Annotated in this window: 74 protein-coding genes and 1 pseudogene (1 of these 75 running past the window's edge); 5 read left to right on the top strand and 70 right to left on the bottom strand. The window is 37.3% G+C overall.

The genetic code is table 11. From position 1 onward, the window contains the following. The 47 genes from J416_RS15100 to J416_RS08840 form a co-directional block, all read right to left on the bottom strand. Positions 1-179: the beginning of a peptidoglycan recognition protein family protein gene (locus J416_RS15100; RefSeq protein WP_052000950.1), read on the bottom strand. 616 nt of this gene lie to the left of the window's left edge; the window shows 179 of its 795 coding nt (coding positions 1-179); the start codon lies at positions 177-179; its stop codon lies off the left edge, out of view. A 38-nt stretch (positions 180-217) separates the two neighbouring features. Next, the gene (locus J416_RS09045) at positions 218-487 is read right to left on the bottom strand and encodes a holin (RefSeq protein ID WP_003469068.1); all 270 of its coding nucleotides are present in this window, start codon (positions 485-487) and stop codon (positions 218-220) included. Further along, a complete protein-coding gene (locus J416_RS16255; protein WP_240407269.1) occupies positions 378-821 on the bottom strand; it encodes a hypothetical protein in 444 nt (147 codons plus the stop codon). The genes J416_RS09045 and J416_RS16255 overlap by 110 nt, the downstream gene beginning before the upstream one ends. 45 nt (positions 822-866) lie before the next feature. Next, positions 867-1403 (bottom strand): hypothetical protein, encoded by a 537-nt coding sequence (locus J416_RS09035; RefSeq protein WP_003469065.1) that lies wholly within the window; start codon positions 1401-1403, stop codon positions 867-869. 69 nt (positions 1404-1472) lie between these two features. Continuing rightward, entirely contained in the window at positions 1473-1697 is a 225-nt protein-coding gene (locus tag J416_RS09030; RefSeq protein ID WP_003469063.1) for a hypothetical protein, read from the bottom strand. Next, positions 1697-2113 carry a DUF1617 family protein gene (locus tag J416_RS09025; RefSeq protein ID WP_003469062.1) on the bottom strand — a complete coding sequence of 139 codons (417 nt, stop codon included), beginning with the start codon at positions 2111-2113 and terminating at the stop codon, positions 1697-1699. The genes J416_RS09030 and J416_RS09025 overlap by 1 nt, the downstream gene beginning before the upstream one ends. Further along, the gene (locus tag J416_RS09020; protein WP_003469061.1) at positions 2110-5478 is read right to left on the bottom strand and encodes a phage tail spike protein; all 3369 of its coding nucleotides are present in this window, start codon (positions 5476-5478) and stop codon (positions 2110-2112) included. The genes J416_RS09025 and J416_RS09020 overlap by 4 nt, the downstream gene beginning before the upstream one ends. A gap of 15 nt (positions 5479-5493) precedes the next feature. Beyond that, positions 5494-6960: a distal tail protein Dit gene (locus J416_RS09015; protein ID WP_240407268.1), complete on the bottom strand. Its 1467-nt coding sequence runs from the start codon at positions 6958-6960 to the stop codon at positions 5494-5496. 15 nt (positions 6961-6975) lie between these two features. Continuing rightward, positions 6976-10287, bottom strand: coding sequence for a phage tail tape measure protein (locus J416_RS09010; RefSeq protein WP_003469057.1), 3312 nt, complete (start codon positions 10285-10287; stop codon positions 6976-6978). A gap of 15 nt (positions 10288-10302) precedes the next feature. Then, positions 10303-10428 (bottom strand): phage tail assembly chaperone GT, encoded by a 126-nt coding sequence (gene gpGT, locus J416_RS16455; RefSeq protein ID WP_420805435.1) that lies wholly within the window; start codon positions 10426-10428, stop codon positions 10303-10305. A 56-nt stretch (positions 10429-10484) separates the two neighbouring features. Further along, positions 10485-10835: a phage tail assembly chaperone G gene (gpG, locus tag J416_RS09005; protein ID WP_003469054.1), complete on the bottom strand. Its 351-nt coding sequence runs from the start codon at positions 10833-10835 to the stop codon at positions 10485-10487. A gap of 11 nt (positions 10836-10846) precedes the next feature. Beyond that, positions 10847-11908, bottom strand: coding sequence for a hypothetical protein (locus J416_RS09000; RefSeq protein WP_003469052.1), 1062 nt, complete (start codon positions 11906-11908; stop codon positions 10847-10849). A 6-nt stretch (positions 11909-11914) separates the two neighbouring features. Next, positions 11915-12562, bottom strand: coding sequence for a major tail protein (locus tag J416_RS08995; RefSeq protein WP_003469048.1), 648 nt, complete (start codon positions 12560-12562; stop codon positions 11915-11917). Between the two features lie 13 nt (positions 12563-12575). Next, the gene (locus J416_RS08990) at positions 12576-12947 is read right to left on the bottom strand and encodes a hypothetical protein (protein ID WP_003469045.1); all 372 of its coding nucleotides are present in this window, start codon (positions 12945-12947) and stop codon (positions 12576-12578) included. Next, on the bottom strand, positions 12947-13339 hold the full coding sequence (locus J416_RS08985) for an HK97-gp10 family putative phage morphogenesis protein (protein ID WP_003469042.1): 393 nt from the start codon (positions 13337-13339) through the stop codon (positions 12947-12949). The genes J416_RS08990 and J416_RS08985 overlap by 1 nt, the downstream gene beginning before the upstream one ends. Beyond that, on the bottom strand, positions 13336-13704 hold the full coding sequence (locus J416_RS08980; RefSeq protein ID WP_003469039.1) for a head-tail adaptor protein: 369 nt from the start codon (positions 13702-13704) through the stop codon (positions 13336-13338). The genes J416_RS08985 and J416_RS08980 overlap by 4 nt, the downstream gene beginning before the upstream one ends. 4 nt (positions 13705-13708) lie before the next feature. Further along, on the bottom strand, positions 13709-14017 hold the full coding sequence (locus J416_RS08975) for a head-tail connector protein (RefSeq protein WP_003469036.1): 309 nt from the start codon (positions 14015-14017) through the stop codon (positions 13709-13711). Between the two features lie 13 nt (positions 14018-14030). Then, complete coding sequence (locus tag J416_RS08970) at positions 14031-15215, bottom strand: phage major capsid protein (protein ID WP_003469033.1); 1185 nt, start codon at positions 15213-15215, stop codon at positions 14031-14033. 20 nt (positions 15216-15235) lie between these two features. Next, positions 15236-16012 (bottom strand): head maturation protease, ClpP-related, encoded by a 777-nt coding sequence (locus tag J416_RS08965; protein ID WP_003469029.1) that lies wholly within the window; start codon positions 16010-16012, stop codon positions 15236-15238. Further along, the gene (locus J416_RS08960; RefSeq protein WP_003469026.1) at positions 16009-17136 is read right to left on the bottom strand and encodes a phage portal protein; all 1128 of its coding nucleotides are present in this window, start codon (positions 17134-17136) and stop codon (positions 16009-16011) included. Before J416_RS08960 ends, J416_RS08965 begins: the two co-directional genes overlap by 4 nt. A 15-nt stretch (positions 17137-17151) precedes the next feature. Next, on the bottom strand, positions 17152-18786 hold the full coding sequence (locus J416_RS08955; RefSeq protein ID WP_003469024.1) for a terminase TerL endonuclease subunit: 1635 nt from the start codon (positions 18784-18786) through the stop codon (positions 17152-17154). Further along, positions 18783-19094 carry a P27 family phage terminase small subunit gene (locus tag J416_RS08950; protein WP_003469020.1) on the bottom strand — a complete coding sequence of 104 codons (312 nt, stop codon included), beginning with the start codon at positions 19092-19094 and terminating at the stop codon, positions 18783-18785. Before J416_RS08950 ends, J416_RS08955 begins: the two co-directional genes overlap by 4 nt. 106 nt (positions 19095-19200) lie before the next feature. Further along, on the bottom strand, positions 19201-19524 hold the full coding sequence (locus J416_RS08945; protein ID WP_003469018.1) for an HNH endonuclease: 324 nt from the start codon (positions 19522-19524) through the stop codon (positions 19201-19203). 42 nt (positions 19525-19566) lie between these two features. Next, complete coding sequence (locus J416_RS08940; protein WP_003469016.1) at positions 19567-20190, bottom strand: coiled-coil domain-containing protein; 624 nt, start codon at positions 20188-20190, stop codon at positions 19567-19569. A gap of 185 nt (positions 20191-20375) precedes the next feature. After that, positions 20376-20813, bottom strand: coding sequence for a transcriptional activator (locus tag J416_RS08935; protein ID WP_003469013.1), 438 nt, complete (start codon positions 20811-20813; stop codon positions 20376-20378). A gap of 339 nt (positions 20814-21152) precedes the next feature. Further along, positions 21153-23018, bottom strand: coding sequence for a phage/plasmid primase, P4 family (locus J416_RS08930; protein ID WP_003469010.1), 1866 nt, complete (start codon positions 23016-23018; stop codon positions 21153-21155). A gap of 158 nt (positions 23019-23176) precedes the next feature. Continuing rightward, positions 23177-23689, bottom strand: a complete 513-nt coding sequence (locus J416_RS08925) for a dUTP diphosphatase (RefSeq protein ID WP_003468993.1) — start codon at positions 23687-23689, stop codon at positions 23177-23179. Beyond that, positions 23686-23850 (bottom strand): hypothetical protein, encoded by a 165-nt coding sequence (locus tag J416_RS15770; protein ID WP_156809561.1) that lies wholly within the window; start codon positions 23848-23850, stop codon positions 23686-23688. The genes J416_RS08925 and J416_RS15770 overlap by 4 nt, the downstream gene beginning before the upstream one ends. A 45-nt stretch (positions 23851-23895) precedes the next feature. After that, positions 23896-24042, bottom strand: coding sequence for a hypothetical protein (locus tag J416_RS15765; protein ID WP_156809560.1), 147 nt, complete (start codon positions 24040-24042; stop codon positions 23896-23898). Positions 24043-24092: 50 nt separating this feature from the next. Beyond that, complete coding sequence (locus J416_RS08920; protein WP_003468990.1) at positions 24093-24398, bottom strand: hypothetical protein; 306 nt, start codon at positions 24396-24398, stop codon at positions 24093-24095. A 4-nt stretch (positions 24399-24402) separates the two neighbouring features. Then, on the bottom strand, positions 24403-24642 hold the full coding sequence (locus J416_RS08915; protein WP_003468988.1) for a hypothetical protein: 240 nt from the start codon (positions 24640-24642) through the stop codon (positions 24403-24405). An 11-nt stretch (positions 24643-24653) separates the two neighbouring features. Further along, the gene (locus J416_RS08910; protein WP_003468986.1) at positions 24654-24872 is read right to left on the bottom strand and encodes a helix-hairpin-helix domain-containing protein; all 219 of its coding nucleotides are present in this window, start codon (positions 24870-24872) and stop codon (positions 24654-24656) included. A 14-nt stretch (positions 24873-24886) separates the two neighbouring features. Continuing rightward, a complete protein-coding gene (locus J416_RS15930) occupies positions 24887-25024 on the bottom strand; it encodes a hypothetical protein (protein ID WP_169331767.1) in 138 nt (45 codons plus the stop codon). Further along, positions 25024-26742: a hypothetical protein gene (locus J416_RS08905; protein WP_003468984.1), complete on the bottom strand. Its 1719-nt coding sequence runs from the start codon at positions 26740-26742 to the stop codon at positions 25024-25026. The genes J416_RS15930 and J416_RS08905 overlap by 1 nt, the downstream gene beginning before the upstream one ends. Before the next feature lie 15 nt (positions 26743-26757). Beyond that, positions 26758-27225, bottom strand: coding sequence for a DUF669 domain-containing protein (locus J416_RS08900; RefSeq protein ID WP_003468982.1), 468 nt, complete (start codon positions 27223-27225; stop codon positions 26758-26760). Positions 27226-27274: 49 nt separating this feature from the next. Further along, positions 27275-28216, bottom strand: coding sequence for an AAA family ATPase (locus J416_RS08895; protein ID WP_003468980.1), 942 nt, complete (start codon positions 28214-28216; stop codon positions 27275-27277). Positions 28217-28332: 116 nt separating this feature from the next. After that, positions 28333-28656 carry a hypothetical protein gene (locus J416_RS08890; protein WP_003468978.1) on the bottom strand — a complete coding sequence of 108 codons (324 nt, stop codon included), beginning with the start codon at positions 28654-28656 and terminating at the stop codon, positions 28333-28335. 1 nt (position 28657) lies between these two features. Next, on the bottom strand, positions 28658-29569 hold the full coding sequence (locus tag J416_RS08885; RefSeq protein WP_003468976.1) for a YqaJ viral recombinase family protein: 912 nt from the start codon (positions 29567-29569) through the stop codon (positions 28658-28660). Further along, entirely contained in the window at positions 29562-30854 is a 1293-nt protein-coding gene (locus tag J416_RS08880; RefSeq protein ID WP_420805433.1) for an SNF2-related protein, read from the bottom strand. Before J416_RS08880 ends, J416_RS08885 begins: the two co-directional genes overlap by 8 nt. Next, the gene (locus J416_RS08875; protein WP_003468972.1) at positions 30787-31083 is read right to left on the bottom strand and encodes a PDDEXK family nuclease; all 297 of its coding nucleotides are present in this window, start codon (positions 31081-31083) and stop codon (positions 30787-30789) included. The genes J416_RS08880 and J416_RS08875 overlap by 68 nt, the downstream gene beginning before the upstream one ends. Continuing rightward, positions 31083-31499 (bottom strand): hypothetical protein, encoded by a 417-nt coding sequence (locus J416_RS08870; protein WP_003468970.1) that lies wholly within the window; start codon positions 31497-31499, stop codon positions 31083-31085. Before J416_RS08870 ends, J416_RS08875 begins: the two co-directional genes overlap by 1 nt. A gap of 76 nt (positions 31500-31575) precedes the next feature. Beyond that, positions 31576-31845, bottom strand: a complete 270-nt coding sequence (locus J416_RS08865; protein ID WP_003468969.1) for a hypothetical protein — start codon at positions 31843-31845, stop codon at positions 31576-31578. A 24-nt stretch (positions 31846-31869) separates the two neighbouring features. Next, a complete protein-coding gene (locus tag J416_RS08860) occupies positions 31870-32208 on the bottom strand; it encodes a hypothetical protein (RefSeq protein ID WP_003468966.1) in 339 nt (112 codons plus the stop codon). Between the two features lie 4 nt (positions 32209-32212). After that, positions 32213-32452 carry a hypothetical protein gene (locus J416_RS08855; protein WP_003468963.1) on the bottom strand — a complete coding sequence of 80 codons (240 nt, stop codon included), beginning with the start codon at positions 32450-32452 and terminating at the stop codon, positions 32213-32215. After that, positions 32453-32734 carry a hypothetical protein gene (locus tag J416_RS08850; RefSeq protein ID WP_003468961.1) on the bottom strand — a complete coding sequence of 94 codons (282 nt, stop codon included), beginning with the start codon at positions 32732-32734 and terminating at the stop codon, positions 32453-32455. It abuts the gene before it with no gap. Between the two features lie 23 nt (positions 32735-32757). After that, positions 32758-33039 carry a hypothetical protein gene (locus tag J416_RS08845; protein WP_003468959.1) on the bottom strand — a complete coding sequence of 94 codons (282 nt, stop codon included), beginning with the start codon at positions 33037-33039 and terminating at the stop codon, positions 32758-32760. A gap of 22 nt (positions 33040-33061) precedes the next feature. Continuing rightward, on the bottom strand, positions 33062-33241 hold the full coding sequence (locus J416_RS08840) for a hypothetical protein (RefSeq protein WP_040513246.1): 180 nt from the start codon (positions 33239-33241) through the stop codon (positions 33062-33064). A gap of 182 nt (positions 33242-33423) precedes the next feature. On the opposite strand from J416_RS08840, the gene J416_RS08835 reads away from it, so the two are divergent. After that, the gene (locus tag J416_RS08835) at positions 33424-33819 is read left to right on the top strand and encodes a hypothetical protein (RefSeq protein ID WP_003468956.1); all 396 of its coding nucleotides are present in this window, start codon (positions 33424-33426) and stop codon (positions 33817-33819) included. A gap of 28 nt (positions 33820-33847) precedes the next feature. On the opposite strand, the gene J416_RS08830 is transcribed toward J416_RS08835, so the two are convergent. Genes J416_RS08830 through J416_RS08800 form a run of 7 tightly spaced genes read right to left on the bottom strand, consistent with a single transcriptional unit; the run spans position 33848 to position 35944 of the window. Next, positions 33848-34051: a hypothetical protein gene (locus J416_RS08830; protein WP_003468953.1), complete on the bottom strand. Its 204-nt coding sequence runs from the start codon at positions 34049-34051 to the stop codon at positions 33848-33850. A gap of 4 nt (positions 34052-34055) precedes the next feature. Beyond that, positions 34056-34298 (bottom strand): hypothetical protein, encoded by a 243-nt coding sequence (locus J416_RS08825; RefSeq protein ID WP_003468950.1) that lies wholly within the window; start codon positions 34296-34298, stop codon positions 34056-34058. Continuing rightward, the gene (locus J416_RS08820; RefSeq protein ID WP_003468941.1) at positions 34298-34513 is read right to left on the bottom strand and encodes a hypothetical protein; all 216 of its coding nucleotides are present in this window, start codon (positions 34511-34513) and stop codon (positions 34298-34300) included. The genes J416_RS08825 and J416_RS08820 overlap by 1 nt, the downstream gene beginning before the upstream one ends. Before the next feature lie 3 nt (positions 34514-34516). Further along, positions 34517-34786, bottom strand: coding sequence for a hypothetical protein (locus J416_RS08815; RefSeq protein WP_003468938.1), 270 nt, complete (start codon positions 34784-34786; stop codon positions 34517-34519). 13 nt (positions 34787-34799) lie between these two features. Then, complete coding sequence (locus J416_RS08810) at positions 34800-34931, bottom strand: helix-turn-helix domain-containing protein (protein WP_420805434.1); 132 nt, start codon at positions 34929-34931, stop codon at positions 34800-34802. A gap of 56 nt (positions 34932-34987) precedes the next feature. Beyond that, complete coding sequence (locus J416_RS08805) at positions 34988-35182, bottom strand: hypothetical protein (protein WP_003468933.1); 195 nt, start codon at positions 35180-35182, stop codon at positions 34988-34990. Next, a complete protein-coding gene (locus J416_RS08800) occupies positions 35183-35944 on the bottom strand; it encodes a Rha family transcriptional regulator (RefSeq protein ID WP_003468930.1) in 762 nt (253 codons plus the stop codon). Between the two features lie 60 nt (positions 35945-36004). Here J416_RS08800 and J416_RS08795 point away from each other — a divergent pair, with 60 nt between their 5' ends. Continuing rightward, the gene (locus J416_RS08795; protein ID WP_003468927.1) at positions 36005-36229 is read left to right on the top strand and encodes a YozE family protein; all 225 of its coding nucleotides are present in this window, start codon (positions 36005-36007) and stop codon (positions 36227-36229) included. On the opposite strand, the gene J416_RS08790 is transcribed toward J416_RS08795, so the two are convergent. Then, on the bottom strand, positions 36214-36405 hold the full coding sequence (locus J416_RS08790; RefSeq protein ID WP_003468924.1) for a hypothetical protein: 192 nt from the start codon (positions 36403-36405) through the stop codon (positions 36214-36216). The genes J416_RS08795 and J416_RS08790 overlap by 16 nt on opposite strands. Positions 36406-36768: 363 nt before the next feature. Here J416_RS08790 and J416_RS08785 point away from each other — a divergent pair, with 363 nt between their 5' ends. The 3 genes from J416_RS08785 to J416_RS08775 all read left to right on the top strand — a co-directional run bounded on the left by J416_RS08785 (position 36769) and on the right by J416_RS08775 (position 39119). Continuing rightward, positions 36769-37113, top strand: a complete 345-nt coding sequence (locus J416_RS08785; RefSeq protein ID WP_003468921.1) for a helix-turn-helix domain-containing protein — start codon at positions 36769-36771, stop codon at positions 37111-37113. Between the two features lie 18 nt (positions 37114-37131). Then, a complete protein-coding gene (locus tag J416_RS08780; protein WP_003468918.1) occupies positions 37132-37890 on the top strand; it encodes an ImmA/IrrE family metallo-endopeptidase in 759 nt (252 codons plus the stop codon). Positions 37891-37964: 74 nt separating this feature from the next. Further along, positions 37965-39119 carry a site-specific integrase gene (locus J416_RS08775; RefSeq protein ID WP_003468911.1) on the top strand — a complete coding sequence of 385 codons (1155 nt, stop codon included), beginning with the start codon at positions 37965-37967 and terminating at the stop codon, positions 39117-39119. Positions 39120-39225: 106 nt separating this feature from the next. Here the strand turns inward: J416_RS08775 and glnA are convergent, their stop codons facing one another. The 15 genes and pseudogenes from glnA to rny form a co-directional block, all read right to left on the bottom strand. Further along, on the bottom strand, positions 39226-40557 hold the full coding sequence (glnA, locus tag J416_RS08770; RefSeq protein WP_003468910.1) for a type I glutamate--ammonia ligase: 1332 nt from the start codon (positions 40555-40557) through the stop codon (positions 39226-39228). 23 nt (positions 40558-40580) lie between these two features. Then, positions 40581-40976, bottom strand: coding sequence for a MerR family transcriptional regulator (locus J416_RS08765; RefSeq protein ID WP_003468908.1), 396 nt, complete (start codon positions 40974-40976; stop codon positions 40581-40583). A 142-nt stretch (positions 40977-41118) separates the two neighbouring features. After that, positions 41119-42347: pseudogene (locus tag J416_RS08760) on the bottom strand (methionine gamma-lyase family protein). Next, positions 42319-43587, bottom strand: coding sequence for a GTPase HflX (gene hflX / locus J416_RS08755; protein ID WP_003468906.1), 1269 nt, complete (start codon positions 43585-43587; stop codon positions 42319-42321). The pseudogene J416_RS08760 and the gene hflX overlap by 29 nt, the downstream one beginning before the upstream one ends. 102 nt (positions 43588-43689) lie before the next feature. Continuing rightward, positions 43690-43914, bottom strand: a complete 225-nt coding sequence (gene hfq / locus J416_RS08750; protein ID WP_003468903.1) for an RNA chaperone Hfq — start codon at positions 43912-43914, stop codon at positions 43690-43692. Between the two features lie 38 nt (positions 43915-43952). Continuing rightward, entirely contained in the window at positions 43953-44888 is a 936-nt protein-coding gene (gene miaA, locus J416_RS08745; RefSeq protein WP_040513253.1) for a tRNA (adenosine(37)-N6)-dimethylallyltransferase MiaA, read from the bottom strand. 26 nt (positions 44889-44914) lie between these two features. After that, a complete protein-coding gene (mutL, locus tag J416_RS08740) occupies positions 44915-46798 on the bottom strand; it encodes a DNA mismatch repair endonuclease MutL (RefSeq protein WP_003468897.1) in 1884 nt (627 codons plus the stop codon). Between the two features lie 6 nt (positions 46799-46804). Then, positions 46805-49387, bottom strand: a complete 2583-nt coding sequence (gene mutS, locus J416_RS08735) for a DNA mismatch repair protein MutS (protein WP_003468894.1) — start codon at positions 49385-49387, stop codon at positions 46805-46807. 111 nt (positions 49388-49498) lie between these two features. Continuing rightward, positions 49499-50062: an outer spore coat protein CotE gene (gene cotE / locus J416_RS08730; protein ID WP_003468892.1), complete on the bottom strand. Its 564-nt coding sequence runs from the start codon at positions 50060-50062 to the stop codon at positions 49499-49501. 282 nt (positions 50063-50344) lie between these two features. Beyond that, positions 50345-50758, bottom strand: coding sequence for a YlbF/YmcA family competence regulator (locus J416_RS08725; RefSeq protein WP_003468890.1), 414 nt, complete (start codon positions 50756-50758; stop codon positions 50345-50347). Next, on the bottom strand, positions 50759-52336 hold the full coding sequence (miaB, locus tag J416_RS08720) for a tRNA (N6-isopentenyl adenosine(37)-C2)-methylthiotransferase MiaB (RefSeq protein WP_003468888.1): 1578 nt from the start codon (positions 52334-52336) through the stop codon (positions 50759-50761). 100 nt (positions 52337-52436) lie between these two features. Then, positions 52437-53372, bottom strand: a complete 936-nt coding sequence (locus tag J416_RS08715; RefSeq protein WP_420805432.1) for a dipeptidase — start codon at positions 53370-53372, stop codon at positions 52437-52439. Between the two features lie 70 nt (positions 53373-53442). Next, positions 53443-53703 carry a stage V sporulation protein S gene (locus J416_RS08710; RefSeq protein ID WP_003468886.1) on the bottom strand — a complete coding sequence of 87 codons (261 nt, stop codon included), beginning with the start codon at positions 53701-53703 and terminating at the stop codon, positions 53443-53445. A gap of 127 nt (positions 53704-53830) precedes the next feature. Continuing rightward, entirely contained in the window at positions 53831-54628 is a 798-nt protein-coding gene (locus tag J416_RS08705) for a TIGR00282 family metallophosphoesterase (protein WP_003468884.1), read from the bottom strand. Between the two features lie 86 nt (positions 54629-54714). Further along, entirely contained in the window at positions 54715-56277 is a 1563-nt protein-coding gene (gene rny / locus J416_RS08700) for a ribonuclease Y (RefSeq protein ID WP_003468883.1), read from the bottom strand. Between the last annotated feature and the right edge of the window lie 278 nt (positions 56278-56555).

Raw genomic sequence — 56555 nt, 5'->3', positions numbered from 1 at the left:
CGCAAAATCACTTCATGATAACCACCTGTGTTCCATCCTTTACCCTTCCAGTACGATTCAAATTTAAATACATCGCCACTATCAGTTGCTGAGTGATGACGCGCGATCTTAGTTATTGTTGAGCGTTGATCGTTACCACCCATTACTTTATTTCGTAAATCAATTACCTTAACCATCATTTATCCTCTCCTTTCAAATTTAAAAAGGACACTACACTTTATGCAGCATCCTTTGTATTACCTGTTCTTTTGTTCATGGTTAGTTCAAATAACCCTGTGCTTGCCAATCCTGCAAAGCCACCAGACCATAATCGCATGATTAAGTCTAGATCAGTGAATGGCACTGCAACTGCACCAATTACTAAACCTACTCCCAAGCTAATACCTGGCACGATGTTTTTTGGTACGTTTATAGTGCGCTTTACCCCTTCGATTAAAGCAGTAACAATGGGCAAAAGCACAGTTGCAAACATTAATACTTGTTCCATTGATATCACCCCCTTTCAAGTAACTTAAAAAATCAGCCTTATCTGGACTGATTTCATCAATTCTCTTATGTGCTTGCTTGGTTGATTCTTCTACTCGCGTTAAACGATTGTCTATATCACTTACACGTTTTTCGTTTGCGCGTAAATCAATCCTGATGTTATCTACTCCATTGCTAATATTATCTAACTTAGTTTCAATCACAGCTTCTCTTGCAGCATCATTTTTGTTAGATGTACTTTTTCTGTATTGGTACGTTAAATACGCAATAACAACACCTAGTGCTGCGATTATAATTGATGCAATTGATATAAAAATTCCTAGCTCGATTGTCACGCTTTGCCTCCTAATCCATAAAAATAGCACCTCGTTATCGAGATGCTAAGATTTTTCCTTATTTTTTTTGATTCTCTTACGTTGTCTAATTAGTTGGTTATTTAGTTCGTTCACATCAGGCATTACTTTATACATACTATTTTTTCTAAGAATTACTCTATTATCTTTTGTTACTTTAAATATTCTCCAATATTCTTCATCAAGTTTGACTTCATATACTGGATAGAGTCTCGATAAAATTAATATTAAATGCCCAATAGCAAAAACAGATAAAATTGTCATTAAAAATATGAATGATACTAAAAGATCAATCACAATCGCAATCCAGATATTGTTTTCTTGCCAAATCTCAACTATTTGTTCAAAAGCTGATATTGTAACTAATATAATAGTGTATACATAAAACATAAAGAAAAGTGAAACCCTATCTTTTCCTCTATATGTTAAGATTCTTTCAATATCACTTTTTGTAAAAATATCGTATATTTTATGCACAAGAAAATATACGATTGGTACAATTCCAACTACCCATGAAATATACGGAAGACCACTACTCTCTACAATTTTCATTAAATTTTCCATAATCCAATTCACCTCCCTTCTACCTGTATCGGCAGAAGGAGAGGAAAATTAAACCATCAAAACCCCTAACTATGTGTTAGGCTCTTCCATAATCTGATTCGCAAATTCCTGTCGTACAATACCTGTTAATTTATCAATCGACTCATTCCCTTCATACTGCTCGTTTGTTAATGGAATAAAGCCGTTAGCATTGATCGTACGTTCTTTATTTGATGCTTTAAACTGTACCTGTACACCGTTTTGATTACCTTCATTATCATACTTTACGTTCACGCTAGTAACCATCACATTCATTACGCTTCACCTCCTTCAAATTGATCACATAAATAATCATAAACTGCAGCTTCCTGGCCACTAAATTCTTTGTCACAGTTCAAAAGTACATCTCTTATAGTTTTAAGCATACCTTGATTATCGCCACCATCTAGTACTAACTGTTCTTCATACAATTCTTTCAAGTCATGGTTAAAAGCTTCTTGATCTTCAATGTCGAACCGTTTGCCACCATCAATTTTTACCGGTTCACCATCCTCATCTTTTTTGGCATGTTCTTTGGCCAGTTCCACTCGTTGCTCATCGACTTCCTGTAGTCGTTCGCTCATCTTCCTAATTAATTTGGTTCGATGACGTGACTTCTTGCCTTTCAATGACAAATGAAAAAGCAGGTCAATAGCCTGCTCTAAGTACTTGTTTTCAATTTTTACAATCATGCTACTTCCTCCTCATTATTTTCTACTTGTTCCATATATACACCTTCATAACCTTTGCGTAACCCATTCACTTCAAATACAACTTCGGCTTTATGTTTACTCACGGAAACCCTGAATCTATCTTCCAATCTCTCGATGATGGTTACGTCTGCACCGTTTTGAATATGCGGTACTACAAAATATTGAGAAATCGTTTCTAAAAACATAGGTTCAATAATGATTTCATGCTCACCCTCTTCAAGCACATGTTCCGTGTAAGCTACAAATCGATTGTCAGGGGATTCAACGGCATACATTTTTCGAGTACCATAATTGACAGTATCAACAATAGCTGACTTTGAACCCGAAACTGTGAAATCTTCGTTAACGTGTAGATCAGCTCTTATTTCAACTGCACCTGCTGTATCGTTACTAATATAAAATACATTGTCGTTTGGGCTACCGAAGCCGAAATAACCTAAACGGTCACCATTAGTATTTTGGAAATCGACATATGTTGCTGCAAAATTACCATCAGATAACGATCTTAAAATAAGTGAACGTCCTGACGATCTGACTAAAACACCATTTCCGTCTACTCGCAAGCCTCCATCGATATGAGTGCCAAAATCCACAGCAGAACTTGTACCATCAACCCAAACTCCTAGATCTCCACCTATAATAGATACGTTTGATTTCCCTTCTAGAATTAAATCGGTATAGTAATAAGACAAGCCACCGTTAAACGAGCCGTCAGGGTTTTGGAAATAAAGACCATAATTACCGCCGTGATTACCACCATTATTCGTTATGCCGATGAATATTTTCTCATCATAAGTTTTATCCAAAAGTTCAAAGCCATTATTATCTAAGGTAATAGTGCCATCGGTACTGTCCTGTGTAAAAGTAGAGCCATTAATATTAACACCATTAATGTCACCTGCAGTTATGCTGCCTAAATTACCAGTAATATCAGATAATACAGTAACGGCACCAACCAAATTGATTTTATCCGCATCAATCGTGGCTGTTTCACTCGATAAATTAATCGCACCGATTACACCGTCTTCATCAACCTTTAAAGCAATTTGATCACTATGCTGTGTAATGGTCGACTCTGCGGTTTCTACCCGCCCTTCCAAGTTGTTAAATTCGGACGTTGTAACGCGTTGTTGAATAGCATCGGCGTTTTGGGTGATTTCGGATTCGGCGGTTGAAAGTCTAGAATCAATAGGGCCGACAGCATTATCAACTTTATTTTGTGCACCATCTACATCTTCGATTCGTCTCCAATCTGACCATGTAGGGTAAACTGATGGATGTACTTCCCTTTCAAAAATGTTACCGTTCGAATCTACGTACCTTTGATTCCCTCTTTGATTTTCCGACCAATAAGTTGTTAAAGTTCCGTACTGTGAACCCGGCCAAGAACCCGTTGTTGTTTGCATAACAGCTACGCTCGGTTTTGGTGAATATTGAGATGCATCATCCGTCGAATCATACTGGTTGTTATCATACCTATAAATTTTATCGTTAATCGCATTATCAACATAACTTGCCTCAACCTTACTACTAATCTCATTCGCATTCTGAGTTATGTTAGATTCAGCTGTGCTTACTCGACCTTCTAAATTATCTACTGTTGTCTGTTCAGCCTTTGTCGCTATTTCATTTGCGTTTTGAGTGATAGACGTTTCGGCATCATCCACACGACCTGTTAACATGTTTAATTCTGTCTGACTTGCTTTTGTTGCTATTTCATTTTCATTTTGTGTGATTGAGGTTTCTGCACTATCTAGCCTTCCATCTAACGCATTAAACTCTGTAACACTAGCTTTACTATCTAGCGCAGTATCAATATCACTACTCGAATACGTGCCCACCTCTTCCGCTTCCGTTGGTGTCATCTTTACCCAACTGCTTGAAGCATCATCATACCGTTTCATCACGTTAGGTAATGTGTTCATATCAATCCACATCTGATCGGTATTGCTAGGTGGTGCTGTACCTCTATGAATACTCAACTCACGTAAAGCTAATTCTGCATTAACATACGCTTCATCTGCTTTGTCATTGACCTCACTCATAATCTGCGTTTCTCTCTGATCCGTATAATCATTCGCGTTTTGCTCAGCTTGATTAGATACACTATCCGCATGTTGTTCCGCGTTGGTCTGTGCTTGATCAGCTTTTTGGGTAGCATCTGCAGCTGCATTACTTTCTACGGTGCTGTCTTTATCATTGATTTCAACTTTTGTGTATGTTCGATCTAACATTTCTTGTTCCGATACTTTTTGAGATAAAACCTGCTGCATGGATCGAAAAAGAGCCATAACATCTTCTTCGTCATACTCTACAAAATCACCTAGTACGTATTTCTTTTGTGATGGATTAGTAATACTTCGTTCCACATCTCTAACCCTGGCTTCCAAATACAATGCTGGTGAATAGGAAGTATCTTTTATCCTTACCGTATCGCCTTTTCGCACCTTTTCATGACTAAAGCCAAATATATGTTCAATCGATACTTGATCACATTCATATTCCACAACTGCATTAATGCGTTTTTCTAATTCCGTTTCACCTAATGAACGAAGTTGAGCCTCAGTCATTTCTTGATCCGTAGACTGAGGCTCATAAACCGCCCATAAATGCTGAGGATTGCTTTTTGGTCTACCCCATCGTTTACGAGCGTCATCATCTTTCACTTCTACCACTAAACGACTACCATCTTCTTGTTCGGGGCCATAACACAAAAGGGCGGTTACAATATTTTCAGCATTTTCTCTTCTGGTAACACCGATTAAATCTTTTCCAATCGTGATTTCTTTTCCATTCCAGGAGCCTTGCTGTTCGATCAAATCGACATAACGTGCAACGATTTTATTACCTTTGGTTTCAATTCTAAAATCAAGTTCACCTTCGAAAGCCGTAGCACCTTTTTTTAATACACTAAATGGGTGTGTGACATTTTCCACATCGATAGTTGCAATCCCTAAGTAATCTGTTTTCCCACGTTGCCAACCAGTTCCATCTAATAGATCATCAAGAAAAGCATTAACGGTGACGCCGTCGTATGTTTTTGGTTCTATGGTTTTCTCTTTTTTTAAGTCATCAGCGAAAGATGCCGTAGTATAGACTTCTTTTTCTTGTTTGTTTTTTAATGTTTCATCAACGATAAATTCTCGGTAATAACCATCATCATTAGGGATAACGACACGATTACGGGAAGTTAAATGCTCACTATTATTATATAGTGTTTTGAAATTAAAATACTCTTCATAGTTATTGAGGCTACTAAAATGAATATCGTCCCAAAAGAGTTTTTTGTGATTGCTATAAAAATCAACAATCGTGTCAGACTGTTTATCGATAATGTGCAGCATGAACATTCACCTCCCTTACTTAAATCGTTCTATCCATTTGATAGTGCTATCAAAGTAACCCTCTGGAAACGTAAATAAATGATTGCCTCCTTTATCTAACATAAAATAATTGGCTCCAAATGCTTTCAAATCGGTGACTGGCTCATCATTAATCATGACAACCTCTTCTTTCGTATTGATCACAATTTTATCGTCTTTTTCTACAATATACGGTATCTGATCCTCATCCATTATTCGCGTGTTATTGTCTTTTACACGAAAACCATATGTGTACATATTAAATACAGGATTATCCTCATATTTAGCAAAAAACAAAGCGACTTGCCTTACTGGTCGTTGAAATTCTACTGTATCATCAATAATATCTTCGCTGTGTCTAGCATGGGGCACACCATCTCTTACTTGCCATGTACGAGCATAAAAATGGTCACCTTCACGCCTTAATTGAATATTTAAAGGACTTCCGCTAAATACGGTCGATTCATTTCCTTCATCACCTGGATAATCCATTACCCTGTGCCGTCGAATGTTATCACCATCATTCATTCTGACAAGTACACGGATGTTTTTAGAACCTAACCTCGTATTTAATAAACCGATGGAAGCGACAATATCATCATTATCATCCAATAATAGTGCCATAACTTTGCCAATTCCATTACCGTTGTTAAAGGCACCAACTCCAAAAGTCATCGAGAAATCTTCCATATCTTTTGGCAACGACCTTCTGACAGCTGGACCATGCCAACCAGGTTGACTCGTTCCATATGAACTAACACCAAATCGGCCATTCTCCGCAGTAATCGTTCCATTAGTTACGGTGCCGCCGGATACTTCGTCGTCAAAGAAAAAACCTTCAGTAATAGGTGACCAGCCATTTGTACTGTCCATTGGATAGAAAGCAACTTGCGGGAATTGTTCAATGGTTTCTAAATCAACATCATACGGTTGGCCAATCATAAAAAAGTCCTCTTCCCCTTTGGCTACCATAAAGGAAGTGGACTTTTGCAAAGCAGTTGTTTCGATAATTGGATAAGCTTCTGCTGTTCCTTTGTTTTCTATCGTAATCGCATCATTTTCAAATAAATAAGGTCCTTGCTCTTCGCCATATCCATAGGGGTCTGGACAGACGAATGTAATAGTTCCTCTACGTAGGTTAGCCACTCGGTTAAAATCAGGAATATCCCCATCGATTTTGACATAATAAGTACGTCCAGGTTCATTATCAAATTCCAATGGAACAGGTTCATCGGTAATTAACCACGAAGATAATTCATCTTGTTTTGCTAGGGCATCCGCATCATCTTCAACCATAAAACCAATCGGTTGTGTAATATATAAAACACCCGTGTCTGTCGATTCAATATACGCACCAGGTTTCTCCGGAACACGTAAAAGATTATTATTTTGAGGAGCAAAGGGGGATTTTTCTCGTCCTTCCAATAATATTAACCAAGATTTTCGCTCCCCGTTGAATGTCATTGAATCCAATTATGGTCACCCCCTAAATTTATCTTTTACACGTCTGTCTCTATTTTGAAATTCTTCTGTTGATTTAAAGGTATATCTACTAATCTCTCGACTATCCATTTGGTTAATAACGGTCGTGTAAATAACCGCTTCGCCTTGCATTGGTACTGACTGTTGCTGATTAATTCGACTAACGATTCGATCCGCTTCGCCAATTGGGCTAACCCCACCAGCATAGGCAGGAATGTTATTTAATGCGCTTAGGATTCGTTTGGATTCATTGTGTGTAAATACTTGTGCGCCTTTTGGTACGTCGTACAATCCAAAGCCAGCCATAGCCCATTTATTACCATGTTTAACTAGTTCTGTACCTTCTTCACCCAACCAAGAAGTACCACCAGGATGTGATTCTGTACCTTTCGCAAACCCTAAAGCACTACCTACCATATCAATACCTACACTAATCGTATCCGGTACTAAATCCCAAACGCTGTTTTTTTCCCAATAACTAACACCTATGTTTTTATCAACATCTTCCGAAGCTTCTTTGGTACGTTCCTTTTCTTTTTGAATTCCTTGTTCTGTTTTACTATTATTTTGGTCGATTTGCTCCCCCTGTTGATCTAAAGCATTTTTACCTAAGTTGATTTCGTCTTTAACTTGATCCCACAAACCAGCTTCTTTTAATATGTCTTCGATAACTTGATCGTTTTTTAATATTTTCCGATCTATCGCTTCTATCTGTTTATTAATTTCTGTTTTATTGGCACCTTGTTTTTGCAAGTTTTTTTCAAGGTTTTCTCTTTCTTCAAGGTATTCTTGATTCTTCTTTTGAAGTTGTCCAAGAATGTTACCTTCTTCCACCTTAATATCTCTCGTTTTACCAAGGTTTATAATCTTCTGTTGTTCTTCTTCAGATAGAGTGGTTAATTTGGTTTCGAGCAACGAATTAATATCTTTATATATTCCTAATTCTTCAAATATCTTTAACTTAGCTAATTCCTGCTCTTCAGTGGTTTCTTTTAAATTACTCAATCTGTCTTGCTCTTTCTGAGTTAATTGTCCGTTTTCCTCTTTCTTTGTTTGCAGTTGTTCAATTTCTTTCTGGTTTTTCGCAATGGATTCATCAAGGGCTTGTAAACCTTTTTCCCCTTCTTTATTGATGTCGACATTTTTTAAATAAATGTTTGCTAGTTGTTGATTAGTTGCTTTTAATTCATCAATTTTTTGTTGTTCTTCATCTATCGTATTTTCAATTTCTTTCCTTTCATCTTGAAGAGTCTCTACGGTTTCTGCAATTTCTCCCCGCTTAATTTTTAATATATCTGTACGCTCCTGATCAAGATTCCAACTTTCTTCTTCGGTTAAATTTCCTTCCTTAATTTCATCGTTTATTTCTTCAACTCTTTTTTCAATTTCACTCTTTGACATATCTTGATTTTCATAAAGAAAAGCCAATCGTTGTTCTTTCTTTTCTAATAATTCTGTTTGCTTATTAATCTCTTTACGTGCTTCTTCTTCCTGTTCTAGTAATTTGGCTCGATCACCTTTAAGCTGAACTTCTGATAGATTCCTTAATTCTTCTATTTGTTCTTTTACAGCATCGGTAGTATCAGCAAAAGCATTTCCTTGCTCTGACACTTTTTTCTTCACATCTGGTGATTGATCAATTATATTTTTGTTAGCTTTAAAGAGATCATTCAATTCATCTTTAGACAATCCTGATTCACGAGCAAGATTATCGTATTGCTTTTGTAATTCATTAATCTCTCCAGGATTACTCGATTCAGAAATCCGTTTATTCAAGTCATTTAATCGAGCAAGTTCATCATTACTCAATTTCGATTTTTCTGTTAGGTTTTCAAACGTTTCAACGTTATCTTGGAGATTTGAGGCTTGATCACTAAATGATTGAGCTAGATCGAGATTAACCTCTTTCGCTTCTCTGCTGTTCTCGACTAATTCATATATGCCATAACCAAGCGCACCAACACCCGCAACAGCTAAACCAGCAACGCCAGTTTTCCCTAACATGCCAAGGCTACCAAGAAGACCTGTTCCACCTTTTTTGCCCATAACCGATGCTAGTTTACCGCCTTGTTTAATGACACCTTTAACACCACCAGTCAAACCACCTAAAACTTTAGAGGCTGGTCCAACTGCTGCAGCTAAACCTGCAAATTTAATAATATTATCTTGGGTAGCTGGCTCCAGTTCATTAAATGCTTCAACGATATCAATTACACGCTCTGTAATATCAGTGGCAATCGGTTCTAGTTTTTCGCCCAGTTCTGCAAACGACTCTTGAAAATCATACTGAGCCTCTCGATGTTCGACTAATTCTTTATTAGAATCACGAAACTCTTTATTCATTTTCGATAAGTCTAAATCATTCAATTCGTTTAACGTATAATTAAGTTCATCGTCACTTTCTTTCGACTCAGCCAAACCTTCATCAAACGTTTCAAGATCGACACCCATACGCTCCAATAGCTCAGCAAACGGACCGATCGCTTTTCCAGTTGCTACCGTCTCTTGCAAGCCATCAGCCAAACTTTCAATTTTTAACGTATCCGGAAACTTAACAATTGCGCCAGATAAATTATCAATTGTTTGTTGTAGTTGACTTTCGTTCATGTCTGTAGCCATTAAATTAGATAATGCTTCAACATTTGAGTCTGTTTCATCCGAAACGCCGCTTAATTCTTTCATTGCACCACGTAAATCATCTACACCTAAACCAGCATTTTTTGCATTTGTTTCAAGACGCGCCATTTGTTCACGAAATTCACGTGTCGATTCAACCGCTAACGCTCCCATACCAACAATAGGAGCTGTCACGCTAGCTGACATAGTGTCGCCAAAACTCGACATCTTTTCACTAGCCGTGTCTAAATGACCAGATACCGAATCGAGGTTGCTAGATATTTTACCAAATGCAGAGTTAGCGCGTTGTTGCTCCTGTCGTAATTGTTCCAATTCTTCGGTTGCGTTGTTCACATAACGATCCAAATTATTCAATGCGGAAGCTTGATTATTATATTCTTTTGCTGCTTTTTCCGCTTCTTTAGAGCCTTCTCCATGTTGTTCAACCATGCGATCATACTCTTTACGTGCTTCAGATGTAACTTTTTCTTGCGCTTTTAACTTTTTGTTCAGCCCTTCGATTCTCGTTTCATATTTCTCAACGGACTGATCCGCACGATCAAAGGCAGACATGTTCGCTTTCATTTCACTGTTAACTGTTTTCAGTTGGTCTTTCGCACCTTTTAACCCTCGGTTTAAACCTTGTGTATTCAAATCAAGATCAATCGATAAGCCTTCAACTCTTTGTGGCAATGTCATCCCTCCTTTCTATCCACCAAATGCAGCAATTAATGAATTCGTCTCTTGTGGCTTTTTCTCTTTGCTATATAATTCGCCCACAAAATAATAGGGCATATTCAAGATCTCGTTGATGTCTTTGCCGCTCTTCATCATTTTCAATATCACTTCGTCCAGTTCTTCTTTAAGTTGCGTAAACGTGTAACCCTCACTTACTTCATCGCTAGGTACTTTTTTGTATCATCATCCTGCATACCTCTTGCAGCAAACAAAACTTGTTCTTGTAATTTTTGCGTGGCCGTTGGACCATGAAGACCATTCAATAATTCTTCTTTTGTAAATTGATCATCATATAAACGCACTACAAAAATTGATAGTTTATCAATGATCTCTTTTTCCGATTTTGCTGAACCAGCTGAGGATTCCATTTCTTCCATCATGTCAATCGCTTCATATACCATCTTCATCGGAATAAAAAGAGGGGTTAAGTATTTTTCGGTAACAAGTTCACCTTGTTTTATTTCCTTTACAAGTTCGATCATATTTCGTTTTAAATCAGCCATTCATTATCCTCCTATTCTGATTGTTTCATTAATGGACGTCCTGCTTTATTGTCCGAAGACGACAGTTCGTCTAAACGTTCTTGACTTACCTTCTTATTCGCAGGTTTCGGAAAACGATCACCTTCAAAGTAATCTTTATTGTCTTCTAAATCATGAAAGCCTTCAATTACTTCATATTTAGCCAATTCTTTAACCTCCTTAATCGCTTCAACATATTTAATCGATGCTTTACGCTCATCAACATGTTTAAATGAATCGTTAAATGGTGTTTTATTTACGTATTTACCTTTAAAAAATAAGCGCTGATGGTCATTCATAACCCCAGCGTTATGATAGATTTTCGTTTGATAATACTTGTCGATTGGATCTGTAGGCCAACAGAAATTCAGTTCTTCTGGCACTTCAACTTGTTTTCTAAAATGATATACATTCCATAATTGAGCCCACATTTCCGCTGTCCATTTTTGGATCGGTGTATAATTTGAATCGTGCCGGCGAATATACTCACTTTCAACTGAATCCAGGAATTGATAAAGATTAATCGAATCTTCATATACCTTTTGCCAATACTCATATGTCGGATTTTTAATCGCCCACTGTGCGCCGCCAATAGGATAATGTTCACGAATCACTGATGCCTCAACACCGATCACATCACACATGCGGTCTAGTAAATCAGTTCCTTTGCTATCAATGTAATCAATAGATAAATAGCTTTCACACGCTGAAGCTATCCACTTATTTTTGGTTGGTTTTACGTTTGGTACTTCCCTCAATAGCACATCGCTATCTAAATAAAAATAAGACTCATCTTCTCTTGATGAATCTTCCTCTAAGTACCGCATCCATAAATATGGTTTTACGGATGGGATATAAGTTTTATCATTTCGATCATCCTGGTAGACGTGCACTTCTACACCGTACTTTTCGTGTAGAAATTTAGGCACCCGATCATCCTGCTGAGTGAACAACAGGATGATTTCTTGAATACCTAGCTTTTGCAAACGTGTAATACACACTTCCAATTCCCACTCAAAGCGTTTGATTGCCGGTTGGCATAAAATAAACTTCATAGACTATCACGCACTTGTTGTTGTGCTAGTCGTCGTTGTACTAGATGTTGTAGTTGTGGTTGTTGTCGGATAAGCTACACCAAAGATTTTTTGAAATAACTTATCTCGATTTTCAGTCATACCAGCTTCATCATAACCAAACACAACCGTTTTTTCTTTTTCAAAACCTTCTACCGCTCGTTCCATGAATTGGCCAGAAATTTCGTCAGCATTAAATGTAACTGTATCTTGTTTGGTCTGTGCATTGATGGTTGGTCTCATAAAGATGCCTTTTGTTAAACCAACCCACTCTTTGGATCCATCTTCATGTGTTTTCGCAAAAATGCAAGCCACATATGGCGGATTATCTCCAGCTCCGTAAGATGATAACCCTTCTACTGTTTCTAATCCAAGTAACGTTTGGCGTGCTTCAATCGGCAACTTATGAAAGGCTCCGGTTACAGATACGTTTCCGTTTGCTACTGCAATTTCAGCTGTTTTATTACTTCCGTAGGCTCTGACCGCTTCTTGTGGCATTTCCACTGTGATTGTTTGAACAAAATCTACAAAATCAACATCACCTGCAATGATACTTGTACTAGAATCATCCAAAACACCATAATACAACTCGTCAACACCAGTTGAAGCTTTGTAATTCTTTTCTTCTCCTGCCATTATAAATCACTCCTTAAATCACATATTTTTTGCCGCGATAGCGTCTAGCATCGCGATAAATCTTAAAATCAGAATCATATTCATCTAAACCACCGCCAAAATTGGCGAACCCTAACTCATTCCACATAATTTGTTGAATTCGATTTGCAATAATATCGCGGTCTGTTTTATTTTTTGACCACACTTCAAGCTGAAACATATAATCTTCCATCAACCATTGATTACTTGCATAGTCACTCGGTCTTGGCGAATCAAGAGGGTTAATAATGATGTGCGTATTACTTAAATCATTTGTTTCTGGATATTCGTAAAACTTAATATGACCGCTGGCTTTGTCTTCGATGAGGCTATCTGCAATCAATGCATCATATATTTCATCTAACATCATATCCCTCTTTCTACTGCTCGCCGTATGGCATTGTGATATGGTTTTTCTGAATTACGGATGGCACGTGCGATAGATCCTTTACCGTCTGGATTAGGATTTTTGACGGTACCAAACTCATTTAAGTGTATGATGCGGTAACGATCATGTGGACCTTTCCAATACACTTTAATCGTGCGGGTGCCCCCTTCCCAAAATGGTTTGGACAATGTCATTTCCTCGATGGAATAACCTTTATCAGACCAGGACTCAAATTGCCTTTTCAATTCATCAAGGAATATTTCAGCTGCATCCGTTAATGCAGCATCACTAATTCGCTGCACTGCTTTTTGTCCAAGTTCCTTTTCTAGATTGCTTAACATTTTATCCATTCCAGTTACTTTTACACTCATGATCTCAACTCCGCAATCACATTAATAAAATCTTTGTTTTGCATATTGGGCTGCGCTTCTTTGATATTGTAATGCTTCCCTTTATACTCCGGTGCATCAATCTCAACATAGTGTTTATTCGTTGGAATGTAATCACCTTGCGGATCTCTTATAATAATGGTTACATCCGATAAGGTTCCGTTTGACTTCGCTAGCTCAACATCTCGTAACCACACTTCATCAATTTTCGCCCAGGCTTTAAAAAGTACTTTCTTTTCTTTCTCGCCAGGATATGGCCCTTCTTTTGGAACATACTTATAAAAAATAACAGGTGTTCGTAGTTCACCTGAATGCACGCGAGGCGGTTTATATTCATACTCTCGCATACGATCACCCTTCCGACATCGTAGTGGTAGTTGTTGTAATGAGCGATATACCTAAACTCGTTAAATCACTCAAAAAATTATCTTCAAAATATTCAACGGCGTCATTATAAGCGTATCGTGTACGCTCAAATACAAGTTCTTTGGCACGCTGATCAGTATCTTCAGTACCATTAATATCAAATGGACCACAACTACTTTTAATCGCGGAAATAGAAAAGGACAACAACCGCTTCAGATTGTCGTCCTCGGCACTATGTGTAATCCGCATTCTTGCTTTAAATTGTTCTAATACATCGTTTGTGATTTGTTCCAATCACATCACCTCATTATGCGCTTGTAGTAGTCGTCGTTGTACTAGAAGTTGTGGTGGTTGTAGTTGATCCATTAATATTTAAATCATAAACCTGTGCTGCATTATTATCCTTCGGTTTACCAGTCGCAAAGCGTTTCGCGATAAATACATCTGCATCTTCCAGAGCAAGTGTCTCGCGATAACGATTCGTTTCTATACCACCACCAACAGCAGCAATGTACTCACCCCGAACAAAGAACAGAACTTTGCCTTCAGGGACGAACACAGACTCTGTCATGATTGGATTGAAAGGCAAGTTCGTCACATAGACACCATTTGCGTTTTGGATTGTAGCGTTCGCTTGGATATCGAACGTATCAAACGGATTAGTCACCATCACAATTTTTCCTGCAACTTTACGAGGGCGGTCTGCCACATTTCCGTCTTTGTCTAGTTTTTCAGCCAGTTTCTTAACAACATCTCTCATTTCATTGATCGTTGTACGACCAGGCTCAAAAGTTAGCTCACCAGCAGATGTTTTATCAGTCACAGCACCCGTATCTTTATTTACCGACTTAAGCAATCCAGTCGGTTCGTTTTGATTCATACCATTTCCGGCAACATATCCTCTTTCTAAACCAGCTTTCATCGCTTCTGCAATAATTGTGCGGACATAACGTTCAATCCATGCAGGTCCGAGTTTTAACATGTCTTTAGCAATTGGAACAAAGGCAGTAAGTTTCAATTGTTCGATTTTCTCTTTACGGAATGTGGCATTTAACTGTCCTTTAATTTCATCAAACAATGGGCCCCATACTGCTTGACCACTTGGATCATTAGAGTAAATAAACTCAGTAACGGCGCCCAAGTTTTGAATACCGATAGCGTTTAGTAAAGGATGGTCCTTCACGATATCTTCAAAGATGCGTTCCTGTGTTGTTTCAGGAAGAGTTTCCGTTTCCTTGAATCCACCTTCTTCAATAACCGCGTTGAAAAACTTGTTTTCCTCACTAGTTAATACATTCTGGCCACGAGATTGTAAAGCAACATTGTCAGCCATTTGTGTATTAACTTGGTTCATGATATCGCCTTGTACGTCCTGAGCTAAAGCTTCAAGCATGGTGTTCAACGCTTTTGATTGTTCCTCTTCTGTCCCTTCTCGCGTAGCTTTTGCGAACGCCTCTTTCTTTTCTTCAAAATTATTAAATTTGATTGGCATTTTGCATTCCTCCATTTTAGTTATAAATTTAAAAAGAGCTTACTCATATCGTTTTGAGTAGGCTCTTGTTCAGGTGATTCTTGATTTGAATGTAATTCATTTTTTAATTCATCTTTAAATTCAGCTAACATTTGTTTCACGGCACCTTCATCAATATCGGTACCAGTGCCAGTGTTGTTGACACCACCTTCTTCTGGTTCATCAAAGGTTTCAGCTTGCTTGCTGGACTTTCTGTTAGCGAATCCTTTTTCTACTGCTTCATCTGCTGTAAACCAGGTTTCTTTTACTAGTAGATCATCCAATTCATCTTTTGGTAAACCCGTGCGCTCAGCATAAATATCAACTAAAGAACCATCGATTGTTTCAAGTGCATTGACGGCCTTATTCAATTCATTTTTATCGCCCCAAGCAATAGTAGAAGCCTGGTGTATCATCATGGATGAACCAGTATCCATAATCACTTCATCACCACCCATTGCAATAATGGATGCAGCACTTGCTGCAAGTGCCGTGACTTCCACGGTAATATGTGATGAATGGCGTTTCAGATAGTTGTAAATTTCAATGCCTTCGAAAGCGTCTCCGCCACCGGAATTGATACGGATAAGGATATCCATTTCAACATCATCCAATGTTTTCGCTATGTCCTCAGCATTAATGGTTTCAATCTCAAGCATCCTATCAATCCAGTCTGGCTTTGCCACAACTCCTGAAAGTGTGAGAAAGTATTTATCATCCTTCACTTCATTTTCAAATTGATACTTCATGCCATTTTTTATGAGCTTTTCTCTTGTCATTCATTCTCACCCCCTTCAATAGATTCAGAGTAGTTTTTCGTGATGACGTATTTATCGTGGATTGGATCATCTGATTCCTCCATTCCTAATTCATCTCGTAATTCATGACCGTTAGCAACGCCAGACGAACGTAATTTATCAACTGCACTCGCTACATCAAATATATTGGTGTAGGATACGCGTCGAATGTTAATACGTTGGCCATTTAAAAAATCACGCTTATCGATAAACTTTGCGCTTAATTCATCTTTGATTTTTTTGAGCAATGGTTCAACACAAAACGTCATGTAATTCCTTGTGCTTTTTTCTACATCCGCCATTTCTCCTCGAACAAGTGCAGGTGGGATGCCGAGTGCCCTTGCAACGTGATCTAAAAATCCGCTCGTAATTTTATTAATTTCTTCTGCGCTACTTGAAGTTCGATCTGACTTTTCTTGATAAGTAAAACCCTTCTGTTGCGGGACAATCGCAAATGCCTTATTTTTTATCGCTTTATACATACGATCAATAAATGCTTGAAGTCTATTCTGTGTTTCCTTATCCTTCTTTGAGACGTTCTCAGTATCAACTGTCGCTCGAATTTGATTATTATGCTTTTGGAATTCCAGCATTCTTCCGAACAGTTCGCCGTAATCGGTGTAAAGACTGCTAATTAGACGCGATAAATCCTCATTGCTATATTGGATGTAAATAACATCACTCGATATAAAATTGCGACGAAATGTATAATTTTTAACCATCACATCGCGAAAAACATCATCCATCATGGCGTATTCTGTACGCGAAAAGTCATCCGCAATTAGCAGATCATCGGTATCTGTTTTAATAATAAGCACTTCATTATCATGAATAATTTTGTGTACAAATGTTTCCCAGAACTCACTTGCTGACTGATTTCGATTCGGCTTTACGTTAAACCGATAATAAAACTCATCATACTGTACAGATCCATTTTGTTTGATTCGGAATTCTGATTGGCTTATCGTTCTAGCAATCAAATTTACGCAAGTTGCGATGGCCAACTTCTTATAATAAATGCGATCTGACGTATCTTCCAACAAATCAATGTCATACATGAAGTCCATCTCATCATAGTTTTTCGTAAAAATATCTAATAACCCCAAATAGTATCACCTCCCTTAAAACGTGATTTCATCTAGATAGAAATCTTCCTCTTCTTCTAGCACATTATCTGCTTCAAATAACGCATGTATGAAAGCATGAAATCCATCCGTTTTCCGTCTAACCTCATCCTTTTTCAAATATTCCTTGTTGCCATCTTTTTTGATCTTGACGTACACATTATTCGTGTACCAACGCATTAAAGGATTATCATCAAAAATAATATTATGATTCGCAAAAATGGTTTCAACACGAGGAGCCAATTTGCTGTGTATTGCTTTCGGATTTCGTATATAAATTAACTCAAATCCTTCCGCTTCCAATGCCGTTTTCACAAGGTCCAATCTAAATGTGTCGGAAACAATGCGATTCACGCCATAATGTTCTCTCATCTCAACAAACCAATTAACAATGTGTTTGATGTCGATTGTCGGTTCATCAACAATCGTCAACAATCCACGTTCTTCCCATTCTTTTATGGGGGCTTTAAGTTTGACATTATCCAAGAACCCTTGACGTACAAACGAATGACTTTTCCAAACATAATCTTCGCCCACTTTAAATAAAAGGCCGACTGCAGCAAAATCTTTAATGCTTGCATAATCTAATCCTCCTAGCGCTACCCTGTGTTCTAATTCTGGAAAGGGTCGATTGGTCGCCAAAATGTCTTCCCATGGAGCAATGGTCTTTGTCAGATCTACTTCTGGAATATTCATTCGTTTTGTCATAAATTCTTCGCGGTTGGATGGATCATTTACTAGATCTTTGTATTCTTCTTTGACAATATAAAAAAGCTCCTCTGCATATTCGCTTCGGGGCTCGCAAAACATGGGATTTGCTTTCTCCCAATTATCAATGTTTTCAGCTTCATCTTTATTATCCAATTTACAAATGAACGGAAATAATGAATCATTCAATTCTTGTTGATTCAGAATGTTTTGTGCGCGTTCTTTCATTTTGTCTAAATAACCTTCACGCACATAACCATCCGTACCAATAAAAAACTCCCGCGGATTCTTGACCTTTCCAAGACCGCTGGAGAATACTCTTACTACTTCATTTGTTTGGTACTGATGAATTTCATCATATATTACGCAACCATCACGTAGACCGTCTTTCGTGCTTGCATTCGATGTTCTATATTTAACAATGCTTTTTGTTGCATGATTTTTAATTTCGACTTTTGTTCGGTGAAACAAATCATCTAGCGTTTCATGTTCTTCGATTGTGTCATACATTTCCATGAATGACGTTTTGGCTTGATCTTCACTGTTAGCAACAATTGAAACATTGTATTTTGGTATGCCATGTAATTCACTTGATAAATAATTGGTAAGTGTCGTAATATAACCGTTCTTTCCTCCACCGCGTCCCATCATGATTAAAAACTTACGAAAGAAGTTCCGACCAGTTTCTTTGTAAAATAAAAAAACAAAAGCTGCAATAAACTTTTGAAAAGGCTCCAGTGGAAAATACCATTTTTCACTAAACTTAATATAGTTTTCTATTTGTTCATCATCAAAATATAAATCATCACGAACAAGGACATGTTGTTTCAGAAAGTCGATTAATTGAATGCGCTCTTTGTTTAATTTGATGTTTCCCGATTCATACAAATCAATATAATGTTCAACATATTTATTTGTTATCATATTAGATCATCAGCAGAGCGCTTATTGTCCGGTTCGTCAGGTACAGCAAAACCAAATGATTTTTCAATATTTAAAAGTGAAGCATTAATTTTATTTCGCTCACCAACTAGGGGGTGGGCTTTCACAAAACGCTGCGATCCATTTTCGACTGTTATCGATTCACCTTCTTTGCGAATCATTTTATCCACTCTTCTGAATGACTTAACTAAATTTATATAACGCTCTACCTTCTCCAGTTGAACTAAATCTTCAATATCAATTCGGTCCATTAATTGCTTTCTAAGTTCTGTTATTTTTACTTGCGCCATGTTCACCACCCCCCCTACGTGAGAATTTTGTTATAAATGTGGAAAATCGAGCCCCCTGCACCGTTTCCCCGACCGGCAAAAATGGTCGAATTTTTAGACGGGGGGGTTACCATTTTTCATCATGCTCCCACTTATTTGGTTTCCGATTATATCCTTTTAAGTATCTGCCATGCTTACTGTTGTGGCATTTAACACATTTCGTTTCTAAGTTATCAGGATCCAAAGAAAGTTCCGGATAGTCTTCCAATTCTTTGATGTGATCAACGTCTAACGACTTATGTTTATCATCATCAGTTACCTTAACGTAACCTTGTCGTTTACATTCCTGGCATTCATGATTATCGCGATCTAAAATATCTTGTCTTAGTTTTCGCCATTCTTTACTTTTATAAAACTTCATCCGCTGTTCTTTGGTTTGATATTGTTGCATAGTTGATCACCACATAAAAAAGACACCCCATAGTGGAGTGCTCTATTTTTCTTCAATTTTATTCACTATTGAATTTAACTGTGTAGCATAACCATCAGGTAAAGATTCAAATAAATTATTTAGTTCGCTTTTATCCCAAATAGTTAATTCGCTCTTTCTATCAAGGTTTTTTTCAATTTTATTTAATATACTATTTAGATTACCTTTATTATACTCGCTATGTAAAATTCCTGCTTTAATATAATAATTTAATGCATTAGCATCTATACCTTTTAAGTCCCATAAATCCCCCTCTAGTTCATAGATCTTTCCATTTATTTTTTTTTCATTATAATTAATCTCTTTTATTTCATCTTTTGTGTCACTAATTTTTGCTTCATTAATATTAATTTTATTTTCATAAGACTCAACTTTTTCATTTAATTTCAACTCAAGATCTTTAATTACTTCGGATTTAAGATTACTTAGGTAGCTTTCTTTAAGTTCCGATTTGACATCAGAAGTTATTTTATCTAACTCATCTTTTCTAAATTTTTTAACTGCATATAAGTTTGTCCCTACAAATAAAAATAAAATCGTTAGTATTCCACCAATTGACCATAAAAGAACATCTTTAAAATGTTTATTTTGTTCAACCAAAACATCAATAACTTGATTTACATCCATATATATCCCCACCTTCTTTTTATTAAATTCGACAAAAACTCAAAAATTCCTGCCAAAAATTACAGCAACCGCTTATAGTAAACGATTGCTGCATAGGAACGAAGGGAGAATCATTTTTATGGTTTTGTTCCACACTATCATAATAACACGGTTTTGAGTGTCAAAACGGACATATTATAGGCAGATTATCGCCAACCTAATATTTCTATCGTTGATTGAACAATTTCATTTCGCCAACGACGCGCTTGTCTCTCACTTATATTCATTTTTAAGGCAATACTTTCCCACGTTAATTTCTTTCCTCTTTGCCAGTATCGTAAATGTATCAATCGCTTATATTCATCACTTGACTCGTTATATACCGTTTCAATAGCGCTCGTTACTTCTCGTAAATAGTTTAATTGCTTATGCGTGGTTAACCTTGTAGCTGAACGTTGAGTTGGATCTCCAGGTTGCCGAACGGAATTCAAACCTTTTACAATTGTCGGATCATCTGGATCTTCATCAAACGGATGTAAAATAGCTTCTTCTAACATTTGGACTTCTTGCAATGTCTGATAATAATTAAACCATTCAGACTCTACTTTTTTGAATGTTGGTTTTTGTGATTCGATAATTGTCATATATGATCAACTCCTTTTGCTAGATATGTCACAAGATACTGTCACAAGATCAAAATTCGCCTTAACCCTTACGGCTGTAAGGATTCAGCCAACTGTCACAAGATTGGTGTGACATTCTTTTTTTATTTTTAACTCCTTTTTTTATTACTTATCTTCTATATTATTATTAAATATATTTATTTTATCTTGTGACAAAAGAAAAAATAATAGTAATGATAGTAGTAATACCAAGGGATAGAAGGTGTCACAAGATGTATTTTTGATCTTGTGACAGTTAGAAGGTAAATAATGCGTAAAACCCTTGTCCCTCAAGGCATAGAAGGTGTCACAAGATGTATGCTAATCGTCTTGTGACATAACTTGTGACAAAGTATTACTAAACACTCGAACACGTTTACCATTCTTTCGAACTTGCTTCCAATCAAATCCTTCTTTCTTTAGTCTTCTACCAAACTCGGTCGATCCAACAGCTTTCAATCCTGATTCATCACAATATAATGTGTACTGCATATATGCTTTCTTTGTTTCCTTTCCATCCACATCATAATTTTCTAAAAAGGCCAGCACACTATCCGATTGCACAAAATACTCTTTTGTAATGTCAGAAACCGCCTTGCATTCTGATAGATCGCCTTGCGCTTGAATCCGCTGCATACCCTCAATGGCTAATCTCAAAAGATAGGACTTTGCACTTTCAGTTGATAATTTACTATCAATCTCCATATCTCGTTCCGTCACCGTCGCATCACATGGAATGACGCGCATACGTTTTTTGATTCCGCCAGACTTATCTTTAAAGACCGGTATCTCATTACAAGTAAAGATTAATGTAGCTTTATTGTTTAACGTCGTCGCCGGTGAATAAATCGGGCGAATCATCACAGGATCTCCAGATACGATTGTCTTGTAATTACTTGATTTATCTAAAAAACTTGCGTTAATATCATCTGCCACGTTTAATAACTTACCTAGTAAACTATAAACGGTTGTATCATCATCAAACTTATCGAGTGGTACATTCGTATGTAAACCATCTGCAAAAGCTTGAATCATTTTAATCAGTGTACTTTTTCCGTTATCACCACTCTCACCCCAAAAAAAGAAAGAACGGTGCGGAAAGCCTTTGGTCATAATAATATGGCCAAATACTTCCTCGACAAACCTTCGTAAATCTGATCTGTTACAAGTAAACCAATCTAAAAACTTATCAACATGCTCATCATAAGCATTTTCATCATAAGCCACATCCATATAAAATGGTGTGAAACCAGGATCAATTTCAACAATTTCGTTATCATAAAGCGTGTACCCATTGTTAAGTTGCACAGGTAGATCATCATCTTCTTGTAATGTAGCTTTGATCTTGAATAATTCCTTCAACTCTTTGTGTTGCGACGGTTTTAACTTGATTAACTGATCAATTGCACGCAGCAATTGGTTCTCATCCGATTCATAGTGATTGTCTTTTTTGAAAAAGGTTTTGCCTCTAAAATAATGAATATCTAATTTTTCCACTAATACCTCACTGGTCATGATCATGTCTTTCGTGTTTAGAAACTTTTTATCATTCGTTTCTACTGTTTTAGACTTCGAGCTAGCAATCACATTATTTAATTCTTGTTCTTTGAGACTTTCACCAAATACATGCTCATTGATAAATTGTGCTGTAGGATCCAAATGTTCTTTCGATCGTTCCGGATACATCTCGCGTATGGTAAGCAAATGGGTGTAAAGGTTACTGTTACGACCTTGGCCGTCTTGTAAGCCAATGAGTACTTCTTTTAACCGACTCGGAAACAATAAAAAAGGCAACTCAGGCAGCTGATCAAACTGCCCAAGTAAATGATCATTTTCCATCTTACGCATTTGGCCGTTTTGTTTTACGACAATCGGCTGTTTCTTTGTATGCTTATAATCCACCTGGATGCCTGCATTGGTTAGCTTTTTCACCCAGTTTTTCAAATACACATGTTTCGGTTTCCGATAATAGAGATGAAACCCACGTTTGGTGTGTACTTTTAATGTCGGATGTTGGTTGTAAATGAGATTACCAATTCGCGCGCTTTCCGCATCATCGAAATCCACCACAACCGTTCTGTTATCAAGTAAAATAGCAGCGTGTTTATAATTGGCATGATCCGTGCTGAATGTATCTAACTTATGCTTGGGTGCCTTATCTTCATCCAATTCAATGTATTTGAGCAATCGAGGTTCACCTCCTCTGTTCTGATAGGTGTTTGATTATTAGTTCGTGTATGTTTGACATAGATACTTGTAATACTTACTAGGTTTCACCGGTGAAAGGAGACCGGTGCGCTTATCCTGTCTTGATTCGTGAACTTTCCATCTCAATTGATACATGATTAATACCCCGTATCCTGCCGGTAGTGATTTGTTTTGTTCTTTTCAAGATAAGCTTTTTCAATATCCATCAGACTGTATCCAAGCATTTCACCCAGCGCTAAATACAAACGTAAAATAGAATAATAGTTGCCTCGTGTTTCAAATTCGTAGAAATCGCCAATTTTGGTAAATAACCTGTTAAATTGTTTCGTAATCGATTTTTCATGAATATAATTGATCGTTTTCGGACGTATTTTTAAATCGTTACCAATACTCAAGATAAAACTTAAACCGTCTGCATACTCCTCTAGCAATGGGTTTTTATAACCTTTTAATTCATCCATCTTTTTTGTTCTTGGTTCCCGATCTCGACTCCAAAACTTAAACCCTCGCCATTCGTTTGCGAGCTCGCCAACCTCTACTTGCAAAGCTAGTATTTTTTCATCTTGATAATCTTTGCCGTTGATCCCTTGTTCTTTTTCAATGTGACGGTCTAACTCTTGCTGAGCGTCCATAAGTTGATGTATGTTCATTCACCTTCTCCTTTCGGGTAAAAACGTATGTCGGCTTTACCTAATTCCGTATTTAATTCAATTTCTTCGTGATCACCATGAGATATCCATTTGCCTATAGTTGAATTTGGAAAGGCTACTGCAAGTGACCTCTGAAGATTTAAAAATTGAATAGCTTTCATCTACTCCAACCCCTCTATTTGTTCGTATTTTGGTCGCAATGTGCATTAAGCGATTGAGTAATAATCGGTAATGTCAGCATCTTTTGTTTGTTCTTCGGCAATTTTGATGCATTCATCAACACTTGGTGCTGTAACATCAAAACTTCCTGTATTGCCTTTACCATCTGCCCAATGAAATTTCATCTTTTCCATTTATAAATTATCCTTTCTACTTCGCAGTATCGGTCTATCACGAACTAAATCTATTTGTTTGATAATGGCTTATGCAATGCTTTTTCTGCTATTCTTCCTCCATCTGTCAATACTGCTGGTGGTAAGTAACCCTCATTATAAATCTTGGGATCAGCATAAAACTGCAACGCTTCCTCATACCGCCGAATTTGCTGTTCTAATTCATTCAATTTACCGCCACTATATTTAACTGTTTCATCTCGGATTTCACATCTTACTTCCAACTCCTGCTTTTTTTGTACTTGATCGATAAGCCAATCAATATCATCCGCATTTGCGAATTGCTTGCACTTTTCCAACCGTTCTTGTGCGTTCATGTAATCACTCCTTGTTAATTTCTAAGGGTTCAATACTTTCCATCACTTTTTTGTGCAACTTTTTCATGAACTTTTTGTGTTCTGAATCAGTCATTAGGTGAAACATGCACATTTTTAATGACTTATCCAACTTGTGAATACGAGTTTTGTTATCACCTAATGTAAATCCTTGCTTGTTCATTTGATTCTCTATTGGTTCTGCTAATGGCGAATAATCAACGTTAATTCTTATTTTTTCCTCCATCCTTACCCCTCCTAGAAGTCTTTGTTCCTCTTCCGTTTCATCTGAAAATACTCCTCGCCTAACTGGTCCACAATCTTTTGCATGGTCTTTTTACCAATACCAGGTACTTGTTCGAGATCCATCAATCGTTTGGTAAAATAGTTGATAGAATCCTGAATGCCTTGCTTTCGACCTGCTTCAAACCCTTCATGCCATTTCTTCTCTAAGACTGGATTTTTCTTTTTGGTCATTCTTCATTGCACCTCTACCTAGATATTTGCCACCCATCACGTAACCTTGCTTTTACTTCATGGTTTTGCAAGTACTCATACAACCACACGCGGTCTCGTTCTTCTCGTCTATACAACAAGTAGTAACCAGCTTTAAATTTTCGGTTGCTCATTAAAACAACCACCCTTCGATCTGTTTGATGTACCAATTCAAATCGATCAATCGCTTGTCTAGTTTTTTTAGATCACCATTCCACACCAAACAGTTTTCGCTAGTATAAGGGACCTTGTTATATTTGGTTTCCTTTTCATTGCGAACCTTATAAACAGCGCCTTTATATTTGTCTTTAGCAGCAAAAATCCGATTGACTTTTTGTAACGGTTCGAATCCAACTGTGTCCATTCCACCAAATAAATTCGTGTCTTTTCTTTCCTGGGCCATCCCATCAAATTTCCCTGCTTTCGCTACCATTTGAAAAAACTCAAACTTTTTTGCTTTCCATACATCAATCACTGTTTTGTTTGGTTTAATACCTTTGATATAATAATCGACTAACGCTTTATCAATAATGTTGAGGCTGTTTCGTTCAAAATTACCGCCATTATAGTTGGCAAACCGACCTTTGGCTTTAATAGATCCATCTTGAAATTGCACCACATAATTGTTCACATCACGCTGTGCTATTTTGCTGATCACATGCACATCAAAAGACAAGTGATAGTGTTCTTGGAATAATTCCAGAAGCTTTAATATATTTTTCTCAAATCCTTTTTCATATTTGATGATCAGACCGTCTGTGTTTGTTTGAATAAGCTCACAGTGCCCATCCAATAAACAAATCAAATGTGTTAAGATTAACTGGCCATTTACTACAATGTTATTGGCCATTTGTGGATGATAAAGCTTGTTCCATTTGCTCTTCATGGATCCGTAGGTTGAATTAAGAAGCAACTTGTAAATCTCTTCTTTGGAATCGCCTTTATCTTTCAATTCTCTTCGCTTTTCATAAATTTGTTTAAATGGATTCACATTCTTTAAGAAGCCATTGTTAATAATAAGAGAAGGATAATACGAGCTTACATCTATGCTCATATAGTTACCTTCTCCTTTGTAATTTTCTTTAGCAGCGTGCAAGCCACCAAAACCATATTGATGTTCAATGCCTGCTAATCTGTATGTCATTTTCTTTTTTTCTAACGTTTGCACATCTACTCCTTGCTTGTACGCTTTTTCGATATCTTGGTAAAAATGAAGCACCGCTTCAGGTAATTCGTACTTTGCAATCCGTTTATCATACGTAAATATCAATCGATCTTTATCGTTTCCAGGCGTGGCTTTTAATACTTGAGAAGCGATGTTTGCTCGTGTTTTTTTGATCGCGGTAGCGGGTAACCCAAACTCTTTCACGATTTCAAATTTGCTAGCAAAATAATCTTCACGCTTCTCAAATAATTGCTTCGTTACTTTGACATCATTGACGCAATACTCAAATGTCTTTTCGATTTCTTGGTTGGTTAACGGTCTATCAATCTGAAAATCTACTGGGGTTTCAATAATGTCTAACCCTAAATTCGCTTGCGCTTCTTTTAGTGATAAACCTTTCAATTCTTGCATCACATCTAACGTGATTGGATTTTGAAGTGATAGTTTGAACTTTTTGCCGGCAATAATTTTTTGTGACGTTTCATAAGGATTGATGCCCTTTAAAATACTGGCCACGATTTTATCGTCATAAGCATAATTGTTATAGCCGACTAAGTAATGGACAGATGCAAGATGCTCACGTAGAGCACCTGCATCGTTGTGTATTTTAGTTACGTTGTTATGATCGTCGATAAAAACCATCATCCATTCGTGCTTGAATACTTCGCAATCGTAAAAGGTAAACATTTATGTCAACCACCCTTAAAACGGCATGCCATCATCATCCACTTCAAAGCCTTCATCCTCTTTTGCTTCCCAGTTTTGAAACGTGCCTTTTTTATTGGTTTTTAATTCCACCATGCACTGATTGCCTACGCCTTCTTTTATTTTTTCGACGAGCACTTCTTCATCGTCAAAATCATCAATATCCAGTTCGACATCTAAAACTGCTGCACTTTTCATCGCACGTTTTAAATTGAGTTGCATCATTTTTTCATTTGAGAAAAAGATATTACCAAAATATTTACGGTTCTCGTAACCTTCGTTTAATACTTCAAATTCAAACGATAACCATTCCGTTCCCTTTTCATTTGGCCCTTGCCACTTCACATCCGTTAAAATCATGTCGTACAGACCATCAGGTAATTCTTCAAAGTCTCCACCAACTGCATCTTTCTTCGGATCAAAACCCTGGTCTAAAATTTCTGCTGCTGCTTCTTTTAAGTTCATGATTCATCATTCTCCTTTGTGTAAATAATAGATTTATAATTGAATAAGCTTACTTCGTAACTGGACGCGGAGGACGTTTCTTCGGTTGTTCTTGTTCATTGTCCTCATTTTGTTCTTTAGCTTGCTCCTTCTGATCAGCTTTACCCTGCTTCTCAGATTCAGCGTTTGCTTCCGTTTCTGGTTGTGTTTGTTCTTGCTTCTTACGTTCAGCCTGACGTGCTTTGCGTTCTGCTTCTTGTTGCTTTTCTTGTTCAGCCGCTAACTTTTTCGCCTCATTTGTACTAGTTTTTTGCGACTTATCATAAGCGCCAACAACGGTGTCAAGCAGTTGCGTGATACGTTCGTCATCGATCATGTCACGCGTGTAATTCTTACGCTTGGATTCGACTTTACGTAAATATTTTTTACCGATCTTCCGGCAAAGGATTGTATAATCTGAATTTCCGTTAACAATATTCATCCATTTTTGTTTGAGAGATGGCACATAACTTGTCGCGTCGTTTTCCTCTATTGTGTTCAAGCGTGAAATGTAAATGACGTTCATCTTCTTTTTAGCCGACAATTCTTTCAATCGCATAACAAATACTCGTACCATCATTTCAAGCGCTTGATGCCCTTTCCCATACGGAATATCGCCAACTGTGGTAACATTCGCTTCTTCTGTGATTTCTTGCTCAAATAGTGTGATCACATCGTCAATCACATCGATAATGACTGTTTCAAAGCTGTGATTCGTTCCTTGCAATTCATCAATAACTTGCGTTAAATAATCACTTGCCGATTTTTTAATAACCCCTTTGGCATCTCGTTCGTGACCAATGTTCAAAGATGGTGTTTCAATCATATCTGCATTGCCATCCGTATTAAGATTTAACGGATTCGGAAATTCTTCTGAAAAGAAGGTTTTTCCGTGCATCGTTCCACCATAGATTACAAAATTGCGTGGGGTTTCCTTCGCTACTTTTCGTTCGTTTTTTGGTAATAGACTCATTAGTTAGCCTCCTGTGTTTTTTTATTTAATTCAATTTGATAACAGTCTTCGCAAAGGTACAGATTCACTAATGGTTTAAACGGGCTTCTACATCTTACACAAGTAAATCTATACATCTACTTAGCCCCCATAAATGTTTGTAATTCCTGATAGGCTGCATCAGTTAGTTTGTAATATTCGATCACAACAAAAGCACTAGGTTCAAAGAATTTTAGATCTGGCTCAATCACTCCTGCGTCAATAAGCGCATCAACCATTCCTTCATTTTCAGACCAATTTTTAATACCTACAATTTCTTCGGTGTTTTTTATCTCTCCATTTACTGTAGCTACAGCTACCAGAGAATCATCTTCTGCATCGACTAACTGAATAGCGGTATTACCATTAAGGTACTTCCCAAATGCAGCTATGCAATCATATCCTTTGAAATTAACGTTCATCTTACTTATCCTCCTTCACCTTAATTCGTACACTACCCTTCGTCTTACTCATTTTCTGATATTCTTCCGCAAGATCAGGGTAGTCTTGTTTGAATCGTTTGCTGTCGAATGATTTCCGTTCACCTGGTAGCACTCTGGTAACCGTTACTACATCCGTTTCATACTTTTTGATGTCGTACGCTTCCATGGCATCATGCAATTGTTGCTTCGCTTCTTTATATTGCTTTTCGATTTCTTTAAATTCGGCTAGTTGCATTTCTAATTTCGATACTTCACGAGCAAAAATCATCACTTCATTTTGGCCAAAATCAATAAATTCTTGTTCGGCCGCGTTTGGGTTATCCTTCAAGAATTCACAACGGATCCAAAACGTTTCGATCGCATTTAGTATCTTTTGGATGAATTCATCATCACGTTCAATCACTTCGATTTGTAATCGGTTCGGATCAAATTCAGTATCGAAATTATCCGGCCGTTCATACAATGCAAGCCAACCTTCTTCAATACCTAGATGCCACATATACAACTGCATTTGTGCAATGTATGGTTTCGTATCTAAGTTTTTACCATGCGTTTTAATCTCAAGAAGCAAACCATATTCCGCATCAAATCCATCCACGTTGGAACGTATGTTGCGTTCTTCATCAACCATGGTTTTTTCTTTAAAATGGACTTCGTGAATGCTATTAACGGCATTAATATAGTCACGTATTTGTGGTTCCATGATGTTACCAAATTCGGTGTATTCATTGCCTTTAAATTCATTTGGCTTAATGCCGACTTTTTCTTGAGCCAATTCAAACTGCGTTTTATATTTGTTGATACCTAAAATGGTTGGTATGTCTGAACCGCCAACATATAAATTTCGGTTCTTTGTTACGTTAGCGCCTGCTTGAGTGGTTAAATTACTCAATGTTATCGATCTCCTCTCTAAATAAATCTTCTGTGAAGTCTTTCTTTTGCTTTAATCGTGCATAGATTTTGGTTTCAACCGTGCCTTTTGTAATAAATCGATAGACCGTTACTTTTTTGTCTTGGCCATTACGGTAAGCTCGTCCTAATGCTTGATCGTAATCTTGGAAGCTATAAGTCGGTGTATAAAACACAACCAAATTTGCGTATTGCAATTCAATCGCTGCAGCTCCAGCTTGATACTGAACCAATGTGATGCTATTGCTTAAATCAGACCACGTCTCTTTTTTTGGTAAATTGGTATCTTGTCCACTTACTTCAAATACGGTTTTCTTTAACTTCTTCATCCGTTGAATCAAAGCATCTTTTTCTTCCTGGTAGTAATAGAAGATCACCATATTTTCGCTAGTACCTTCGGCAAGCATTTCAACGTATTTCAGCTTGTCTGATTGATTCGCATAATAACGTAATCCGTGCTGCAATTTCGGTAACGTGTCAAACGCTTCTAATTCACCATCGATTTCAAGTACGCGATCTTTTCGAATCTTGTTGTATTCAGTTGACTTTTTAAAATACACATCATCAAATACGAGTGGTGGTAGATCGAGCGCTTGGCTTTTCGGTAGACTGATAGAAAACGAATCGAACCGCTTCTTTAATTCTTTTTGGTGCTGCCAATCCACCACTTTCATCATTTGCTTTCCGCCATACATAACCGGCTTTCCACCACGATACAACGGTTCTTTAATGGCATAATCCTTTTCAAATTGTGTTTTATTTTTGGCATAACCAAACATAATGAAGTAATTGATCGTGTCGCTCCAACCGTTACTGGCAGGCGTTGCCGATAACAATAGAAAATGTGTACTGTTTAAAGCTAAAAACTTACCTGCTTTTCCTCTTTGAGAAGTAGATGTTTTAACATAATGACATTCATCGAATACAACAAAGTACCCTTTATATTGCTTCCACTTCTTGGCCAGGACACCATAAGAAAGTATGGTGTAATCAATAGTTATATGATGTGTGTTAGCCACTAACTCAATATCACGATCCCAACCGCCTTCAGTTATTTTGGTTGGCGGGGCGACCACTAAAAGAGGTTCGCCTTTTGTAAACCGCAAGTAATGATAAATGGCCATGATGGTTTTCCCTGTACCTGTATCTGCAGCAATGATGTAATCTTTATCAATGCTATTGAGTAGCTTCTTTTGATAGTTATACAAGATCGAGTTTTGTAAGATACTGCTTCGTTTCTTCGACGCTTCTGCTAACAAAAGCCACACCACCTGCCTTTTCAATTGCATCAATATGATACTTTTGTAATTCACTTACTTTACCACCATCTGGTCGCTTCACTTCGATGGCGACAAAGAGACCTTTTACACAAGCGATAATATCTGGCGTACCAGCTTTACTGAACATAGAACCATGCGTTTTAATATGCCAGGCTCCTATATTGTCTAGATATCGTTTAATCTGATTCTCAATTCGTTTTTCAGGACCTTGTCCCATTACGCACCGCTCCGTGTTAATAGTTCAATATCCGTTTTCTTGGCCTTGCGAGCTTTTAGTTTTTGATCTGGCTCGAAAAATTCATATTCTTTAAGCTTTTCTGCAGTTATGCGATTTTCTTCCACCAGTTCAGCAACTCCGATTAAATTTAATTCCTTGGTCGTAATATCTAAATCACCAGCTAAACTAGACTTATCAAACTTCTTCTTTTCCACTTGTTTAACAGTTAATACATGCGGTGTGTTATCCTTGTAAGCAAGCACGTTTCCGTGTTGCAAAATATGTTTGATGATCTTTTCGGTTTTCTGGTCAATCGTCTCTTTCAAACGCGTACGATCTTTTTTTAATTGTTCAATATCCTGGAACATGCCATTAATTTCAGACTGCTCATATTGCACATTAAAATTTACGTCCATATTGTGAATTTGCTCCTTTCATGGTACGATTCAATTGTTAATAGTTTTTTATAGATCTGTGTTGGTAGCGCAGATCTTATTTTTTATCTCTGACATCGACAATTTCGAAATCGGCAGTACTCGGACTCTCGGGAAAACTTGTAGCCAGTTCGTCGGTTTCTATTCCGTAGTCTTTCAGAATACTAGCTAAATCTCTTACATCACCATCAAAATGAAAAGCTTTTGTTTCAGCCTTTTCCAGTAATGCTTCGAACGTGTCATCGTCCATATTGTTAGGTTGAACGACCGTGATCTTTTCATCGAAACGTAAACGTGTTTCAGTTTGAATAATTACTTTTTGTGCCAATTAGTTCACCTCCCTCCACAATGATTAGAAGCTTTTTCTAAAACTTTTACTTTCATATGACTCGTTAATGTTAGCCAGTCGCTTGCTTTTACTCGCATTAATAACCCTCCTTTCAATCCCAACAATCTCCCAATCTTTTCTTAAACCATCCATCAGCGTTCTTTCAGCAATGGTAAAGTTGTCACCATCTTCGTCGACTACTTTCCAAACTGCATTCACTTTTCCTCCGTAGATTGTATATCGTGGAACAGCTATCATCGGTTCGCCGTTGTTAAATTGCTGTTTATATGGTTTTCCTACATATCTGACATGCACTTCATCTTGTGCATTTAATTGCTTCAATCGTTTTTTACTTAGCGCCAATTCATCACCTCCTTTCAAGTGGAATGACTTTCTCACGTGCTGTAAAATACGTTTGAATAAGATCTGTGTATAACGGCAACCCTCGTTTAAAGTAGCAATCTTCGCAACAGAACATATCTGTTTGCATGTGATAGGTCCCTTCATCCATTCTCACGTAATCATCCACGCTCATTTCTTCTTTACGAGCTTTTTCTTTGTATGCTGGAATCTCTTTAGGTTCTCTGTTACAAAACGGACAGTGCACTTATTTCACCTTCCTTTCGATGTCATTAAATGAACTTGGTAGGAACAACGCCTCGAAAAACCCATTAACTTCTTCAGGACAGCTTGTCTGAACAAAGTATTCACCTTGCCAACCATCAACGATCGCGGTTTGCGTATCGACAATATCTTGTTTAAAACCATCTTCAAACAGATAATGGTTTACCAAAGCCTTTCCGCTGTACTTCCACTTTCCATGTTTGTTGTAAAAGTTTAATCTGATCAATTGATTTCTTGGTCTTTCGCTCAACATTTCCTTTCCCACTTTTACTCACCTTCCTTTCAAAGTTAAAACCGATCTCTTTTCATCAACACTGCTTGACCCGTCTCCTCTCGTTGTTTAATCAATTCCAAAGTTCCTGCCGCAGCATCATAAGTTAGCTTTTCTCGATTCAATCGTCTTAGTTCGCTGATCAACGTGATTGCATGCTTAAAATACATTTCTGATTTGTTAAATTCGCCAACGTTTAATAGTTGCGAGGATAAATCATAATATTCGTCTATATGCTTTCGGTACTGCAACGCTAACTGCTTGTCCTTTTCTAAAAAGTAATCCGTGAATTTCGTCATGTTCCCTCACTTCCTTTCCTGGTTATAAAACGACCAAATCATAACCTTTATGTTTGCAATAGTTTGCTGCGTTCTCTATATGTTCCGTGTAAGCTTCAGGGGTAAGTTCTTTTTCGAATCGATCTCCCATAGGTCGAGTTTCCTTAATGCGCAAAAATCCATTCTCATAAGCTATTGCTTGAATAATTAACTTATCTTTCATTCTTTATCTTCGCTCCTCTCTTCCAGTTCTTCTTCTTTTATTGTGATCCACGTTTTACATAACGCTCCTAGTAAACTACCAATAATTAATAAAATGAAAATCGTCATCATCATGTAAATGCCTCGCTTTCTTCTGCCACCTTTTTCTAGTAATCTAGTTACTAGGAAGGGAGGTGTTGAATAATGGATAAAGAGAAACTACTCGATGATTTTTATCGTTTCAGCGAACTATATGAACATCTCGCAAATTTACACGAAAAAACTCAATTACTTTGTAATGAAATATTCAAACATGGAGTTGAAGACGTAAAACTCGTAGATTTAAGACTCGCTGAAATTTACAGTTTGTATAACACTGCTAAACTTTACTTAAGTGTAAACGGAGAACTTAGTCACTATGAATTCACATCTTTATTGAGTTTTTGGCACGAAGCGTATTTTCAAATTTACTTAGTAGCTCGTGACAACGATCAAAATACTTCTTGGATGTATGGAAAAGTAGAAAATTACTTAGGTCAATATGAACTTGTCGAACAAATGCTAAAATCCAGAATTCAAGAATTAAAAGAACTTTTATAGTAATTAGTAAGTCAAGTTGCCGCTTGGCTTACTTTTTTATTTTTATTTCTCCCATTTCTTGTCTTAACTTTGCGGTAGCTTCTTTTAAAACTAAGTTGTCTATTTCGTCGCGACTTGCTTTCCATCCTAAATCATGAAGATACTTTACAGCTTCACCATAAGTAGAATTTTTTCTTTTGGCTTCGGTTACTTTTAGATTTGCCGTTTCTTCAATAGCTTTTCTAGCATCCACTTCTTTACCCCCAAGTACCATTCGTATAGTATTTAAACCATTCACCGTTTTTAAAATAGACTTCAAAGTAACGTTCTCCAATGTTTCTATGAACTCCCTTGATGTTTTCCGGAATATATTTTTCTTTTTCTTCTGCACCTAAAGCGTTCATGTGTTTGTTGTAAGTGTTCATGAACATTTTGATTTCATCACTACCTAGGAGCTTGGCCGCTGCTATTACTACTGATAGTTTGTTTGCTTTACTCATCACACCGACCTCGCTTCCACTACAGTTCTGTATAATTCGATGACACCTGGATTCTCTATTCGAAATTTAAGCGCATCACCAGTTAACGGAATCTCATATGCTGCCTCCAGATCTGATTGCAAATTTGCCAATCGATCATTACGTAATTGTTTATCTTTGATTTGCATGGTTTCATTTAAGCGATCTGTGTATTTTGCCATATCTCCCATTTTCATTGGTCACTCCCCTTTGAATCGATCTAAGTAATTTAATAAAAATTGCGTTGCTTGTTCTGCTGGAAAGTACCATTTCCCACCGAGTTTGACTTTTGGGAAGTCTTTCTCATAGAAAAACGTCCGTTGGATACTAGACCAGCTCATACAGGTTCTTCGCACCAGTTCGTTTTTATCCCACATCACCATGTCGAATTCAGCTTTATCCAATCGCTTTTGAACTTCTTCTCTACAAATTTGTTCTACTGTTGATTGATCGATTTTTACTTCGATCATTCTAATCACCTCGCTAAATACTCAGTATTTTACGTATATGCTTTACATGCTCTTGAGCCTTTGGACCAGTCCTTCTGCCGTTGAGTATGTCACTCAAATACGCTCCCGATATTCCGAGTAATTCAGCTAGTTCACTGTGTTTCATTTTTTTCTTATACAGTTCAGAACGAACTCTAATACTTAAATCCTCTGACATGCTTTTCACTCCTTTGAACAATCTCGACAGTAAACACCGCCACTAAGATCACCAGATGATTCTTCTATTTCTCCAAGTTCTGATACAGATATTCGCTCTTCTTTTTCACACTTGGGGCAAACAGAGTAGAATTCATCTCCATAAACCTGTACTTTCACCTCTACTTCATCTGCAACTCCTAACTTTACATAAAAACCCATTTAGTTCGCCTCCTTCAGATCAATCCCGTGCTTGATTGCAAATTCTTTAACGACAGCCACATAAATTTCTACTAATCTTTTGTCATCCGCAATAACATCAACCTTACTAAGTTTGTCTCGTTTGGATTTAGAAACACCCTCATCTGCTAGTCTTCGACGTTTATTAGTAAGCCTTGTATTTAATTGAAAGCCACCCCGTCTCTCGACTTCTTTGTAAATTTCGGTATTCACTTCTTTATAAGCACCGAATCCACCTCGCGATTGAGCAATCTTACTGATTAACTGCCGAGCATCTTTCCGCCAATCCGTTGTATTGAGAGCAACAACATCACGTATGTTATCTACTTTTGTTTCTAACTGCTTTGTTGCCATTTCTTGTTTAGCTAAGGACTGAAATAAGCCATTAAACATTTGTAATTCTGGACTGAGTTGTGAAGTGTCTTGATGTTGTTGTTCCATTTCATTGAATTTTGATACGTAGGTTGCAGTAAAAAGAATTCCTTTTTCACCGGTCATCTTATTAGCTACCATTTCACAACCTTTCTTGGTCAGAAGGAAACAAGGTCTGGTTTGGTTGTTACTGTCTGTGTAGGTAGATTCAATGAAGAAATCGCCCGACGCAAAATTACGTTCGGCTAAAATTATTTCATAGCCTTTAATTGTTCTTAGTAATTCCGTGTGGCGTTTTTCAACCATTTTAGCTACCTCACGGCTATCTGTTACAAGTTGCCCGTTATGACTAACAATTGTTAAATCTGACATGTTATCATTCCTTTCTTTTGGTATAATGTTCCTATCTTGTTAGATAGGAGGTGTGTACATATGCCAGGAACACCAATACCTTGGACGTTTAAGACTTGGATTGCTAATTTCAAAGGCGTTAACCTGCCAATAGGAGATTTAGCTGATGATATAATGAGCGATCCTGATTTTCCAGAAGTGGATAGTTTTAATGCAATACACGACTATCTTTATGAAAAAGCATCGCATCCCAACGTAATGGAAACATTCATACTCGCTTGGAATTTTTATCAAGCTTCTAAGTGACAAAGGTCTCTGACAATCAGTACTACATCCGCTTCAATCGGATCACGGTTTTTATGGTATTTTCGTTTCAACTGATAATTGCTATAAAGTCCAGCTGTAACTTTCTCTACTCCTGACCTTGTCTCCAATTCATGGAGCAGGTCGGATGTTTTAATATGATTAAGCTGATCACTCACTATTCACCCCTCCTTATATCCACTCACACCCAAGAACTAAAGTTGGAACGTTAGTGCTTAGGTGTGAGTGTTTAATTTATAAGCTAAAAAGTTAGCTAATTAGCTAAAAGCATTGACCTTAATTAGCGTATATGCTATTATGAATGCATAGCTAATCGAGGCTTTAGAAGCCTGCAATTATGCATTTTATCAGCTCCCCAGCGTCACAAAATGCATTGATATAGGTCATGTTTTTGTACACTTTTTTAGCTATCAAAACAGCTTATGAATACAGTTTATTAGCGTTTACGCTATTTGTCAACGATAAAAATAGCTTTAAAGCTAATATTTGTTTTCCATAAGCTCCACGAAAGGTTGATATGAGTGAGTTTAGTGGAAAGAATAAAAAAATTATGTGATGAGAAAAAAGTATCTTTTGCAGAGGTTGAAAGAAGTACAGGTATTTCTAATGGACAAATCCGTCGTTGGGATAAATCCTCGCCCAAAATTGATAATGTAACTAAAGTAGCTAATTATTTTGATGTATCCACAGACTATTTATTAGGTCGCACTAGTGATGAAAATGAAAGTATTGAAATACCATTCCAAACTTGGTTCAGGAAAGATAATGAAGATTTAACAAAAGATGAACAAGATGAGATATTGGAAGACCTAGAGGATTACTTGGAATACAGAAAACAAAGAATACTGAAAAAACGTGATAAGTAAAATGGAGGTATCTTTATTTTGAATCGACAAGAAGCATTAGAAGAAGCTATTAACACTGCTAATTTAGTTATTGAAAAGTATCAATATAATATCAGATACCCTTTAGCATACTGTTGCGAACCATTTATATTAAGTATCTTATCTTCTGAGGAAATCTGTATTGATTCTTACCCTTTTAAAAATAAAGAAATGTGCGGAATGCTCTGTATAGATGAGTATGAAAAAACGATTGTTTATAATACAAATCATACTACTAGCAGACGTAATTTCACATTAGCTCACGAACTTGGTCATTATTTTCTTCACAGTAATCACCAAGTTAAGTTTGCTGATCGCTCGAAAAATTTATCTAATGAGACTGCTACTATAATCGAAATGCAAGCAAACGCTTTTGCTGCACAAATAATTATTCCTAAGAAAATTCTATTTTACATGATTAAGAATAAATTCACATTCTTCAAAATTTCTAAAATAACTAGAGTATCATACGAAGCTTTATTTTGGATAATTGTAAATCACTTAACAAATGAGCTTTCTATTAGTACAAATGATGCTATTTTAGTTGTGGATGAGTACAGAGATTATTCAATTGGAAGTCATAAAAATCTGGTACATCACAATTTCGCTAGGATATTTAAATTAAGAAACGATAATTCTGAAAAAATTGTATCTGACCTAAAAAACGGAAATAAAATATTTGATTTTATACGAAATATAAATGGAGAAATTATTGATGTTAAACAAGTTTCAAAAAACCCGTTCGCTTATAACTACTGACAGAACAAAGTTTCTCGTTTTAGGATATAATAAATAATTTAACGCGTTTCTACTATTAAAAAGGAGCAAATAACATGGGCATAAGTTACAGAAAACACAATGGTAGTTGGGAATATCGAATAAAGTACCAAGACCCCATTACAAAGAAATACAAAGAAAAATCAAAAAGAGGTTTCAAGACTAAACCAGAAGCAAGGTTTGAAGCACAGGAAATGGAACAACAATTACTGAATAATTTTGAATTAGCTAGTCAGCAAATTACTTTAAAAGAATATCTAGACAGTTGGCTAAAAGAATATAAGAAAGACGTCGTCCGAAAAAACACTTACGATTTACACAAAAGGAATGTCGATAAACACATACTACCTTATTTTAAAAATGTTGATTTGAATTCCATAAAACCAACAATGTACCAGAAATTTTTAAACCATCTTTACGATCAAGATTATAGTAAGCGAACGGTTGAAATTATCCATGGCACGATGAGAAATGCCATGGAAAAAGCGTTACATCTTAATATGATTGACCGTAACCCAACCATTGGGGCTGTTATTAAAGGGAAAGAAAAAGATCGAAAAGTAAAATTTATTGATTCAACGGAAATACCTATATTTTTAAAGACCGCTTACCAATACGGTTATATATACTGGTTGTTCTTTAGCTTCATGATTGATACTGGAATGCGTAAAGGTGAGGTGGCTGCACTTCAATGGTCAGACATTAATTTTAAGGAACAAACCGCTGAAATAACCAAGACTTTAGACTTTCAAGCAGAGTCTGATGATGCGTTATTTGGAGACCCTAAGACCTATCGCTCTAAGAGAACCATTTCTTTAACAAATAATACAATCAACCAATTAAAAGATCATTTAAAATGGCAAAATAAAAATAAGCAAAACTTGAATGATATTTATCATCATGATCTTAACTTAATTTTTTGCCGTGAGGATGGGCACATCATGCCTAAATCAAGCCTATTCAATGCTTTTAAACGGATATTGAAGCAAACTGGCATCCCTAACTTACCTATACATTCGCTCAGACATACCCACGCTGTTTTATTGCTAGAAGCAGGAAGCGATATGAAATATATTCAGGAAAGATTAGGCCATGGTAGTTATCAAATTACAGCTGATGTTTATTCTCACATATCCAAAAGACTCGATAAACAATCGATGGAAAAATACGAATCATATCTTAATCAAATTACATCATCAAACGATGATTAATTTTTTGTGGGTGTTTCGTGGGTGTAGTTGTGGGCGGATAGAAATTCAATGCTGTTATTAAACAAAGAAAAACCCTCGACACCAACAGTGCCAAGGGTTAATTTGATTAATACATTTGAATATACTGTTCTCTTTCCCAAGGGTGAACTTGCGTACGGAACATGTCCCATTCGATTTCTTTTGATTCGATAAAGTGTTCGAATAAATGTTCACCAAGTGCTTCGATAATAACAGGGTCATTTTTCAAGTTCTCTAATGCACCTGAAAGTGTAGACGGTAAGTCTTGTACACCATTAGCTTCTCTTTCCTCTTTATCCATGATGTAAATGTTACGGTCTACTGCTTTTGGTGGTTCCATTTCGTTTTCGATACCATCGAGACCAGAAGCTAATAGTACAGAAAGCGCTAAGTATGGATTAGCTGATGGATCTACACTTCGTACTTCTACACGTGTACTCATACCACGAGAAGATGGCACACGAATAAGTGGACTACGGTTCGATCCAGACCAAGCAACATAACAAGGTGCTTCGTAGCCAGGCACTAGACGCTTGTAAGAATTGACAGTAGGGTTGGTTACAGCAGTAAATGATAATGCATGCTTAATGGTACCCGCGATAAACTGATAAGCTGTTTCACTTAATTGCAATGGCCCATTTTCATCAAGGAACATATTCGTTTTTCCTTTAAATAAAGACATATTACAGTGCATACCTGAACCGTTGACACCGAATAATGGCTTTGGCATAAAGGTTGCGTGTAATCCGTGTTGACGTGCAATCGTACGAACAACTAGTTTAAATGTTTGAATATCATCAGCGTGTTTAATCGCATCAGAATATTTGAAATCAATTTCGTGTTGTCCTGGTGCTACTTCATGGTGAGACGCTTCGATTTCAAAACCCATTTCTTCTAGCTCTAATACAATGTCACGGCGACAGTTTTCACCTAAGTCAGTTGGTGCAAGGTCAAAATAACCACCTTTATCGTTTAACTCAAGAGACGGTTCACCTTTTTCATCTAATTTGAATAAAAAGAATTCTGGTTCTGTACCAATGTTAAATGCAGTAAACCCTAGTTCTTCTGCTCGTTTGAGATTTCGCTTTAGATTATAACGCGGGCATCCTTCAAATGGTGTACCATCTGTATTATAAATATCGCAAATAAAACGAGCAACTTTTCCTTTTTCAGAAGTCCAAGGGAACACAACAAATGTGTCTAAGTCTGGATGAAGTTTCATATCGGATTCTTCAATTCTTACGAAACCTTCGATGGAAGAACCATCAAATACCATCTCATTATTTAGTGCCTTGTCCAGTTGACTTAGTGGAATTTCTACGTTTTTTACTGTTCCAAGCAAATCTGTAAATTGTAAACGAATAAATTTTACATTCTCATCCTTAATAATTTGCTTGATTTCTTCGATTGAATAACCCATTTAAGAAACGCTCCTTTTATAATTTAGTGGAAGAATCTTGACATTTCTCCCTGTCTTAACGATGTTTTGTTGAATTTACCTGCGTCCATTAATTCCTTGTGCAACAGTTTTCGTAGTTCTTTCTCTGAAATTTCTTGTTGATCCTCTTCTGTCTTCTCTTTGTCAGTTGTAGGCATATCTTTTATCGAGAGTACCTGCTTTATACCGGCTAAATTGACACCTTTTTCGATCAACTCCTTGATTTCTAGCAACCGATCGACATCATTAAACGAAAATAATCGCTGGTTACCTTTCGTACGTGAAGGATGGATTAATTCGTGTTCTTCATAATAACGAATCTGCCGTGCAGTTAAATCGGTTAATGACTTAACAATTCCGATCGAAAATAAGGGCATAGAACGTCTTTCGAAATCGCTCATGATTTCACCCCTTTGCTATCGTTTATTTCTCTTTTATTATACAATATGTAATTTACTTGTCAACAGATGTAAGGAAAGTTAACACAAAAAATTATACAAAACGTGATATTCATTTACACTATCGAATACCACGTTTATCAGTTTATGTAAACAATTCTTTGATTGCTTCTGTAATCGCAATTTTGACATGCATATAGGTTAAGCCGCCTTGTATATAAGCGGTATATGGTGGGCGAATCGGTCCATCAGCCGTCAGTTCGAGACTTGCTCCTTGAATAAAGGTGCCCGCTGCCATAATAACCTTATCTGTATACCCTGGCATCGGAGCAGGATAAGGAACGACGTGAGCATTAATCGGTGAATGCCGTTGAACCGATTGACAGAATTGAATCATCTCATCTGAAGTATTGAATGTAACAGATTGTATTAAATCAGTACGCTTATCATGCGGTGCTGGATCCGTTTGATAGCCAAAGTGTTCTAAAACGGCAGAAGTGAAGATCGCACCTTTTAAAGCTTCTGATACAACATGTGGCGCCAAAAAGAATCCTTGAAACATTTCCTGTAGCATACCAATACTTGCTCCAATCTCTTTACCGATTCCCGGTGCAGTTAAACGATTGGCGCAACTCTCAATGAATGATTGCTTCCCAACTATATAGCCTCCTGTTCGTACAATGCCACCACCAGGATTCTTAATCAATGAACCAGCTATTAAATCGGCACCGACATCTGTTGGCTCCTTCGTTTCAACAAATTCACCGTAACAATTATCTACAAAAATAACGACATTTGAATCCCAGGATCGAATCGTCGTTATGATTCCCTGAATTTCAGCTATGGTTAAGGATGGTCGTTGATCGTAACCTCGTGATCGCTGAATAGCAATCATTTTTGTCTTGGCATGAAAAGCTTGTTTTACTGAATCTATATCGACCCTCCCATTATCCAATGGAATTTGACGATATGTTATACCAAATTCCGTCAACGAACCTGAAGCACCTATCCCTACTCCCATCACTTTTTCTAACGTATCATATGGATGACCAGTTATGTAAAGTAATTCATCACCAGGCGTAATACGCCAAATAACGCTGTAGAAATCGCATGAGTTCCAGATGCTAATTGCGGGCGCACTAGAGCATCTTCACCTCCAAAAACATCGGCATAGACAGCTTCTAGTTTTTCACGTCCGATATCATCATAACCGTAGCCAGTCGTTGCCTGAAAATCTGTTTCACTGATTTGTTGATTTCTGAAGGCTTGCAAAACTTTTTTTTGATTCTGATATTCAATAGCTTGAATTTCTTTACATCTTGGATTTATTTTTTGTTCTACTTCATTAAGAATTTCTTCGATCGTCACGTTCATAATACTCCTTTACTAACTTCATAATAGGGTGTTGATGATTTGCATAGACAGTCAGTTGATAACCTTGTTTTATTGCATTGTATTCTTCTTCAGTCACTAAAGCAGCTGTTTGAAAATCCCGAAGACGATAACTTTCTTCTTCAGGTATAAAGCATGAATATGGCTTCCATTGTTCCTTCATCATTGCTTCTATTTTATGTTTAACCTCATTGATATCGGATGGATCATTTGCACTAATGAGTAGATAAGGATGCTGTTCAGGTATGAAATGTTGTTCTGTTACTAGATCTCTTTTATTATAAAGCGTTAACAGCGGGATTTTATCAGCATCTAACTCTTCTAACAAATCCTGAACCGTTTGTTGATGATCTTCGATATTTGGCGCATTTGCATCGATTACATGTACAATAAGGTCTGCTTCGTTCACTTCTTCAAGTGTCGAACGGAAGGCTGCAATTAGAGGAGTCGGTAAATCTTGAATAAACCCAACTGTATCAGTAACAATCACTTCTAAGCCAGATGGTAAATGTACTTTTCTCGTCAACGGATCCAGTGTTGCAAAGAGTTTGTCTTCATACAAACTGTCGCTTTTGGTTAATCCATTAAATAAAGTGGACTTACCAGCATTCGTATAGCCGACAATCGCGATTTGAAATGCCTGTTGCTTTCTTCTATTGCCTCTATATTGCTCTCTTTGATTGGCAACAGTTTTCAATCGTTTCTTGATATCGTCCATCCGATTTTGAATATGACGTCGATCGGTTTCTAACTTTGTTTCACCTGGCCCTCTTGTACCGATGCCACCACCGAGTCGAGATAGTGCTTCCCCTTGCCCATGTAAGCGAGGGAGCATGTATGCATATTGCGCTAACTCGACTTGTAGTTTCCCTTCTTTTGTGCGAGCTCGTTTAGCGAATATATCTAAAATCAGTTGACTTCGATCAATGACGCGAACCCCTAACGTATCTTGAAGATTTCTAAGCTGACCACCTGATAATTCTTGATTCGCAATAACTATATCAATGGCGTGCTTTGTTACTTGTTCATAAATTTCATCTAATTTTCCCTCACCGACATAATACGCTTGATGAGGTTTTTTACGGTTTTGCGTAATCACGTCCGCGACTTCTGCACCAACAGTACGAGCTAATGCGCGCAGTTCATTTAAACTATAATGAAATCGCTCTTGATTCATATCCTCTGTCTGTACCGCTATTAGTAATACGTTTTCGATTACCATCACCTTCTTTATCGATTCTTTTATCCTAGTGTAATACATGCGTGAGGATTTCATTCCAATCAAGTCAAAAGGCGCTATTACTGATAAATAGCGCCCTTCTATCTATTCTTTATCAAGATTGATATTTTTGGCTGGCACAAAAGTGGAAATGGCATGTTTGAAAATGAGCTGTTGTTTCCCATCAGTTTCTAGCATCACGGTAAAATTATCAAATGCTTTTACAACGCCACGCAACTGAAAGCCATTGGTTAAAAACACGGTAGATGGGATACGTTCTTTGCGCAATTGATTTAAGTACTGATCCTGAATATTGACACTTTGAGACATTGTCCATCCTCCTCTTTTTTCTCTGTATATATTAATTTCTATGTTTCTTTTAAGAATCCTTCTAAATCTGTTAAAATATTTTCAAAAATGTCTTTCTTCTGTGATACTTCCATTGTATACCAATGAACAGGCATTTTATTCTTAAACCATGTAAATTGTCGCTTAGCAAATCTTCTCGAATTACGCTTTAACTGTTCAATCGCCTCTGGTAATGGAATAGTCCCATTGAAATATGGGAGAAATTCTTTATAACCAATCGCTTTCATGGCTTGCGAATCATCTAACCCTAATTCGTGGAAATATCTAGCTTCTTCGACTAAGCCATCATCAATCATTTGATCCACACGCTGATTGATGCGTTGATATAAAGCGCTTCTTTCCATTTCTAGCCCAACGATATAAAAATCATAAGAAGATGCATCACTTTGTTCCTTTTGATATTCGGTCATTGTTTTACCAGTTTGATCATATACTTCTAATGCACGAATCACCCGCTGCATGTTGTGAGGATGAATTTTATCCGCCTGTTCGGGGTCAACCTGTTGTAAACGTTGATAAAAGGGGCCAACACCTTGTTCTTTCATCTGTTGTTCCATCTTCTCACGATAATTCTGATCTTTTCCTTGTTGAGAAAAGTGATAATCAAATAAAATCGATTGAATATACAAACCTGTACCACCAACGATAATGGGTACTTTCCCTTTTTGATGGATCATATGAATATAGTCCTTAACCTGTGTTTGAAATTCAGCAACAGAAAAAGATGCATGAGGATCCATGATATCAATCATATAATGCGGGATCCCATCCATTTCTTCCTTTGTTACTTTTGCAGTACCAATATCCATTCCTCGATAAACTTGCATGGAATCACCACTAATCACTTCACCATTACATTGTTTCGCTACTTCAATACTTAATGCGGTTTTTCCAACAGCGGTCGGTCCAACAATAGCAATTACTTTTGGTTTCATCAAAAAATCCTTTCTCCTAATGACTGCTACATGACCCGTTTAAACATTTTCTCAAGTTCATAAGAAGAGAATTGAATAATAATCGGTCTTCCATGCGGGCATGTAAAAGGATCTTCGCATGTCCGTAAGTCATCCAATAATCGTTTCATATCTTCTTGGTTTAAATAATGATTCGCCTTGATCGATCGTTTACAAGACATAAGAATCGCTGCATCTTCACGTAACTTGCTGACATTAATGGAAGAAGTACTCACCAGTTGATCTACCATTTGTCGAATCATTTCCTCTTCTTCACCTTCAGGAAACCAACGTGGATGTGAACGTATAATATAAGTGTATTGGCCAAATTGCTCGAAGAATAAACCGACTTTTTGAAATTCGTCATGATATTCCTCAATAATAAGCGCTTCTTGTGGTGTGAAATCGAAAGTGAGTGGAACTAACAATTCTTGTACTTCACGATCGACAAATCCAATACGATCTCGAAAAAACTCATACTTTATTCGTTCTTGGGCTGCGTGCTGATCAATAATATATAATCCCGTTTCATTTTGCGCCAAAATATAAGTGCCATGATGTTGCCCAATCGGATACATTACGGGTACTCGTTCAACCTGTGAGCCAGCATGTGTTGCCTCTGGATCATGTCCGTATATCGGTGCATCGTCATGGTCGAAAAAACGATCCTCGTTGTTGCTTACTGTCCCCTGTTCACTGAAAGAAGGCTGCGAACCCTCATCTTCAAATCCTGTCTCTTGTTCCATTTCGTTAAAGGGTTCGTTTAGTTCCCACTGATCTACAATAGGTTCGCGAACTTCCGATTGATCTGTCGTACGTTCTTTCTGAGCAGTATTCTGATCAAATGCAAAAGAAGATTGAACGGATGGTTGCTTTGATACTTTTTGATTCGTCCCTGAAGGTATCAACGTTTGTTGCTTCAGTGCATGCACGATCATGTCTTCAATTGCTTCAACTAAAGCTTTTTCTTTACTGAATCGAACTTCAAGCTTGGTTGGATGAACGTTGACATCAATAAGAATGGGATCCATTTCAATATTTATAATGACAATTGGCTGCCTACCAATTGGTAGTAATGTATGATAGCCATTCGTAATTGCTTTTGCTAATGCGATGCTTTTAACGAAACGTCCATTGACAGTAGTCGTAATAAAGTTTCGTGATGAGCGATTGATCTCGGGCATGGCGATATAGCCGCTAATGTTATAATCTAACGTCGTTTTTTCGACAGGTATCATTTGTTGGGCGACTTTGCGACCATAAATGGCGGAAATAATTTGTAACATATCGCCACGTCCAGTCGTTTGAAACATTTGTTTTTCATTATGAATTAATTCAAAGCGTATATTTGGATGTGCTACTGCCACCCGATTCATAATGTCAGTAATATGTCCCAATTCAGTATGGACGGTTTTCATATATTTTAACCGTGCGGGTGTATTATAAAACAAATCGTTGACAGTGATTGTTGTTCCTCGTCGTGCATCACTGCGATCTTCATTCACAACACGACCACCTTCAAGCGTTATTGACGTTCCAGCTTGTTCACCAGTAGATGTTTTCAGTTGCAAACGGCTCACAGCTGCAATACTCGCTAAAGCTTCCCCGCGAAACCCAAGGGATTGGACATGAAATAAATCATCTTCATTTCGTATTTTACTCGTAGCATGTCTAAGAAATGCCCGGTGACATTGATCGTGCTGAATTCCATGACCATCATCGATGACTTTTATTGATTGTAAGCCTGCTTCGGTTACTTCAACTCGAATCGAAGAACTACCCGCATCAATACTATTTTCCACCAGTTCTTTCACAACCGATGCTGGTCTCTCTACAACTTCACCTGCTGCGATCCGATTGGATAGATGATCTGGTAATTCAATGATATCCATTGTTTTTCACCCCTTGTTTTCTTTCGCTTTCCGTTGCAACTCATACAACTGATTCATAGCTTCCATCGGTGTCATTTCTAATAGATTCAGTTCCATGATTTTCTCTTGAATGGGATCTGCTTTGACCTTCTTCTTTGGTGGTGACGGTTCTTCAGCAAAAAAGGACATTTGTTCTAATGACCTCGCTTCAGAATCATTCGCTGTATGTTTGGGATCTTTGTTTTCTAACTGTTCTAAAATCACACTTGCTCGTTCAATTAGTTCGTCGGGGAGCCCAGCAAGCTTTGCTACATGGATACCGTAACTTTCGTCTGCTGCCCCTTCTTGAATTTGATGTAAAAAGACAACATGACCATTCATTTCTTCGGCTCGTACATGAATATTTTTCACTGATTCAAACGAGTCTGCTAAACTAGTTAGTTCATGATAGTGGGTTGAGAATAAAGTTTTTGCTTGGATATGATGGTGAATATATTCAACAATGGCTTGAGCCAATGCCATACCATCATAAGTACTCGTCCCACGACCAACTTCATCAAGTAAAATCAAACTCTGATCTGTCGCTTGTTGCAGGGCATGATTGGCTTCTAGCATCTCTACCATAAACGTACTCTGACCAGAAACAAGATCGTCTGCTGCCCCAATCCTCGTAAAGATTTTATCAAAGATCGGTAACGTCGCTTCTTTACATGGTACAAAACAACCAATTTGTCCCATAATAATAATTAAAGCGAGTTGTCTCATGTACGTACTTTTACCAGACATATTGGGTCCCGTAATAAGTAAAATGTGCTTATCATCTTCCATCGTTACATGATTGGGGACAAAGGTTTCATCTTTCATCACTTTCTCAACAACTGGATGTCGACTCTCTTGTAACTGCACATGATGAGAATCGGTAAATGATGGACGAACATAATTGTTGTCATCACTTACTGTCGCAAAACTCTGTAATACATCCCAATCACTAATCATATCCGCTAATCTTTGAATTTGCGGAATATACGCTTTTACTTTCTCTCGGAGCTGGATAAATAAATCATATTCGAGATCGACACTTTTCTCTTCTGCTTCAAGAATCGTTGCCTCTTTCTCCTTTAGTTCTTCGGTAATAAAGCGCTCGGCATTCGTTAACGTCTGCTTACGCTCATAGCGATCATTTGGCACTAAGTGTAAATTCGCACGCGTTACTTCAATGTAGTAACCAAACACTTTATTATAACCAATTTTTAGCGATTTGATTCCAGTGGCTTGGCGTTCTTGCTGTTCTAACGCAGCGATCCATTCTTTCCCGTTTCTACTGGCATCACGATATTGATCTAATTGTTCATGATAACCGTCTTTAATTATATTCCCTTCCGTAATCGAGATCGGGGCATTCTCTTCAATACTTTCATTTAATAACGTCACAAGAGAAGGAATCGGATCCATCTGGTTAGAAAGCTTTGTAATTTCTGGATGATCAAATTGCTGCAATTGTTCAATTATTTCCGGAACTTTCTCTAATGAACGCTTCAGCTGAAATAAATCACGTGCATTTACGTTACCGAACGACACGCGACCTGATAAACGTTCCAAATCATAAATCGATTGTAACGCTTCTCGTAATCCATCTCTAGCCATAAAATGGGACAAAACCCCTTCAACTAACTCCAACCGTTGTTCCACTAAACGTACATGCAAAAGCGGTTTTTCTAGCCACTTTTTCAGTTTGCGTGCCCCCATCGCAGTAACGGTTCGATCTAGCACCCATAACAGGCTTCCATACTTTTCTTTACGCATCATCGACGTAGAAATTTCTAGATTTCTCTTTGATGACATATCAAGTTGCATATATTGCTCTAATTCTATCACTTGTACTTCTTTCAAATGATCAAATGCCCGCTTTTGCGTCGTATACAAATATTGGTATAACACACTGCTTGTCTCTTGCAAAAATGGATCATGAATATGTTCTACTAATGAATGGATTGCTTCGTTACATTCCGAGTCTCTAATGTATGAGACCGTTAGTTGTAATTGCAACTGTAATTCGTCCAACCACTTTTGTTCCAACGTATCGTCGACAATCACTTCTTTTATTGGACGGTTATATAACTCACTTACGACCGTGTCCCAACCTGTATTCACTTGCATCACAAACGTTTCACCAGTCGAAAGATCTGAATATGCCAGTGCAAACGACCTGTCTTCACTCATACGAATGACTGCTAAATAGTTGTTTTCTTTTTCATCAAGCATATTGCCTTCCATGACCGTACCAGGTGTAATGAGTTGTACGACTTCTCGTTTAACAACACCTTTTGTGGCTTTTGGGTCTTCAACTTGTTCACAAATAGCCACTTTATAGCCTTTATTGATCAATGTTTTGATATAGTTCTCTGAGGAATGAAACGGTACACCACACATCGGAATCCGTTCTTCTCCACCACCATCACGACTCGTTAACGTAATTTCTAATTCCATCGCTGCTTTTTTGGCATCTTCAAAGAACATTTCATAAAAATCGCCTAAGCGAAAAAATAAAAAACAATCTTTATATTCAGCTTTAATTTGTAAATATTGTTGAATCATTGGCGTATAGCTCATGACACTTATCCTCCGTCTTATCCATTAAACTTCCGCCTACATTATAGCATAGAAATGAAAGGATTCACCAAAAGAAAAAAATACAGTGTGTATCATCACACACTGTACGGATTATTCTTCATCTTTGTTGGCTAAAAAGTCGGGATCAATTTCGTCTAATTCATCATCGGATAAAGCAAGATCCCATTCTTCCTCATCATATACTTTCCCTTTAGGGTCGACCTTTACGTATACTTTCGTTTCACCCATGACTTCGACCAAAAATTCTCTTTCAACATCCACCTTTATGCGATTGCCTCTCTCTTCGATGCTACATTCTAGACAATTTGGTTGTTGAATCACTTTGGCAAAAACGTCGGATTCTTCCCCTAAATGATGTTCATCGCGTATCGTAAGTGGTACTTTATCACAATACTCTACCGTTTCAGTGACAACTTCTGTTTTCGTATTATCATGATAAGCATACCATACATTGGTTTCATAACTGCCACGAATTTCGACGACGTCTTCTTTTTTTAATTTAGCGTGATAGTGATGGTTAATAATCCAACATCCTAAAATGCTTGATGGTCGATGTGACGGAGTGATGACATCTGTATCTTGTGTAAACTTTCTACCTTTTCCGATAATGGCTTTCGTAATGATTTCCCGATATTGCTGATCAAGAAAAGACATGGAATGTTACCCTCCCTTTCGATTCAATTCCATCCTATGCAAGACATTCACCTAGAGTGCCTTGATTCCATGAATTCTTCTTTTAATACTACTTCATCCTATGCAGATGCCTAGAAAAGTGTACATTTGAAAGCTTATATTCCATTAGAAAATGGTAGCGATGATATTGATAACTATTTCCCATAAACATTGTCATCAACGAATCCTTAAAACACAAAAAAGACCGGAACTAGACGTACAGAGAGTCATTAATACGTCTTTTGTCCCAGTCTTCTTTCTAGTTTACTCTTGATTTTGTTCGGTACCTGTTTTTCCTGTCAGAATGTCTCCGCCTGTTGACCGAATCACTTCATTCGTAATTTCTCTAGCTATCGTGTTTGTAACCAATTGTAACGTGTCATTAATTTCAACTTGCGAGTCCTTAAATTCCTGTACAATCGGTATCGCATCGATTTCTTCCTGCAGACGATCAATTTCAGCTTCTACTTTCTTTAACGCTTCATGTTTACCATATGCTTGAAAGTTTACTGCTTGCTTCTGCAAAGCTTTCATTTTTTTAATTAACGTTTGAATCTTTTCGTTCTCGTTCAGTTTGGTTTCTAACTGTTTAAAACGTTCAATTTCTTCAATATCAGCCATTTTTTTTGCCAAGCTTTGGGCTTCTTCAATGACTTCTGCTCTTGTGTATTTCGCCATTTAGTTCACCTCTACTGCTGACTCGACCATTTCACCATCAAGTGTCCAAGTTTTTGTATTGGTAATTTTTACATCGACCATTTCACCGATAACGGATTTTGGTCCTCTAAAGTTAACGAGTTTATTACGTTCAGTGTAACCTGAGAGAACATCAGGGTCTTTTTTACTTTCACCTTCTACCAATACTTTAACGGTCTCGCCTTGATATTTTTTCATTGTATCTGCGGATTGTTGATTCACTAGTGCATTTAAGCGTTGCAAGCGTTCCTTTTTCACTTCCATTGGTGTATGGTCTTCCCAACGGGCGGAAGGAGTGCCCTCACGTGGAGAATAAATAAACGTATATGCACTTTCAAAACCAACTTCTTCAACAAGACTTAATGTTTCTTCAAATTGTTCATCCGTTTCATTTGGAAATCCAACAATAATATCGGTTGTTAATGTTGCATTTGGCATAGCTTCACGAATTTTTCGCACAAGCTCAAGATACTGCTCCCTTGTATAACGGCGAGCCATGACACGTAAAATATCTGAACTTCCTGACTGAACAGGTAAATGAATATGATCAAGTAAGTTATCATGTTTCGATAATACATCGATCAAACGGTCATCAAAGTCTCGTGGATGCGATGTTGTAAAGCGGACTCTAGGAATATCTATCTTACTGATCTCTTCCATCAAATCTCCTAAACCATATTCAAAATCAAAATCTTTTCCGTACGCATTTACGTTTTGTCCAAGTAATGTCACTTCTTTATACCCTTGAGCTGCTAAATGACGTACTTCTTGGACAATATCCTCTGGCAGGCGACTACGTTCTTTGCCGCGCGTATATGGTACAATACAATAGGTGCAGAACTTGTCACAACCATACATGATATTTACCCATGCTTTGATGTTTCCTTTACGTTGTTTCGGTAAATTTTCTATAATGTCGCCTTCTTTGGACCAAACTTCAACGACCATTTCTTTTCCGAACATGGCTTCTTGAACAAGCTGTGGCAGGCGATGAATATTATGCGTTCCAAAAATTAAATCGACAAATTGATGTTTTTCTAATATACGATTGACAACAGATTCTTCTTGGGACATACAACCGCAAACACCAAGAATTAAATCAGGATTTTCTGTTTTCAATGGTTTTAAGTGACCAATTTCACCAAACACTTTATTCTCGGCGTTTTCACGAATCGCACATGTGTTTAATAAAATAATGTCTGCGTCGTGCGTATCATCAGTTGACGTATATCCCATCTGCGTCAATATCCCCGCCATGACTTCTGTATCGTGTTCGTTCATTTGGCACCCGTATGTACGGATCATGAATTTCTTGCCTTCTCCGATATTTTGCATTTCTTCAGGGATTTCGAAGTCATAATGAATATCAACATCTTTTTTTAAACGCTTTTTCGCTTTGCGCATATTTGGTGGTTCATATGTCGTTTGAAAATATCTAGAGATTAAATCATCACTCGACATTTGTTTGAGTCGATCTAAATTATCATTCGCATCGGATTTTACGTCCGTGGAATTCGGTTGTTTGATTTGTTGACTCGCGAGTCGTTGTTTTTCATTCATTCGCTGTGACTCCTTTCTTACATCATTCTTATAAGACATGTTACACACACACTATCCCCCATTATAGAAGATTATCAAATGAATTACAAAGACAAATCTTTTATCTAGCTAGATTAAAGGGAAATGTATGAATAAAATTGCGATGGCTCAGTTTTTCAATAACGAAAGTAGGAAAATGTTCTTGTAATCTCTCTAAGAGTACAGTGTAATCATCAATAGACCGTAAAGAACTCAACATATCGTCACTTCCATCAAAGTCCGATCCGAAACTAATACAATCTTCAGCACCGAGCTGAATGAAATGCTTTATATGTAATATGAGATCCTCGTAAAAGAATGTATTTGAGGAAGTAACAAAATCACTCACAAAAGTGATACCCATCAGTCCATCTTTCTCTACTAATCGTCTAATCTGCTGATCATCTAAATTCCGTGGGTGATCACGAATCGTGCGCGCGTTCGAATGTGATGCCATGGGATAGTGACTCAGCTTCAAAGCTTCAAAAAACCCTTGGTATGAAAGATGACTGACATCAATCCATACATGTTGTTCATTCGCTAACTGGATCACTTGTTTACCGAAGTTTGTAAGTCCGGCTCCTCTTTCTTCCAAAATGCCGTCAGCTGCTAGATTCGCTTCATTCCATGTTAATCCAATCATACGAACCCCTAACCGGATGAATAAGCGTAACTTAAACAAATCACCGCCTAAGGCATCGACTCCTTCTAATGTTAATATGGCTCCTCGCTGATTCTCTCGTAATAACGGAAGGTCATGCTGATTGGTGATCAAGACGACATCTTCATAGGGCTTTATCACTTGTTCATAAAATAAATCAATCATCTGCAAACAAGCTGCAAATTTTACTTCTTGTGGCAAATAGTCAGGCACAAATACTGCAAAACATTGCACTTTGACCGGACTTTTCTTCCACTTCTGATAATTTACGTTGAGCCGAGGATCATTATGAAACGTCATATTTTGCGACCACATCTTCCATAAGGCATCACAATGACAATCGATAATCACCAGCATCCTCCTTACACATATGCCATAAAGAAAACCTGCTTGTATCAATGACAAACAGGCCAACATTTCCTACTCTTTATCGCGGTTCGACAATAAGTTTGATAGCTGTTCTTTCTTCATTATCAATCATGATATCCGTAAAAGCTGGAATACAAATGAGATCAACACCACTAGGAGCCACAAAACCACGCGCGATTGCAACCGCCTTCACTGCTTGGTTTAATGCACCTGCACCAATCGCTTGAATCTCAGCTGAACCACGTTCTCGTAAAACATTTGCAAGTGCGCCTGCTACTGAATTCGGATTAGATTTCGCTGAAACTTTTAATATGTCCATTCCTGGTACCTCCTTCATTTCCTATTGTCATTCCACTTTTACTATATTCATCTATAGGGAAGATATTCCTTATCATTATGAAAGATTCGCGGTAAAGATTCAAATGATAAGGAGCTAAACCGATCGCCTACGAAAAAAACGGATGATCTTCATTAATTTGTAATCTTTCAATTTTTTTCGCTTGCCCATTCTTTTCGTTAATATCGACAAGAATTGCACTTAATTGTGTCCTACCATCCTTAGGTACCTCAAACCGTACAGGTAATCCAGTAAGAAATTTCTTTATTACGGATTCCCTATCCGTACCCAGAATACCATCATATGGACCTGTCATCCCTGTATCTGTAATATAGGATGTTCCATTTGGTAAAATTCGGTCATCTGCTGTTTGAACATGCGTATGTGTTCCTGCAATGGCGGTGACTCTTCCATCTAAATACCAACCTAATGCTTGCTTTTCACTAGTAGCTTCCGCATGAAAATCAACAAAAATAATGTTCGTACGTTTTTTTGCTCGTTCAATTAACTCATCTGCTTTGCGAAAAGGATCATCTACTGGTTGCATAAACGTTCTACCGAGCAAATTAATCACTGCGATTTCATGATTATTTGTTTTAATGTAGGCGATATCATTCCCTGGTGTATTCGGTGGTAAATTGGCTGGACGAACCATATAAGTGGCATCATCGATAAAATGAAAAATTTCTTTTTTATCCCATGTATGATTCCCCATCGTTATTGCTTGCGCTCCCCATTCCAACAGCTGTTTATATATTTTTTCTGTAATGCCTTTTCCAGCTGCAGCATTTTCGCCGTTCATAATCGTTGCATGTGGTTGATACTTCTTCTTAATTTTTGGCAAATACTCTTCGACCATGTTTCGACCGGGTGAGCCAACAATATCTCCAATAAATAATAATTTCATTCTATTCTACCTTTCTTTCTTAGTATCACTAGTTTTGCATATATACTAAAAAAAGTCAAAAATAAAAGCGACCTTAAAGGACGCTTTTATTTCGCATATTCAACAGATCGCGTTTCTCGAACAACAGTTACTTTAATATGACCAGGGTAATCTAATTCATCCTCAATTCGCTTACGAATATCTCTAGCGATCTTGGTTGCTTCCGCATCGTCAATTTCATCTGGTTTGACCATGATACGAATTTCTCGACCTGCTTGAATCGCAAAGGATTTTTCAACACCTGCATAGGATTCAGAAATTTCTTCAAGCTTTTCTAAACGTTTAATATAATTTTCTAACGTTTCACTTCTTGCTCCTGGTCTTGCTGCAGATAACGCATCCGCAGCAGCAACTAATACCGCGATGATCGAGGTTGCTTCTTCATCACCATGGTGAGAGGCAACAGCATTGACTACGACATCATTTTCTTTATATTTCGTCGCTAACTCCTTACCAATTTCAACGTGACTACCTTCTACTTCATGATCGATGGCTTTACCGATATCATGCAGTAATCCAGCACGTTTGGCAAGCGTTTGATCTTCTCCTAGTTCTGCAGCTAATAGACCGGATAAATAGGCAACTTCCATCGAATGATTGAGTACATTTTGACCATAACTCGTTCGATATTTTAAGCGACCCAAAATCTTCACTAAATCAGGATGAAGACCGTGTACACCAACATCAAATGTCGTTTGCTCACCATGTTCACGAATGTATTCATCGACTTCGCGTCGTGATTTATCCACCATCTCTTCAATACGAGCTGGATGTATTCGTCCATCTTGAACCAATTTATCTAACGCTATTCTTGCAATTTCGCGTCGAATTGGATCAAATCCGGATAAAATCACTGCTTCTGGCGTATCATCAATAATAAGGTCGATTCCCGTTAATGTTTCAAGTGTACGAATATTTCGCCCTTCACGACCGATAATTCGACCTTTCATCTCATCATTCGGAAGATTTACAACAGACACAGTCGTTTCTGCCACATGATCAGCTGCACAACGTTGTAAAGCAAGTGATAAAATGTCTTTTGCTTTTTTGTCTGCTTCTTCTTTTGCCCGATTTTCTGATTCCTTAACAATCAAGGCTGCATCATGTGATACATCTTCTTCCACACGTTGTAAAATAATCTGTTTTGCCTGTTCTGTCGTATACCCTGAAATCCGTTCTAATTCAGCTTGCTGTTCATTGACCATTTCTCCAACTTTGCTTTCCATTTCTTCAATTTGTTGTTGTTTTTCTGCAAGCGAATTTTCCTTCTTCTCCAACGACATTTCTCGCTTGTCTAACATTTCGTCTTTTTTGTTTAAAATTTCTTCTTTCTGCATGAGACGACTTTCAAGTTTTTGAGCTTCTGAACGACGATCGCGGAGCTCTTCTTCCGTTTGTTGACGAAGCTTATAATTTTCATCTTTAGCTTCCAACAACGCTTCCTTCTTGGCAACTTCAGCGTTTTTATAGCCTTCATCGACAATTTGTTTTGCTAAATCTTCAGCACTAGAGATTTCTTTCTCAGCAATTTTCTTGCGAATCAGATAACCAACAACAATACCGACAAATGTAAGCAAAATGGAGATGATAATGTTTAAAAATAAATCCATCGTTTCACCTCCTCTTGCTATAAACTTGTACAACTGTTTTAAGTCGGCATGTACAAATAAACATGTTATGTTTCATTACTTGTATAATAATTTTTCATTATACAAGTTAATTTTAATCATCCATTAGAGTTATGTCAAGGATTGTAAGCGTGAAATCGCTTACTACGAAGGAATATAAACGCACGATATGAGAATCTATCATCCTATCACTGCACGAATTCTAAGCGATCGATTCGTTAAGACATGAAAAGTATAGTAAACTGCTTCTTTTCCGTTTA

Origin of the sequence: Gracilibacillus halophilus YIM-C55.5 (assembly GCF_000359605.1) — a bacterium.
GTDB classification, from domain to species: Bacteria; Bacillota; Bacilli; order Bacillales; family Amphibacillaceae; genus Gracilibacillus; species Gracilibacillus halophilus.
The sequence above is the reverse complement of the archived record's forward strand: the minus strand, read 5'-3'. Positions and strand labels throughout refer to the sequence as shown.

Excerpts from the sequence above, each read along its gene's own strand:
- J416_RS09045 (WP_003469068.1), bottom strand. The coding sequence starts at position 487 with ATGGAACAAGTATTAATGTTTGCAACTGTGCTTTTGCCCATTGTTACT.
- J416_RS09035 (WP_003469065.1), bottom strand. The coding sequence starts at position 1,403 with ATGGAAAATTTAATGAAAATTGTAGAGAGTAGTGGTCTTCCGTATATT.
- J416_RS09030 (WP_003469063.1), bottom strand. The coding sequence starts at position 1,697 with ATGAATGTGATGGTTACTAGCGTGAACGTAAAGTATGATAATGAAGGT.
- J416_RS09025 (WP_003469062.1), bottom strand. The coding sequence starts at position 2,113 with ATGATTGTAAAAATTGAAAACAAGTACTTAGAGCAGGCTATTGACCTG.
- J416_RS09020 (WP_003469061.1), bottom strand. The coding sequence starts at position 5,478 with ATGCTGCACATTATCGATAAACAGTCTGACACGATTGTTGATTTTTAT.
- J416_RS09015 (WP_240407268.1), bottom strand. The coding sequence starts at position 6,960 with ATGACATTCAACGGGGAGCGAAAATCTTGGTTAATATTATTGGAAGGA.
- gpGT (WP_420805435.1), bottom strand. The coding sequence starts at position 10,428 with ATGATGAAGAGCGGCAAAGACATCAACGAGATCTTGAATATGCCCTAT.
- gpG (WP_003469054.1), bottom strand. The coding sequence starts at position 10,835 with ATGGCTGATTTAAAACGAAATATGATCGAACTTGTAAAGGAAATAAAA.
- J416_RS09000 (WP_003469052.1), bottom strand. The coding sequence starts at position 11,908 with ATGAAGTTTATTTTATGCCAACCGGCAATCAAACGCTTTGAGTGGGAA.
- J416_RS08995 (WP_003469048.1), bottom strand. The coding sequence starts at position 12,562 with ATGGCAGGAGAAGAAAAGAATTACAAAGCTTCAACTGGTGTTGACGAG.
- J416_RS08990 (WP_003469045.1), bottom strand. The coding sequence starts at position 12,947 with ATGTTAGATGAAATATATGATGCATTGATTGCAGATAGCCTCATCGAA.
- J416_RS08985 (WP_003469042.1), bottom strand. The coding sequence starts at position 13,339 with ATGAGTGTAAAAGTAACTGGAATGGATAAAATGTTAAGCAATCTAGAA.
- J416_RS08980 (WP_003469039.1), bottom strand. The coding sequence starts at position 13,704 with ATGCGAGAGTATGAATATAAACCGCCTCGCGTGCATTCAGGTGAACTA.
- J416_RS08970 (WP_003469033.1), bottom strand. The coding sequence starts at position 15,215 with ATGCCAATCAAATTTAATAATTTTGAAGAAAAGAAAGAGGCGTTCGCA.
- J416_RS08965 (WP_003469029.1), bottom strand. The coding sequence starts at position 16,012 with ATGACAAGAGAAAAGCTCATAAAAAATGGCATGAAGTATCAATTTGAA.
- J416_RS08955 (WP_003469024.1), bottom strand. The coding sequence starts at position 18,786 with ATGATAACAAATAAATATGTTGAACATTATATTGATTTGTATGAATCG.
- J416_RS08950 (WP_003469020.1), bottom strand. The coding sequence starts at position 19,094 with ATGGCGCAAGTAAAAATAACAGAACTTAGAAAGCAATTAATGGACCGA.
- J416_RS08945 (WP_003469018.1), bottom strand. The coding sequence starts at position 19,524 with ATGCAACAATATCAAACCAAAGAACAGCGGATGAAGTTTTATAAAAGT.
- J416_RS08940 (WP_003469016.1), bottom strand. The coding sequence starts at position 20,190 with ATGGATGTAAATCAAGTTATTGATGTTTTGGTTGAACAAAATAAACAT.
- J416_RS08935 (WP_003469013.1), bottom strand. The coding sequence starts at position 20,813 with ATGACAATTATCGAATCACAAAAACCAACATTCAAAAAAGTAGAGTCT.
- J416_RS08925 (WP_003468993.1), bottom strand. The coding sequence starts at position 23,689 with ATGAACATACATCAACTTATGGACGCTCAGCAAGAGTTAGACCGTCAC.
- J416_RS15770 (WP_156809561.1), bottom strand. The coding sequence starts at position 23,850 with ATGAAAGCTATTCAATTTTTAAATCTTCAGAGGTCACTTGCAGTAGCC.
- J416_RS15765 (WP_156809560.1), bottom strand. The coding sequence starts at position 24,042 with ATGGAAAAGATGAAATTTCATTGGGCAGATGGTAAAGGCAATACAGGA.
- J416_RS08920 (WP_003468990.1), bottom strand. The coding sequence starts at position 24,398 with ATGAACGCACAAGAACGGTTGGAAAAGTGCAAGCAATTCGCAAATGCG.
- J416_RS08915 (WP_003468988.1), bottom strand. The coding sequence starts at position 24,642 with ATGGAGGAAAAAATAAGAATTAACGTTGATTATTCGCCATTAGCAGAA.
- J416_RS08910 (WP_003468986.1), bottom strand. The coding sequence starts at position 24,872 with ATGACCAAAAAGAAAAATCCAGTCTTAGAGAAGAAATGGCATGAAGGG.
- J416_RS15930 (WP_169331767.1), bottom strand. The coding sequence starts at position 25,024 with ATGAGCAACCGAAAATTTAAAGCTGGTTACTACTTGTTGTATAGACGA.
- J416_RS08905 (WP_003468984.1), bottom strand. The coding sequence starts at position 26,742 with ATGTTTACCTTTTACGATTGCGAAGTATTCAAGCACGAATGGATGATG.
- J416_RS08900 (WP_003468982.1), bottom strand. The coding sequence starts at position 27,225 with ATGAACTTAAAAGAAGCAGCAGCAGAAATTTTAGACCAGGGTTTTGAT.
- J416_RS08895 (WP_003468980.1), bottom strand. The coding sequence starts at position 28,216 with ATGAGTCTATTACCAAAAAACGAACGAAAAGTAGCGAAGGAAACCCCA.
- J416_RS08890 (WP_003468978.1), bottom strand. The coding sequence starts at position 28,656 with ATGAACGTTAATTTCAAAGGATATGATTGCATAGCTGCATTTGGGAAG.
- J416_RS08875 (WP_003468972.1), bottom strand. The coding sequence starts at position 31,083 with ATGGGACAAGGTCCTGAAAAACGAATTGAGAATCAGATTAAACGATAT.
- J416_RS08870 (WP_003468970.1), bottom strand. The coding sequence starts at position 31,499 with ATGGACGTAAATTTTAATGTGCAATATGAGCAGTCTGAAATTAATGGC.
- J416_RS08845 (WP_003468959.1), bottom strand. The coding sequence starts at position 33,039 with ATGACGAAATTCACGGATTACTTTTTAGAAAAGGACAAGCAGTTAGCG.
- J416_RS08840 (WP_040513246.1), bottom strand. The coding sequence starts at position 33,241 with ATGAAAGATAAGTTAATTATTCAAGCAATAGCTTATGAGAATGGATTT.
- J416_RS08835 (WP_003468956.1), top strand. The coding sequence starts at position 33,424 with ATGGATAAAGAGAAACTACTCGATGATTTTTATCGTTTCAGCGAACTA.
- J416_RS08825 (WP_003468950.1), bottom strand. The coding sequence starts at position 34,298 with ATGAGTAAAGCAAACAAACTATCAGTAGTAATAGCAGCGGCCAAGCTC.
- J416_RS08820 (WP_003468941.1), bottom strand. The coding sequence starts at position 34,513 with ATGAAAATGGGAGATATGGCAAAATACACAGATCGCTTAAATGAAACC.
- J416_RS08815 (WP_003468938.1), bottom strand. The coding sequence starts at position 34,786 with ATGATCGAAGTAAAAATCGATCAATCAACAGTAGAACAAATTTGTAGA.
- J416_RS08810 (WP_420805434.1), bottom strand. The coding sequence starts at position 34,931 with ATGAAACACAGTGAACTAGCTGAATTACTCGGAATATCGGGAGCGTAT.
- J416_RS08805 (WP_003468933.1), bottom strand. The coding sequence starts at position 35,182 with ATGGGTTTTTATGTAAAGTTAGGAGTTGCAGATGAAGTAGAGGTGAAA.
- J416_RS08800 (WP_003468930.1), bottom strand. The coding sequence starts at position 35,944 with ATGTCAGATTTAACAATTGTTAGTCATAACGGGCAACTTGTAACAGAT.
- J416_RS08795 (WP_003468927.1), top strand. The coding sequence starts at position 36,005 with ATGCCAGGAACACCAATACCTTGGACGTTTAAGACTTGGATTGCTAAT.
- J416_RS08775 (WP_003468911.1), top strand. The coding sequence starts at position 37,965 with ATGGGCATAAGTTACAGAAAACACAATGGTAGTTGGGAATATCGAATA.
- glnA (WP_003468910.1), bottom strand. The coding sequence starts at position 40,557 with ATGGGTTATTCAATCGAAGAAATCAAGCAAATTATTAAGGATGAGAAT.
- J416_RS08765 (WP_003468908.1), bottom strand. The coding sequence starts at position 40,976 with ATGAGCGATTTCGAAAGACGTTCTATGCCCTTATTTTCGATCGGAATT.
- hflX (WP_003468906.1), bottom strand. The coding sequence starts at position 43,587 with ATGGTAATCGAAAACGTATTACTAATAGCGGTACAGACAGAGGATATG.
- hfq (WP_003468903.1), bottom strand. The coding sequence starts at position 43,914 with ATGTCTCAAAGTGTCAATATTCAGGATCAGTACTTAAATCAATTGCGC.
- miaA (WP_040513253.1), bottom strand. The coding sequence starts at position 44,888 with ATGAAACCAAAAGTAATTGCTATTGTTGGACCGACCGCTGTTGGAAAA.
- mutL (WP_003468897.1), bottom strand. The coding sequence starts at position 46,798 with ATGGATATCATTGAATTACCAGATCATCTATCCAATCGGATCGCAGCA.
- mutS (WP_003468894.1), bottom strand. The coding sequence starts at position 49,387 with ATGAGCTATACGCCAATGATTCAACAATATTTACAAATTAAAGCTGAA.
- cotE (WP_003468892.1), bottom strand. The coding sequence starts at position 50,062 with ATGTCTTTTCTTGATCAGCAATATCGGGAAATCATTACGAAAGCCATT.
- J416_RS08725 (WP_003468890.1), bottom strand. The coding sequence starts at position 50,758 with ATGGCGAAATACACAAGAGCAGAAGTCATTGAAGAAGCCCAAAGCTTG.
- miaB (WP_003468888.1), bottom strand. The coding sequence starts at position 52,336 with ATGAATGAAAAACAACGACTCGCGAGTCAACAAATCAAACAACCGAAT.
- J416_RS08715 (WP_420805432.1), bottom strand. The coding sequence starts at position 53,372 with ATGCTGGTGATTATCGATTGTCATTGTGATGCCTTATGGAAGATGTGG.
- J416_RS08710 (WP_003468886.1), bottom strand. The coding sequence starts at position 53,703 with ATGGACATATTAAAAGTTTCAGCGAAATCTAATCCGAATTCAGTAGCA.
- J416_RS08705 (WP_003468884.1), bottom strand. The coding sequence starts at position 54,628 with ATGAAATTATTATTTATTGGAGATATTGTTGGCTCACCCGGTCGAAAC.
- rny (WP_003468883.1), bottom strand. The coding sequence starts at position 56,277 with ATGGATTTATTTTTAAACATTATCATCTCCATTTTGCTTACATTTGTC.